The 56773-nt window shown below is 58.1% G+C and carries 53 protein-coding genes (2 of these 53 cut by a window edge); 32 read left to right on the top strand and 21 right to left on the bottom strand.

Translation table 11 applies throughout. The annotated features are described in order from the left end of the window. The 4 genes in view from tfpB to arsC are tightly spaced (at most 33 nt apart) and all read right to left on the bottom strand, a layout consistent with a single transcriptional unit that may run on beyond the window. A protein-coding gene (tfpB, locus tag ACTRWH_RS16375) for a type IV pilus assembly ATPase TfpB (protein WP_462826645.1) crosses the window boundary here: on the bottom strand, positions 1-1770 show its 5' portion. The gene continues 33 nt to the left of window position 1, outside the view; only the first 1770 of its 1803 coding nucleotides appear in the window; the start codon lies at positions 1768-1770; the stop codon falls past the left edge of the window. Positions 1771-1783: 13 nt separating this feature from the next. Continuing rightward, positions 1784-2152, bottom strand: coding sequence for a DUF2069 domain-containing protein (locus ACTRWH_RS16370; RefSeq protein WP_075195289.1), 369 nt, complete (start codon positions 2150-2152; stop codon positions 1784-1786). Positions 2153-2185: 33 nt separating this feature from the next. Next, the gene (wrbA, locus tag ACTRWH_RS16365) at positions 2186-2788 is read right to left on the bottom strand and encodes an NAD(P)H:quinone oxidoreductase (protein WP_127400936.1); all 603 of its coding nucleotides are present in this window, start codon (positions 2786-2788) and stop codon (positions 2186-2188) included. Between the two features lie 13 nt (positions 2789-2801). Beyond that, positions 2802-3155 carry an arsenate reductase (glutaredoxin) gene (gene arsC / locus ACTRWH_RS16360; protein WP_041334988.1) on the bottom strand — a complete coding sequence of 118 codons (354 nt, stop codon included), beginning with the start codon at positions 3153-3155 and terminating at the stop codon, positions 2802-2804. Between the two features lie 153 nt (positions 3156-3308). On the opposite strand from arsC, the gene ACTRWH_RS16355 reads away from it, so the two are divergent. The 17 genes from ACTRWH_RS16355 (at position 3309) to ACTRWH_RS16275 (ending at position 22039) form a co-directional block, all read left to right on the top strand. Continuing rightward, entirely contained in the window at positions 3309-3719 is a 411-nt protein-coding gene (locus ACTRWH_RS16355) for a TlpA family protein disulfide reductase (protein WP_226909903.1), read from the top strand. Between the two features lie 44 nt (positions 3720-3763). Continuing rightward, positions 3764-7246 carry a DNA polymerase III subunit alpha gene (gene dnaE / locus ACTRWH_RS16350; RefSeq protein ID WP_036206614.1) on the top strand — a complete coding sequence of 1161 codons (3483 nt, stop codon included), beginning with the start codon at positions 3764-3766 and terminating at the stop codon, positions 7244-7246. A 176-nt stretch (positions 7247-7422) separates the two neighbouring features. Next, a complete protein-coding gene (accA, locus tag ACTRWH_RS16345) occupies positions 7423-8376 on the top strand; it encodes an acetyl-CoA carboxylase carboxyl transferase subunit alpha (protein WP_036206618.1) in 954 nt (317 codons plus the stop codon). Next, complete coding sequence (tilS, locus tag ACTRWH_RS16340; protein ID WP_350033707.1) at positions 8360-9721, top strand: tRNA lysidine(34) synthetase TilS; 1362 nt, start codon at positions 8360-8362, stop codon at positions 9719-9721. The genes accA and tilS overlap by 17 nt, the downstream gene beginning before the upstream one ends. An 88-nt stretch (positions 9722-9809) precedes the next feature. Continuing rightward, entirely contained in the window at positions 9810-11438 is a 1629-nt protein-coding gene (locus ACTRWH_RS16335; protein WP_036206623.1) for a CTP synthase, read from the top strand. A 2-nt stretch (positions 11439-11440) separates the two neighbouring features. Beyond that, positions 11441-12286, top strand: coding sequence for a 3-deoxy-8-phosphooctulonate synthase (gene kdsA, locus ACTRWH_RS16330; protein WP_041334993.1), 846 nt, complete (start codon positions 11441-11443; stop codon positions 12284-12286). A 182-nt stretch (positions 12287-12468) separates the two neighbouring features. Continuing rightward, positions 12469-13764 (top strand): phosphopyruvate hydratase, encoded by a 1296-nt coding sequence (eno, locus tag ACTRWH_RS16325; RefSeq protein ID WP_421861380.1) that lies wholly within the window; start codon positions 12469-12471, stop codon positions 13762-13764. A 183-nt stretch (positions 13765-13947) separates the two neighbouring features. Continuing rightward, positions 13948-14220, top strand: a complete 273-nt coding sequence (locus tag ACTRWH_RS16320) for a septum formation initiator family protein (protein WP_036206633.1) — start codon at positions 13948-13950, stop codon at positions 14218-14220. Between the two features lie 39 nt (positions 14221-14259). Next, positions 14260-14958, top strand: a complete 699-nt coding sequence (gene ispD, locus ACTRWH_RS16315; protein WP_075195282.1) for a 2-C-methyl-D-erythritol 4-phosphate cytidylyltransferase — start codon at positions 14260-14262, stop codon at positions 14956-14958. Positions 14959-15000: 42 nt separating this feature from the next. Further along, a complete protein-coding gene (gene ispF / locus ACTRWH_RS16310) occupies positions 15001-15480 on the top strand; it encodes a 2-C-methyl-D-erythritol 2,4-cyclodiphosphate synthase (RefSeq protein ID WP_036206639.1) in 480 nt (159 codons plus the stop codon). Continuing rightward, positions 15477-16577 carry a tRNA pseudouridine(13) synthase TruD gene (gene truD / locus ACTRWH_RS16305; protein WP_036206642.1) on the top strand — a complete coding sequence of 367 codons (1101 nt, stop codon included), beginning with the start codon at positions 15477-15479 and terminating at the stop codon, positions 16575-16577. Before ispF ends, truD begins: the two co-directional genes overlap by 4 nt. Next, positions 16555-17319 (top strand): 5'/3'-nucleotidase SurE, encoded by a 765-nt coding sequence (gene surE, locus ACTRWH_RS16300; protein WP_036206645.1) that lies wholly within the window; start codon positions 16555-16557, stop codon positions 17317-17319. Before truD ends, surE begins: the two co-directional genes overlap by 23 nt. Continuing rightward, complete coding sequence (locus tag ACTRWH_RS16295) at positions 17319-17975, top strand: protein-L-isoaspartate(D-aspartate) O-methyltransferase (RefSeq protein WP_036206648.1); 657 nt, start codon at positions 17319-17321, stop codon at positions 17973-17975. Before surE ends, ACTRWH_RS16295 begins: the two co-directional genes overlap by 1 nt. After that, positions 17972-18952, top strand: coding sequence for a polyprenyl-phosphate transporter (locus ACTRWH_RS16290; RefSeq protein ID WP_462826644.1), 981 nt, complete (start codon positions 17972-17974; stop codon positions 18950-18952). The genes ACTRWH_RS16295 and ACTRWH_RS16290 overlap by 4 nt, the downstream gene beginning before the upstream one ends. Before the next feature lie 352 nt (positions 18953-19304). After that, complete coding sequence (locus tag ACTRWH_RS16285) at positions 19305-20060, top strand: peptidoglycan DD-metalloendopeptidase family protein (protein WP_185906434.1); 756 nt, start codon at positions 19305-19307, stop codon at positions 20058-20060. 215 nt (positions 20061-20275) lie between these two features. Beyond that, positions 20276-21277, top strand: coding sequence for an RNA polymerase sigma factor RpoS (gene rpoS / locus ACTRWH_RS16280; RefSeq protein WP_036206655.1), 1002 nt, complete (start codon positions 20276-20278; stop codon positions 21275-21277). 186 nt (positions 21278-21463) lie between these two features. After that, positions 21464-22039, top strand: coding sequence for a chalcone isomerase family protein (locus ACTRWH_RS16275; RefSeq protein ID WP_036206658.1), 576 nt, complete (start codon positions 21464-21466; stop codon positions 22037-22039). A gap of 42 nt (positions 22040-22081) precedes the next feature. Here the strand turns inward: ACTRWH_RS16275 and nth are convergent, their stop codons facing one another. Genes nth through metG form a run of 8 tightly spaced genes read right to left on the bottom strand, consistent with a single transcriptional unit; the run spans position 22082 to position 30312 of the window. Then, positions 22082-22723: an endonuclease III gene (gene nth / locus ACTRWH_RS16270; protein ID WP_036206660.1), complete on the bottom strand. Its 642-nt coding sequence runs from the start codon at positions 22721-22723 to the stop codon at positions 22082-22084. Positions 22724-22763: 40 nt separating this feature from the next. After that, the gene (locus tag ACTRWH_RS16265; RefSeq protein ID WP_036206662.1) at positions 22764-23474 is read right to left on the bottom strand and encodes an electron transport complex subunit E; all 711 of its coding nucleotides are present in this window, start codon (positions 23472-23474) and stop codon (positions 22764-22766) included. A 1-nt stretch (position 23475) separates the two neighbouring features. Beyond that, positions 23476-24177 (bottom strand): electron transport complex subunit RsxG, encoded by a 702-nt coding sequence (gene rsxG, locus ACTRWH_RS16260; RefSeq protein WP_091643944.1) that lies wholly within the window; start codon positions 24175-24177, stop codon positions 23476-23478. A 3-nt stretch (positions 24178-24180) separates the two neighbouring features. Beyond that, positions 24181-25233, bottom strand: coding sequence for an electron transport complex subunit RsxD (rsxD, locus tag ACTRWH_RS16255; RefSeq protein WP_462826643.1), 1053 nt, complete (start codon positions 25231-25233; stop codon positions 24181-24183). Positions 25234-25252: 19 nt separating this feature from the next. Then, a complete protein-coding gene (gene rsxC, locus ACTRWH_RS16250; RefSeq protein ID WP_075195277.1) occupies positions 25253-27091 on the bottom strand; it encodes an electron transport complex subunit RsxC in 1839 nt (612 codons plus the stop codon). Then, complete coding sequence (gene rsxB, locus ACTRWH_RS16245; protein WP_041335008.1) at positions 27091-27669, bottom strand: electron transport complex subunit RsxB; 579 nt, start codon at positions 27667-27669, stop codon at positions 27091-27093. Before rsxB ends, rsxC begins: the two co-directional genes overlap by 1 nt. A 15-nt stretch (positions 27670-27684) precedes the next feature. Then, positions 27685-28266: an electron transport complex subunit RsxA gene (gene rsxA / locus ACTRWH_RS16240; protein WP_007155451.1), complete on the bottom strand. Its 582-nt coding sequence runs from the start codon at positions 28264-28266 to the stop codon at positions 27685-27687. Between the two features lie 12 nt (positions 28267-28278). Next, positions 28279-30312: a methionine--tRNA ligase gene (gene metG / locus ACTRWH_RS16235; protein ID WP_075195276.1), complete on the bottom strand. Its 2034-nt coding sequence runs from the start codon at positions 30310-30312 to the stop codon at positions 28279-28281. Positions 30313-30492: 180 nt separating this feature from the next. On the opposite strand from metG, the gene apbC reads away from it, so the two are divergent. The 4 genes from apbC (at position 30493) to ACTRWH_RS16215 (ending at position 34402) form a co-directional block, all read left to right on the top strand. Then, a complete protein-coding gene (gene apbC, locus ACTRWH_RS16230) occupies positions 30493-31593 on the top strand; it encodes an iron-sulfur cluster carrier protein ApbC (protein ID WP_462826642.1) in 1101 nt (366 codons plus the stop codon). Positions 31594-31839: 246 nt separating this feature from the next. Beyond that, positions 31840-32406 (top strand): dCTP deaminase, encoded by a 567-nt coding sequence (gene dcd, locus ACTRWH_RS16225; protein ID WP_085681099.1) that lies wholly within the window; start codon positions 31840-31842, stop codon positions 32404-32406. 55 nt (positions 32407-32461) lie between these two features. Further along, complete coding sequence (locus ACTRWH_RS16220; RefSeq protein ID WP_007155425.1) at positions 32462-33061, top strand: YjaG family protein; 600 nt, start codon at positions 32462-32464, stop codon at positions 33059-33061. Positions 33062-33130: 69 nt separating this feature from the next. After that, positions 33131-34402, top strand: a complete 1272-nt coding sequence (locus ACTRWH_RS16215; RefSeq protein WP_462826641.1) for a valine--pyruvate transaminase — start codon at positions 33131-33133, stop codon at positions 34400-34402. Positions 34403-34411: 9 nt separating this feature from the next. Here ACTRWH_RS16215 and ACTRWH_RS16210 read toward each other — a convergent pair whose 3' ends face one another. From ACTRWH_RS16210 to purM, 3 genes are all read right to left on the bottom strand, one after another. Further along, on the bottom strand, positions 34412-35152 hold the full coding sequence (locus tag ACTRWH_RS16210; RefSeq protein WP_075195272.1) for a DUF3108 domain-containing protein: 741 nt from the start codon (positions 35150-35152) through the stop codon (positions 34412-34414). A gap of 83 nt (positions 35153-35235) precedes the next feature. Continuing rightward, positions 35236-35916, bottom strand: a complete 681-nt coding sequence (gene purN / locus ACTRWH_RS16205) for a phosphoribosylglycinamide formyltransferase (RefSeq protein WP_075195271.1) — start codon at positions 35914-35916, stop codon at positions 35236-35238. Next, complete coding sequence (purM, locus tag ACTRWH_RS16200; protein WP_036206692.1) at positions 35913-36977, bottom strand: phosphoribosylformylglycinamidine cyclo-ligase; 1065 nt, start codon at positions 36975-36977, stop codon at positions 35913-35915. Before purM ends, purN begins: the two co-directional genes overlap by 4 nt. A 222-nt stretch (positions 36978-37199) precedes the next feature. On the opposite strand from purM, the gene ACTRWH_RS16195 reads away from it, so the two are divergent. The 5 genes from ACTRWH_RS16195 to ACTRWH_RS16175 are packed head-to-tail and all read left to right on the top strand — an operon-like array spanning position 37200 to position 40973. Continuing rightward, a complete protein-coding gene (locus tag ACTRWH_RS16195) occupies positions 37200-38498 on the top strand; it encodes a DUF2066 domain-containing protein (RefSeq protein WP_305937060.1) in 1299 nt (432 codons plus the stop codon). Positions 38499-38531: 33 nt separating this feature from the next. Beyond that, a complete protein-coding gene (locus tag ACTRWH_RS16190) occupies positions 38532-39089 on the top strand; it encodes a CDP-alcohol phosphatidyltransferase family protein (RefSeq protein WP_036206696.1) in 558 nt (185 codons plus the stop codon). Continuing rightward, on the top strand, positions 39068-39784 hold the full coding sequence (gene hda, locus ACTRWH_RS16185) for a DnaA regulatory inactivator Hda (RefSeq protein ID WP_075195269.1): 717 nt from the start codon (positions 39068-39070) through the stop codon (positions 39782-39784). Before ACTRWH_RS16190 ends, hda begins: the two co-directional genes overlap by 22 nt. A 38-nt stretch (positions 39785-39822) precedes the next feature. Then, positions 39823-40620 (top strand): ParA family protein, encoded by a 798-nt coding sequence (locus ACTRWH_RS16180; RefSeq protein WP_036206700.1) that lies wholly within the window; start codon positions 39823-39825, stop codon positions 40618-40620. Between the two features lie 14 nt (positions 40621-40634). Further along, positions 40635-40973, top strand: coding sequence for a YqcC family protein (locus tag ACTRWH_RS16175; protein ID WP_036206702.1), 339 nt, complete (start codon positions 40635-40637; stop codon positions 40971-40973). Between the two features lie 44 nt (positions 40974-41017). On the opposite strand, the gene nadC is transcribed toward ACTRWH_RS16175, so the two are convergent. After that, positions 41018-41866, bottom strand: a complete 849-nt coding sequence (gene nadC / locus ACTRWH_RS16170; RefSeq protein WP_036206707.1) for a carboxylating nicotinate-nucleotide diphosphorylase — start codon at positions 41864-41866, stop codon at positions 41018-41020. A gap of 224 nt (positions 41867-42090) precedes the next feature. On the opposite strand from nadC, the gene ACTRWH_RS16165 reads away from it, so the two are divergent. From ACTRWH_RS16165 to ACTRWH_RS16150, 4 genes are all read left to right on the top strand, one after another. Continuing rightward, the gene (locus tag ACTRWH_RS16165; RefSeq protein ID WP_462826640.1) at positions 42091-44457 is read left to right on the top strand and encodes a DUF1631 family protein; all 2367 of its coding nucleotides are present in this window, start codon (positions 42091-42093) and stop codon (positions 44455-44457) included. A gap of 106 nt (positions 44458-44563) precedes the next feature. Next, positions 44564-45190 (top strand): 1,6-anhydro-N-acetylmuramyl-L-alanine amidase AmpD, encoded by a 627-nt coding sequence (gene ampD, locus ACTRWH_RS16160; protein WP_336146192.1) that lies wholly within the window; start codon positions 44564-44566, stop codon positions 45188-45190. Then, positions 45190-46077, top strand: coding sequence for a histidine kinase (locus ACTRWH_RS16155; RefSeq protein ID WP_462826639.1), 888 nt, complete (start codon positions 45190-45192; stop codon positions 46075-46077). Before ampD ends, ACTRWH_RS16155 begins: the two co-directional genes overlap by 1 nt. 104 nt (positions 46078-46181) lie before the next feature. After that, a complete protein-coding gene (locus tag ACTRWH_RS16150) occupies positions 46182-48233 on the top strand; it encodes a methyl-accepting chemotaxis protein (RefSeq protein WP_177190653.1) in 2052 nt (683 codons plus the stop codon). Positions 48234-48265: 32 nt separating this feature from the next. Here ACTRWH_RS16150 and ACTRWH_RS16145 read toward each other — a convergent pair whose 3' ends face one another. The 4 genes from ACTRWH_RS16145 to ACTRWH_RS16130 form a co-directional block, all read right to left on the bottom strand. Beyond that, positions 48266-49210 (bottom strand): 2-dehydropantoate 2-reductase, encoded by a 945-nt coding sequence (locus ACTRWH_RS16145; protein WP_462826638.1) that lies wholly within the window; start codon positions 49208-49210, stop codon positions 48266-48268. 3 nt (positions 49211-49213) lie between these two features. Beyond that, positions 49214-52084: a valine--tRNA ligase gene (locus tag ACTRWH_RS16140; RefSeq protein ID WP_462826637.1), complete on the bottom strand. Its 2871-nt coding sequence runs from the start codon at positions 52082-52084 to the stop codon at positions 49214-49216. 264 nt (positions 52085-52348) lie between these two features. Next, the gene (locus ACTRWH_RS16135) at positions 52349-52822 is read right to left on the bottom strand and encodes a DNA polymerase III subunit chi (protein WP_075195264.1); all 474 of its coding nucleotides are present in this window, start codon (positions 52820-52822) and stop codon (positions 52349-52351) included. After that, on the bottom strand, positions 52809-54302 hold the full coding sequence (locus tag ACTRWH_RS16130) for a leucyl aminopeptidase (RefSeq protein WP_462826636.1): 1494 nt from the start codon (positions 54300-54302) through the stop codon (positions 52809-52811). The genes ACTRWH_RS16135 and ACTRWH_RS16130 overlap by 14 nt, the downstream gene beginning before the upstream one ends. A 210-nt stretch (positions 54303-54512) precedes the next feature. Here ACTRWH_RS16130 and lptF point away from each other — a divergent pair, with 210 nt between their 5' ends. After that, on the top strand, positions 54513-55616 hold the full coding sequence (gene lptF / locus ACTRWH_RS16125; protein WP_085681073.1) for an LPS export ABC transporter permease LptF: 1104 nt from the start codon (positions 54513-54515) through the stop codon (positions 55614-55616). Continuing rightward, positions 55609-56670: an LPS export ABC transporter permease LptG gene (gene lptG, locus ACTRWH_RS16120; RefSeq protein WP_126810291.1), complete on the top strand. Its 1062-nt coding sequence runs from the start codon at positions 55609-55611 to the stop codon at positions 56668-56670. Before lptF ends, lptG begins: the two co-directional genes overlap by 8 nt. Here the strand turns inward: lptG and ACTRWH_RS16115 are convergent, their stop codons facing one another. Continuing rightward, on the bottom strand, positions 56671-56773 hold the 3' portion of the coding sequence (locus ACTRWH_RS16115) for an RDD family protein (protein WP_036206731.1). It continues 437 nt past the right edge of the window; only the last 103 of its 540 coding nucleotides appear in the window; its start codon lies beyond the right edge, outside the window — the gene reads right to left on this strand; it ends in the stop codon at positions 56671-56673. It abuts the gene before it with no gap.

The raw sequence follows: 56773 nt of genomic DNA, 5'->3' as shown, positions 1-56773 counted from the left end.
TTCCTCGACCGTGGTGGAGCCGGCGGCCACTTTCTGCGCGCCGCTAAGCCGCAGGGATTTCATGCCATCCTTGTACGCATCCACTCTCAGTTGGTCCAGTTCGCACTGCTCGGTAATCTGCCGGATCAGGTTGCCGGACAGTTGCATGATTTCATACACGCCGGCCCGACCATAGTAACCGGTGTTTCGGCACTCCAGGCAGCCAACCGGGTGGTAGACCTGCTTGGGCATGGTGGCTTTCCAGGGTCGGGTCAGGCTTTGCCAGGCCTGCGCGTCCACCGGCCCTGGCGCCTTGCAGTGGGGGCACAGGGTTCTGGTTAGCCGTTGTGCCATTACGCCCAGCACCGTGGCACGAATCAGGTAGGGGGGGATGCCCAGTTCCATCAAGCGGGTGATGGCGCTGGGGGCATCGTTGGTGTGCAGGGTGGACAGCACAAGGTGCCCGGTCAGAGCGGCCTGAACCGCCATTTCTGCAGTTTCCAGGTCACGGATCTCACCAATCATGATGATGTCCGGATCCTGTCGCAGCAGCGCCCGCACGCCCGAGGCAAACGTCAGTTCGATGTTGGTCTGAACCTGCATCTGGTTGAAGGCCGGCTCCACCATCTCAATCGGGTCCTCGATGGTGCAGATGTTCACCTCGGGAGTGGCCAGTTGCTTGAGGGTTGAGTACAGGGTGGTGGTCTTGCCAGAGCCGGTAGGGCCGGTGACCAGAACAATGCCGTGGGGGTGATCGGTAATAGCCTGCCAGCGTTCCCGGTCTTCCTTGGAAAACCCCAGTTGTTCGTAGGACTTCAACAGCACTTCCGGATCAAATATTCGCAACACCATTTTCTCGCCAAACGCGGTTGGCATGGTGGCCAGCCGCAATTCCACCTCGCTGTTGTCCGGCTTTCGGGTTTTTATGCGGCCGTCCTGGGGGCGGCGCTTTTCCGCCACGTTCAGCCTGCCGAGAATCTTCAGGCGGCTGGTCACGGCCACGCCGACCTGGTCCGGGAATTCGTAGACGTTGTGCAGCACCCCATCGATGCGAAAGCGCACCTGGGTGACATTGCGCCGTGGTTCTATGTGGATATCCGATGCGCGTTGGTCGAAGGCGTACTGCAGCAGCCAGTCAACAATCTTGACCACGTGCTGGTCGTTGGCATCCGGGTGTTCGCTGGCCCCAAGGTCCAGCAGTTGCTCGAAATTCTGGGTACCGGCGGGGTTGGCTGCGTTGTTGCCGCCTGCCTTGCTGACGGAGCTCGCCAGTTGATAGAACTCAACGGTGTAACGGCGGATATCCTCGGGGTTGGCGACCACGCGGCGGATGTCTTTTCTCACCGCCTGGCGCAGGTTGCCTTCCCAGTCATTCTTGAAGGGTTCGGTGCTGGCGATGAGAACTTCATCCTCACCTATTTCAACCGCGAGAATGCCGTGTCGCTGGGCAAAGGCATAGGACATCACCCGGGCAATCGCGGGTGTATCTATCTTCAGGGGGTCGATGTGGTAGTAGGGCTGTTCCGCCCACTCCGCGAGCCACTGGGTCAGTCTGTCCAGATCCAGGGTGCGGCCGGTTTTCTGGCTCTCCAACCCGGCCTTGGCGACCAGTTCCAGTGGGTGGCGCTGGCTAGCGGGCCCGCTGCCCCCTGTCTGGATACCAATGTTGGCCGAGAGAACCCGTTCGGCATCCTCCTGGGCAATCTCACCACCGGTGACCAGCGCCGTGCAGATATCCCTCAGGGTCAAGGTACTTCTATGTGGCGCGGGTGGATGAGTGCTGTCGGCCATGATGCGTTCCCTGTCAGGTTTCGGTAACGGGCTGCGGACGGTTCACCTTAAGGTGGACCATGGCCACAGTAAACAGCAGGAAGGTCAGCACCGCGATGATCAGAGGGGTGATAGCGCCTTCGCTGAGCCAGGACGATACGACGTACTGGGTAAAATAGAAAATCACCACGAAACTGAGCCAGATGTAACCGCGGTTGTGGCCCCGGAACACTGGTACGGCAAACGCCAGCAGCGGGACCAGCTTTACGCTGAGCATCAGCGTGACGGATACGCCCTCGACCTGCGCGGGGTAAAAGGTGCTGACAAGCAGGGCCGCCAGGGTGGCCAGATAAAGCAGAATGGTCAGCCGGGCGGTTATTCGGGCTTTGGGGTTGTGAAGCATTCGGTGATCCGTTGTGGTTGAGTGGCGCCGGGGTTAGCGCAATTTCATGGCAAGCCGCGCAAGGCGCTCGCCAAACGTCTGGCATATGGCCTTTTCGTGGTCGTTCACGGACTGTGGCTCTCCGGTGCCAGCCCAGTGGGAAGGGCCGTAGGGCGTACCCCCGGCGGAGGTCTCGTTGAGCGCGCTTTCCGAATAGGGCACACCGCACAGCACCATTCCATGATGCAGCAGTGGCACCATCATCGTCAGCAGGGTGCTCTCCTGACCGCCATGCAGGCTGCCAGTGGACGTAAACGCGCCGGCGGGCTTTCCGCTGAGGGTTCCGTTCAGCCACAGGTCGCCGGTGCTGTCGAGGAAATACTTCAGCGGTGCTGCCATGTTGCCGAACCGGGTCGGGCTGCCGATGGCCAGGCCCGCACAGTTCGCAAGATCATCCTTGCTGGCAAAGGGCGCGCCGTCGTCCGGTACCGCAGGCAGGGACGCCTCGGTGTCCGGCGACACACTGGGCACGGTGCGAATTCTGGCATCCATACCCTGCACCCGGGATACGCCCCGGGCAATCTGGGCGGCCAATTCGGCCGTTTGCCCAGTGCGGCTGTAATACAGCACCAGGATATAGGGCGAGGTGGTCGCCATTGGAGATCTCCGGTTAGAGAATATTCAGGACATTTTCAGGCGGTCGGCCCAGGGCTACCTTGTTACCCCTGATTACGATGGGCCGCTCGATCAGCTTCGGAGTGTCGACCATCGCTTTGATCAGCGTCTCACGGCCAAGCTCGGGGTCGTCCAGGCCCTGTTCCTTGTATTCCTTTTCCCCGGTTCTCATCAGCTCTCTGGGAGTGATGTCCAGGGCTGCAAGGATCTGTTCCAGGATTTGCTCTGTCGGTGGCGTTTCCAGGTAACGTATAATGTCCGGTTCAACACCTTGTTCGCGAAGGAGTTCAAGGGTTTGCCGGGATTTTGAACAGCGCGGATTGTGGAAAATTCGGGTTGGTTCTGTCATGGTTCTCCCTCTTCCCAGGTCAGGTTAACCGCAAGTTTGTCTGAGCGCCGTAGTCTAACAGGAGGCCACCCTTTGCAATACCCTGCGCGATATCCTGCAAAGTACTCTGCACTGGTGTGTTATTCCACCAGGTTGTGCAGGATCGGTATACTATTGGCCTTGTTGCCGCTGGCAGGCTGCCAGAACCACGAGTTTGAAAAGTCGGACGGAACCGTACTGCAGTGGGAGAGCCTGAGGGGCCACTGGGTGCTGGTCAATTATTGGGCCGAGTGGTGCAAACCCTGCCTGGAGGAAATTCCGGAGCTGAACAGTATCGACACCGCCAGTGCCGTGGTGGTCCTCGGTGTGAATTTTGATGATGTTCGTGGCCAGGAACTGATCGACCTGGGGCGAAGAATGGGTATTGAGTACAGCATGCTAGCAGAGGATCCAGGGCCGCAATTTGGCTGGGAAACACCCGTGGCCCTGCCCGCAACGTTTATTGTGGATCCGGATGGAGACCTCGTCGAGGCCCGCTTCGGCCCGCAAACTGAAGAAGACATCAAAGAATTGATCGGTCGCTGACCTGGCCCCGAACCGCCATTAACCTGCAGGAAATTTCCGACGCTATGTCACAGACCTTTGTCCACCTCCGCGTGCATTCCGAATATTCCATGGTCGATGGCCTGGTGCGCGTGAAACCCCTGATCGGTCGTGTTGCAGAACTGGGCATGCCCGCTGTCGGGCTTACGGAGCAGTCCAATATGTGCTCCCTGGTGCGCTTCTACAAGGCGGCCATGGGTGCTGGGGTGAAGCCCATTATCGGCGCAGACCTGTGGGTCGAAAACCCGGACGAGCCCGACAACCCGTTTCGCATCACTCTGCTGGCCCGTAACAACGATGGCTACCTGAATCTGACCGAAGTGGTCTCGCTGGGGTACACAGAGGGGCAGCGTTTCGGTAAGCCAATTATCCAGCGAAAGTGGCTGGAAAGCCGCGCCGAAGGGCTGATTGCCCTGTCTGGAGCGCGACTGGGGGATGTGGGTAAAGCGCTGATGTCGGGCAAGCTGGACCTTGCCAGACAGCGTGCCGAATACTGGATGAACCTTTACCCGGGGTCGTTTTACCTGGAGTTGCAACGCACCGGGCGCCCCGGGGATGAAGATTGCCTGCACCTGAATGTTGAGTTGGCGGAGGCATTGGGCTGCCCGGTGGTGGCGACAAACGATGTCCACTTCCTCCATGCCGAGGATTTCGAAGCCCATGAGGCAAGGGTCTGCATTGGCGAGAGCCGGACCCTGGACGACCCCAGGCGGGAGCGTCGTTTCAGCGACCAGCAGTACCTGCGCAGCGCCGATGAAATGATTGAGCTGTTCTCTGATATCCCCGAGGCGGTCGAGAACACGGTGGAAATTGCCCGGCGCTGCTCAGTCCCGGTGCGTATGGGAGAGTATTTTCTGCCCAACTATCCCATCCCCGATGGCATGACCATGGATGACTACTTCCGCAAGGTATCGGAGGAGGGCCTGGAAGAGCGGCTGGCGAAAACCCTCAGCAAGGACGACCCCGAATACGATGCCAAGCGCGAGGCCTACTATAAGCGCCTGAACTTCGAGCTGGATATCATTATCCAGATGGGGTTCCCGGGGTACTTCCTGATCGTTATGGACTTCATTAAGTGGGCCAAGAATAACGGCGTGCCGGTAGGCCCTGGCCGGGGTTCCGGTGCTGGCTCCCTGGTGGCCTACGCTCAGTTGATTACCGATCTTGATCCTCTGGAATACGACCTGCTGTTCGAGCGCTTCCTGAACCCCGAACGGGTTTCGATGCCCGACTTCGACGTCGACTTCTGCATGGAAGGCCGTGATCGTGTTATCGCCTACGTGGCGGAAAAATACGGCCGCGAGGCGGTATCCCAGATCATTACCTTCGGCACCATGGCTGCCAAGGCGGTTGTGCGGGACGTTGCCCGGGTTCAGGGCAAGTCGTACGGGCTGGCGGACAAACTCTCCAAGATGATTCCCTTTGAGCCGGGTATGACCCTGGAGAAGGCCCTGGAGCAGGAACCACAACTGGTCGAGTTCCTGGAAAATGACGAGGAAGCCCAGGAAATCTGGGAAATGGCCCTGAAACTCGAGGGTGTGTGTCGAAACGCCGGTAAGCACGCCGGCGGCGTGGTGATTGCACCCACCAAGATTACCGATTTCTCGCCGCTGTACTGTGATGACGAGGGCGGCAGCCTGGTGACCCAGTTCGACAAGGGCGATGTGGAAGACGCCGGCCTGGTGAAGTTTGACTTCCTGGGGCTGCGGACCCTGACCATCATCGACTGGGCCCTGAAGATGATTAACCCGCGCCTGGAGAAACAGGGCAAGCCGGCGCTGGACATTAACGAGATTCCGCTGGACGACGTGCCTTCGTTCGACATGCTCAAGAAGGCGGAAACCACAGCGGTGTTTCAGCTTGAATCCCGTGGCATGAAAGACCTGATTCGCCGCCTGCAACCGGACTCCCTGGAGGATATGATCGCCCTGGTGGCCCTGTTCCGTCCGGGGCCACTGCAGTCGGGCATGGTGGATGACTTTATCGACCGGAAGCATGGCAGGCAGCCCATGTCATTCCCGCATCCTGATTATCAGTATGAGGGGTTGAAGCCCGTTCTCGAGCCCACCTATGGCGTTATCCTGTATCAGGAACAGGTTATGCAGATTGCCCAGGTGATGGCCGGCTACAGTCTTGGTAACGCCGACATGCTGCGCCGGGCCATGGGTAAGAAAAAGCCCGAGGAAATGGCCAAGCAGAAGCAGTTCTTTCTCGACGGCTGTGAAAACAATGACATCAACAAAACCCTGGCGGAGAACATTTTCGACCTGGTTGAAAAGTTTGCCGGCTATGGCTTCAACAAATCCCACTCGGCGGCCTACGCGCTGGTTTCCTACCAGACCCTGTGGCTGAAGGCTCATTACCCCGCTGAGTTTATGGCCGCGGTACTCACGGCGGATATGCAGAACACCGACAAGGTGGTCACGCTGGTGGAGGAGTGCCGCAGCATGGGGTTGGAGCTGCTGGTGCCCGACGTCAGCCGCTCTGAATACACCTTTACCGTCAACGATGACGGCGCCATTGTGTACGGTCTCGGCGCCATCAAGGGGCTTGGTGAGGGACCGATTGGCAGTATTCAGGCCGGCCGCGCCGACGGCGAGCCCTACCAGGATATTTTCGATTTCTGCCGCCGGGTGGATCTGAAAAAAGTAAACAAGAGGGCCATGGAGGCCCTGATCCGCTCCGGTGCCATGGATAAGCTGGGGGCAGGGCGCGCCCAGTTGATGGCCAGCATAGATAAGGCCATTCAGCAGGCCGGCCAGCAATCCCGCAACGAGTCCGTGGGCATGACCGACATGTTTGGCGACATGCTGATGGCCGGGGAAGATGGCGATCCTTATTCCGACGTGGCGAATGTGCGGGAATGGCCCAAGAAAGAGCGCCTCAAGGGGGAAAAAGACACCTTGGGCCTTTACCTGACGGGCCATCCGTTCGATGAATATGAGAAAGAAGTGCGGCGGTTCGTGCGCTCATCCATTGCTGATCTCAAACCGGCTCGCCAGCCCCAGCGTGTTGCCGGCCTTGTCGTTGCGCAACGTTCCATGAAGACCCGTACAGGGTCGACCATGGCGTTTATCACCCTGGATGATCGCAGTGCCCGCATTGAGGCCACTTTGTTTTCAGAGGCTTTTTTCGAGAATCGGGAGTTGCTTCAGTCCGACCAGGTCATTGTGGTGGAAGGCCAGGTCAGCCATGATGATTATTCTGGCCAGATGAAGATGCGCGTCAGCTCGGTGATGGACGTTGGTACGGCCCGGCAACAGTTCAGTCGTGGTCTCAAGCTCGCTATTCACGCGGATCAGCTTCAGAACGGCCTGCTGGATAAACTGGACTCCACGCTTAGGCCCTTCCGTTGTGAGGGCAGCCCGGTATGGATTGAATACAGTAGCGATAATGCCAGTACCCGTATCGAACTGGGTGAATCGTGGCGCGTACAGCCCGATGACGACCTGTTATTGGAGTTGAAATACCTCGTAGGCGACCAGTCGGTAGAACTGGTCTATGATTGATACTATCCGGCAAGGTTCATCCCGGGTATGGCGGACACGTTGAATAATTACGTTTTTGTCAGAAAGCGGACTCATACGAAGGTCCGCTTTAGCCAATGCTCAGGCGCTGCTATCTTTGTCCAAAATTCTGGTTTGGCGACTTACATTCTCGCCTTGCAAGCAAATGATGGAACATCATGAACCCTAATTATCTGGATTTCGAACAACCGATTGCCGACCTTGAAGCCAAGATTGAAGAGCTTCGCATGGTGGGAAATGATACCGATATCAACATCACCGATGAGATCAGCCGGCTGCGCAAGAAGAGTGTTAGCCTGACTGAAAGCATCTTCTCGAACCTCAAGCCCTGGGACGTGGCCCGCCTGGCTCGTCATCCCCGCCGGCCCTATACCCTCGACTACGTTGACATGATCTTTGACGACTTCGACGAGTTGCACGGTGACCGTCGTTATGCGGATGATCAGGCCATCGTCGGTGGCACTGCCCGCCTGGATGGCAAGCCAGTCATGGTGATTGGTCACCAGAAAGGCCGGGAAGTACGCGACAAGGTAAAGCGGAATTTCGGTATGCCGCGCCCGGAAGGGTACCGTAAGGCTTTGCGGCTGATGGAGATGGCAGAGCGTTTTCGCATGCCAATCCTGACCTTTATTGATACCCCGGGTGCCTATCCAGGTATCGGAGCCGAAGAGCGCGGCCAGAGTGAAGCGATCGCCTTCAACCTTGCCGTCATGTCCCGCCTGAAGACGCCGATTATTTCCACGGTGGTAGGCGAGGGTGGCTCTGGCGGTGCTTTGGCCATCGGCGTGTGCGATCAGTTGAATATGCTTCAATATTCCACCTATGCAGTCATTTCACCCGAAGGCTGCGCGTCAATCCTGTGGAAGAGTGCGGAATACGCTTCCCAGGCGGCAGAAGCGATGGGCGTGACCGCCGACCGACTGAAGGATCTTGGGCTGGCGGACAACGTTATTACAGAACCGCTGGGCGGGGCGCATCGCAGCCCGGAAGAAATGGCAGAATCCCTGCGTGAGACCCTGAGTAAGGGCATTGCCGAACTCAGTCGCCTGCCGGCCGACGAACTGGTGTCCCGCCGCTACGAGCGGTTGACCCGATATGACACCGGCCGGTAATCCCGGCTCCGGAAAAGACTGGCCGGAGGCGCTATGTACTCCGGTCAGGCACCTGCCTGATCATTCACACCTTCGCATTGCCCTCAGCGGTGGCATGGACTCCGTTCTGCTTCTTCATGTTGCCACCTGGCTGTACGCCCATAGCGGCCAGATTTCTGCGGTTCATATCAACCATCAGTTACAGCCCAACGCCGATCAAACCGAGCGTTTCTGTCGATCGATTTGCCAGCAGCTTGGTGTGCCACTCGACAGTCACCGTGTCACCGTCAGCGGTCGCGAATCTTCGGATATTGGCGCTAGTGGCGGTGTTGAGGAAGCCGCCCGGAATGCGCGTTACCAGGTGTTTGAGGAGATTCTGGCGCCGGGAGAGTTACTGTTGATGGCCCATCATGGTGATGATCAAGCTGAAACAGTGCTGTTTCGGTTGTTGCGCGGGACTGGCATGGCGGGGCTGGGTGGTATGCCGGTGACACGCCCTCTGGGTGCTGGTCGGCTGTATCGACCACTGCTTGATTTCAGTCGCGCAGAGCTTCACGGATGGGCAGTTCAGCACGGTATCGAGTGGATGGAAGATCCCAGTAATATCGATGAGCGCTTTGATCGCAACTTTCTCCGTACGTCGATTTTTCCTCTCCTCAAGTCACGCTGGCCGTCGCTGATCAGTCGTATGGGGCATACTGCCCATTCGTGTCGAGAGGGGGACGAGTTGGCTGCAAAGCTGGCGGAAATCCACTTTAAACAATGTGCCGGGCCTTCTGGTGAGCTTTGTTTGAGTGCGCTCGGTGCACTGTCTCTGGCGGAGCAGAAAAACCTGCTGCGCTGGTGGGCAAGGTATTTTCGTTATCAGCCCCCCGCCATTGCAGACTGGCCGCAGGTTCTGGAAGATTTTCTGAGCTCGCCGGCGGACAGGGAGCCGGAGCTTCGGGGAACGGGGTTCGTGATTCGACGTTTTCGGGGGTGCCTGTACCTGGTTCCCGAGTTCACGAAATTGCCTGCCGGAAAGCCTGTCCTGGTTCCGGATCAGGCGCTATCGTGGGGTGGATGGCGATTGACGCTGGCGGCGTCAGGTAAGCCTAAAACACCGGCGCCGGAAATAAGGGTATCTACGAGGGCAGGGGGCGAACGCATCCGCCCAGCCCCTGGCGGCCCGTCGAAATTATTGAAGAACTGGCTTCAGGAAAAAAATGTTCCACCCTGGGAAAGAGCCCGGCTACCGCTGCTTCTTGAGGTGGTGGACGGCCATGAAGAAGTGGTCGGAGCTGGCGACTTGTGGGTTTCCGGCAAATACTGTGGAGAGGCCCCGGCCAGTGGCTGGCGGATTGTTGTGGAGCGGGAATGTAATTGAGAAGGTGGCGCCTTTCTGGTAGTCTGGCGTCCCATCTTGAGATGACAATCTCCCTCCTTCACCGAACCAGACAAATCACGGAATCTGCATGACGCGTTATATTTTCGTCACCGGCGGTGTCGTGTCCTCCTTGGGGAAAGGTATCGCATCGGCCTCTCTGGCTGCGATCCTAGAGGCACGCGGCCTGAAGGTCACTATTCTCAAGCTGGACCCGTACATCAACGTGGACCCCGGCACCATGAGTCCGTTCCAGCACGGTGAAGTTTTTGTCACCGAAGATGGCGCGGAAACCGATCTGGACCTGGGGCACTACGAGCGATTTATTCGCACGCCGATGTCACGCCGAAACAATTTCACCACCGGTCGCGTCTACGAGGAAGTGATTCGTAAGGAGCGCCGGGGTGATTACCTCGGTGGTACGGTTCAGGTGATTCCCCACATCACGGACGAGATCAAGCGTCGTGTGGTTGAAGGCGCGTCCGGCGCCGATGTGGCACTGATCGAAATCGGCGGCACGGTGGGCGATATTGAATCGCTGCCATTCCTTGAGGCCTGCCGCCAGTTGAAGGTGGAAGTTGGCCCGCAGCGTGCGTTGTTCATGCACCTGACCCTGGTTCCCTACATCGCCACGGCCGGTGAGATCAAGACCAAACCTACCCAGCACTCGGTAAAGGAAATGCGTTCCATCGGCCTGCAGCCGGATATTCTGCTGTGTCGTTCGGAGCACGAAGTGGACGCCAGTTCCCGTCGCAAGATCGCACTGTTCACCAACGTGGAAGAGCGGGCGGTCATTCCGTTGCAGGATGCCAAGTCCATCTACGCCATTCCGCGCATGCTGCACGAATTTGGTCTGGACCAGCTGGTTATTGAGCGTTTCAGTCTGGATGCCAGCCCGGCCAACCTGGGCGAATGGGATGCGGTCGTTGAGTCCCTGATGAATCCGGAAGGTGAAGTTACTATCGCCATGGTCGGCAAGTACATGGAGTTGCTGGACGCCTACAAATCGTTGATCGAGTCGCTCCTGCATGCCGGTATCAAGACCCGCACCAAAGTCCGTATGAACTACATTGACTCCGAAGACATCGAGCGCGATGGTACCGGTGCGCTGGCCAGTGCCGATGCCATTCTGGTTCCAGGTGGCTTTGGTGAACGCGGTGTCGAAGGCAAGATCCGCACGGTGCAGTACGCCCGCGAAAACAAGGTTCCGTACCTGGGTATCTGCCTGGGTATGCAGGTGGCCGTTATTGAATACGCCCGCAACGTGGCGGGCCTGAAAGATGCCCACAGCACCGAATTCCGCGAACACACCCCGGAGCCGGTTGTGGGGCTGATCACGGAGTGGCTGGATGCCAGCGGCGAGAAAGAGGAGCGCACCGAAGAGTCTGATCTGGGCGGCACCATGCGCCTGGGCGCTCAGGACTGCGTGGTCGCTGAAGGTTCCACCATCGCCAACTGTTACGGTCGTAAGACCATCCGTGAGCGCCACCGTCATCGTTTCGAAGTGAACAATCATTTCCTGCCACAGTTGGAAGGTGCCGGCCTGAGAATTTCCGGTCGCTCCACCGACGGAAAGCTGGTTGAGGTTGTGGAAGTGCCTGATCATCCCTGGTTCGTGGCATGCCAGTTCCACCCGGAATTTACCTCCACGCCCCGGGACGGCCACCCGCTGTTCAAGGGCTTTGTTGAGGCAGCCCTGGCCCGTAAAAAGGAATCCTGATCATGGCGCAGAGTACGGTGAACGTCTCGGGAATCGAGGTTGCCAACGATAAGCCGTTCGTGTTGTTCGGTGGCATGAACGTGCTGGAATCTGCCGAAATGGCGATGGAAGTGGCCGAGGCGTACGTCGAGGCCACCAGCAAGCTCGGGATTCCCTACGTATTCAAAGCGTCATTCGACAAGGCCAACCGCTCGTCCGTGCATTCCTTCCGCGGCCCCGGTCTTGAGAAGGGGCTGCAGATTCTGGCGGACATCAAGAGCAAGTTCGGTGTCCCTATCATTTCCGATGTTCACGAGCCTGAGCAGGCTGCACCTGCCGCAGAAGTTTGCGATATCATCCAATTGCCGGCTTTCCTGAGCCGACAGACGGATCTTGTTGTTGCCATGGCAGAAACCGGAGCGGTCATCAATATCAAGAAGGCCCAGTTCCTGGCGCCACAGGAAATGAAGCACATCATTGCGAAGTGCGGGGAAGCCGGTAACGACAAGGTGATCCTGTGTGAGCGCGGCACCAGCTTCGGGTACAACAACCTCGTGGTGGATATGTTGGGCTTCGGTATCATGAAGTCCATGAATGTGCCGGTGATGTTTGACGTCACTCACGCCTTGCAGATGCCCGGTGGTCGCGCGGATTCAGCCGGTGGCCGCCGAGCCCAGGTAACCGACCTGGCCCTGGCGGGTATGTCCCAGGGGCTTGCGGGTCTGTTCCTTGAGGCACATCCCGACCCGGATCAAGCCAAGTGCGACGGGCCCTGTGCTCTCCGCCTGAGCCAGCTTGAGCCGTTCCTTGCCCGGGTGAAGGCCGTTGATGACCTTGTGAAGAGTTTCAAACCTATTGATACCGCCTGATTGGCGGTTTTTTTGCGTTCCAGAAGGACTATGGGAGTGAGCGGGAACGGCCCTACGAAAATGTGCGGAGCCATGGATGGCGGAGCCCAAGCGCACAGGGATGTGCTTGTAGCGTTTTTCGTAGGGCCGTTCCCGCTCGCTCTTACTCCCAATTTTGAAATCAAACTTGGAGACAGAGAAGAATGACCAAGATTGCCAACATTAAAGGCCGTGAAGTACTGGATTCTCGCGGGAACCCCACGGTTGAAGCGGACGTGATTCTTGAGGACGGCACCATCGGCAGTGCTTGCGCCCCCTCTGGTGCGTCGACGGGTTCACGCGAAGCTCTGGAGCTTCGTGACAAGGATGCGAGCCGCTATCTGGGTAAGGGCGTTCTGAAAGCTGTTGAGGCGGTAAACGCCAAGATTCGCGATGCCCTGATTGGTAAAGACGCAGCTGATCAGCGTGCTCTCGACAACATCATGCTTGAGTTGGATGGCACTGAGAACAAAGCCAACCTGGGCGCCAACGCTATTCTGGCTGTCTCCCTGGCCGCTGCCAAAGCCGCTGCCGCTTCACTGGGCAAGCCGCTGTATGCTCACATTGCGGACCTGAACGGCACCTCCGGCAAGTACAGCATGCCGGTGCCGATGATGAATATCCTCAACGGTGGCGAGCACGCAGACAACAACGTCGATATCCAGGAATTTATGGTCCAGCCGGTGGCTGCGAAGTCATTTGCCGAAGCGCTGCGCATTGGTGCGGAAATTTTCCACGCGCTGAAGAAAGTGCTGAGCAGCAAAGGCCTTAACACCGCCGTGGGTGACGAAGGTGGTTTTGCACCGGATCTGCCTTCCAACGAAGGCGCTCTGGCGGTGATCCAGGAAGCAGTGGAGAAGGCTGGCTACAAGCTGGGTACTGATGTGACCCTGGCGCTGGACTGTGCCTCTTCCGAGTTCTATAAGGAGGGTCAGTACCAGCTTTCCGGTGAGGGCAAGTCCTTTGATTCTGCCGGTTTCGCCGACTATCTCGCTGGTCTGTGCGAGCGTTATCCGATTGTGTCTATCGAAGACGGTATGGATGAGAGCGACTGGGACGGCTGGAAAGTGCTGACTGAGAAGCTGGGTGACAAGGTTCAGCTGGTAGGTGACGACCTGTTCGTGACCAACACCAAAATCCTCAAGCAGGGTATCGACAAGAGCATTGGTAACTCCATCCTGATCAAGTTCAACCAGATTGGTAGCCTGAGCGAAACTCTGGACGCCATCAAGATGGCTCAGGATGCGGGTTACACGGCGGTGATTTCCCACCGTTCCGGTGAAACTGAAGACACCACCATCGCCGATCTGGCCGTGGCTACCTGTGCGGGTCAGATCAAGACCGGCTCGCTGTGCCGCTCTGACCGGGTTGCCAAGTACAACCAGTTGCTTCGCATTGAGGAAGCGTTGGATGGAAAGGCTCCCTATCGTGGCCTGAGCGAGATCAAAGGCCAGGGCTAATCGCCTGTGAAGGCTACCCTGTCGGCGGGATGCTGACAGGTAACCGATCCGGAAAGGCCATCGTGATCCTCAAAATGTGAGGCATGATGGCCTTTTTGTACAACTGGTTAGCAGAACTTGTTGCTAAACTACACTAAGGTCTATACTTACTGTCCGGTTGATGCATCGTAAACGGAATTCGCAATGAAGTTACTCTGGTCCATCATGATTATTCTTATTCTCCTGCTGCAGGTGCGCCTGTGGGTTGGGGAGGGTAGTTTTGCCCAGGTATGGGGACTGGAGAACGCCATTGCCGAGCAGCGCGAGGAAAACGCCGAGCTTTCAGCCCGCAATGAGCGTCTCTATGCGGAAGTTCGTAACCTCCGCGGCGAGAAAGGGGCGGTTGAAGAACGTGCCCGCATGAACCTGGGGCTGATCCGCAACGATGAAACCTTCTTCCTGGTGGTCGAGCAGTAACCCAGCCGCAAGCCAGGCCGATCAAAGCTGACCACGTCCATGAGTAAACCCCGCTATTGGTTGATTGTTCCCGCCGCCGGTTCCGGCCAGCGAATGAAGGCAGACTGCCCGAAGCAGTATCTCAGGCTGGACCATCAATATATCCTTGATATCACTCTCTCCAGGTTATTGGACAATGCTGATTTTTCAGGTTGTGTGGTCGCTATTCGCGCGGACGATCCCTGGTGGCCGGAAACTGCAGCCAGTTCTAACGCACGTATAGAGTCCTGTGCCGGGGGCGCTGAGCGTGCGGATTCGGTATTGTCTGCACTTGAGGCACTGGCCTCTCGGGCGGATGACGACGATTGGGTGCTGGTACACGATGCCGCCCGGCCTTGCCTGCATCCCAATGACCTCGAACGATTGCTGACCCAACTTCAGGATCACCCTGTGGGTGGCTTGCTGGCGACGCCGGTGGCCGATACGCTCAAACTTGTGGCAAGTGACAGCAATCAGGTGGAGACAACCATCGACCGTCGTCATCTGTGGCGCGCCCTGACTCCTCAAATGTTCCGTTGTGGCGCCTTGAGGATGGCTCTGAAAGCTGCCATTGCGTCAGGTTACCCGGTGACCGATGAAGCCTCGGCCATGGAATACGCAGGCAATGTTCCCTGTATCGTTGAGGGGCGACCGGATAATATAAAGATTACGGTACCCGCTGATCTGGCACTGGCCGGTTTTATCCTCAGCCGTCTCTAGCGGCAAGCCTGCATCGTTACTGATTGAAAAGGAAACAGCACTATGCGAATCGGGCAGGGCTTTGATGTCCATGCTTTCTGTGAGGGAAATCAAGTCGTTATTGGCGGTGTGACCATTCCGCACACCCATGCCCTCAAGGCCCATTCCGACGGGGACGTGCTTTTGCACGCCCTTGCAGATGCCCTGTTGGGTGCCGTGGCCCTGGGCGACATCGGTCACCTGTTTCCCGATACCAGTGATGAGTGGGCGGGAGCGGACAGCCGGGACTTGCTGCGCCGCGTGATGGAGCGTGTTGCCGGTGAAGGGTTTGGTGTCGGTAACGTGGATGCCACCATTATTGCCCAGGCCCCGAAAATGGCGCCCCATATTGAGGCCATGCGGTTGACCATTGCCGAGGATCTTGCCATCCCGGCGAGCCGGGTCAGCGTCAAGGCGACCACCACCGAAAAGCTGGGCTTTGCCGGCCGCGGTGAGGGCATTGCGTGCCAGGCGGTTTGCCTGCTGGAGCCGGTTTCATCATGACGGATGCTCAGCACGCTTCCAACGGCTGGCGACTCGACTGGCCAACCTCCTCGGGCTCTCGGGTGGCTTCGGCGCGTATCAAATCGCTCCCCGGCGACTTTTTCGTGGATGAAGAGCTGTCTATGCCCGATGACAGCGGCGGCGGGGGAGAGCACCTGTGCCTGCGTCTGGAAAAAGTCGGGGACAACACCGACTACGTGGCGCGGCAGCTTGCTAATATCTGCGGCTGTCGGCATTTCGACGTGGGTTTTTGCGGGCTGAAGGACCGTCATGCGGTCACGCGTCAGTGGTTTAGCCTTTATCGGCCGGGACAGGAAGACGACGATGGGGCGTTCATCCAGGCGGTGGAGGAACACTGGCCGGTATTGGCTCAGTACCGCCAGGCTCGAAAACTGAGGCGGGGCGATCATCAGGGCAACCGGTTTGAGCTGGTGCTAAAGGACGTGGTCGGCGACACATCTGCTATCGATGCGGCTCTGGCCCGGTTGCGGGACCTCGGATGCCCGAATTATTTCGGTTCGCAACGGTTTGGCCATGGCGGTGCCAATCTGGATAGGGCGCTGACCATGGACCCGACAACACTGAACCGTCGGAGTGGTCGCAATGTCAAAAAGCGTGGGCGAGGGCGGTCAACCTCTGGCAGTCGCGACAGTAAGAACGTATTGTACTTTTCGGCGGCACGTTCGTGGTTATTCAACGAGGTGCTCGCCCATCGTGTTGAGACTGGCACCTGGCTGGAACCTCTGGAGGGAGAGCCTGGCGCATGTGAAAATCAGAACCTGATGGTGACAGGTCCTCTCTGGGGCGACGGTGGCACCGAGGCAGTGTCGGTCCAGGGCGAAATCGAGCGTTCCGTGGTTGCGGAGCACCCGCAGCTGGCAGCGGTGTTTTCAACCACCCGCATGAAGCCTGAGCGTCGGCCGCTGAGCCTGAAACCGGAAGGTCTGGAGTGGCATTGGGACGGCAATGACCAGTTGCGGTTGTCGTTCCGGCTTGCGCCGGGACAATACGCAACAACGTTGCTGGACGATGTGTTTGATATAACGGACGCAACCACGTTTATTGGAGAAAATTGTGCGAATTCTGTTGTCCAATGATGATGGCGTTCATTCGCCTGGTCTTCAGGCCCTACACGACGGGCTTCAGGGGCTGGGCCATCTTGAAGTTGTGGCGCCGGATAGGGACCATAGCGGTGCCAGCAATGCCTTGACGCTGAGCCGCCCGCTAACGGTGGAAGACCATCCCAATGGCTTCCGGTCCGTGGACGGGACCCCGACAGATTGCGTTCACCTTGCGGTTAACGGGCTGTTTGAAGAGCCGTTTGATCGAGTGGTCTCGGGCATCAATACCCACGCCAACCTTGGCGACGATATTATCTATTCGGGTACGGTGGCCGCTGCCACCGAGGGCAGAAACCTGGGGTTGCCAGCAATAGCGGTATCGCTGGTGAACGAAGGCCGTTTCCACTACGAAACGGCGGCCAGGGTTGTTCGCGCGTTGCTGGAAAGCGATCAGCCGTTAACTCTTGGTCCTCGATGCATTCTCAATGTGAACGTTCCCGATGTGCCATGGGAAGAGATTGCCGGCTTCCGCGTGACCCGGCTTGGCCATCGCGACCGAGCTGAAGGCGCGGTGCCGATGACCTGCCCCCGGGGCAAGTCCCGTTACTGGATCGGTGCCGCTGGCAAGGGCAGCGACGCCGGACCGGGGACCGATTTCAACGCAGTGCGCGAGAATTACGTTTCGATCACTCCCGTCCACGTGGATATGACGCGCCATGAGGTACTGTCGCCACTGCGAGAGTGGGTTGAGTTGCTGTCAGGACGGGAGGGACGTTAATGGTGGCAGCGATTGACGGTATTGGAATGACGTCCCGCCGAACCCGTATGCGACTGATACAAAGGCTCAGAGAGGCTGGTATAGCCGATGAGCAGGTGCTTACGGCCATGGCGGACGTGCCGCGTCACATATTCCTTGATGAAGCGCTTTCCCATAGGGCCTACGAAGATACTGCGCTGCCCATTGGCTACAGTCAGACCCTGTCTCAGCCTTACATTGTCGCGCGAATGACAGAATCCCTGATGCACCACAAACCCCGGAAAGTGCTGGAACTGGGAACCGGGTCGGGCTACCAGACCGCGATCCTTGCCGGGTTGGTGGATCAGGTTTTCAGCGTTGAGCGCATCAAACCGCTCCAGGACCGGGCTCGTGACCGGCTTCGACAGCTTGGCTACCGTAACACGATGCTCAAGCACGCAGACGGAGGTATGGGGTGGCCAGAACAGGGGCCGTTTGACGGCATCATCGTCACCGCGGCACCCCGTGAGATCCCGCCGGAACTGAAAGACCAACTGGCGGATGGAGGCGTTATTGTGGCGCCGATCGGCGAGGGCACACAGATGTTGGTGGAAATGGTACGCCAGGGCGACCGTTTCGAGACCAGGGATATTGAACCGGTGCGTTTTGTGCCCCTGTTGGGTGGGGTTGTACGGTGACCGCAGAACGCCCCTCTGAGTCTTCTGCCGACGTACCTCACTCCCATCATCCCTTTGCGGTATTCCTGAGGGGCATGGCCATGGGGGCGGCTGATATCGTACCCGGCGTGTCGGGTGGCACCATTGCATTCATTACCGGCATTTACTTCCGGTTGCTGGAAGCCATCAATGCCGTTCCACAAGCCTTCTTCCAGCATCTGATCCGTGGTCAGGTGAGGCAATTCTGGGCGGCGTGTGACGGCACCTTCCTACTGAGTCTGCTGGCGGGGATACTGGGTAGTATTGCCACCCTTGCGTCCGTGATCAGTCATGCCCTTGCCACCTATCCGATCCTGATCTGGAGTTTTTTCTTCGGCCTGATCGTCGCGTCAGTGTGGCACGTCGGCCGTCAGGTTCGTCGTTATGAGCCATTGTTGCTGTTGCCATTTTCGGTGGGAACCGTTTTTGCCTGGTGGGTAACGACTTTGTCTGGCAGCCCGTTGTCGCCCTCAATGCCGGTGTTCTTCGGTGCCGGGGCCCTGGCCATTTGCGCCATGATCCTGCCAGGAATCTCCGGCAGTTTTATCCTGGTGATTCTGGGTATGTACGTCCCGGTGCTGGACGCCATACGTTCCCTGGATCTGGGCATCCTCGGGATTTTCGCTGTTGGTTGCCTGGTCGGTTTACTGTCGGTTGCCCGGCTCATTACCTGGGCGTTCCATCGCTACCATGACCTTGTGCTGGCGTTGTTGACTGGTTTTATGGTGGGGGCGCTGAATAAGGTCTGGCCCTGGAAAGAGACACTAAGCTGGCGTACCAACAGTGCCGGCCAGCAGGTGCCCCTGAACGAAGCAAGCGTCAGTCCGATGGGCTATGCTGAGTTGACCGGTGACGAGTCACAATTACTGCTGGCGATAACCTGTGCGTTCGCCGGTCTGTTGCTGGTTTTGCTGGTGGAATGGGTGGGCAGGAAAAAACAGCCTGGCGCCGCCCGTTAGCCTGGTTTTCTGCTCGCTGTTGTGACGGCGTTCACGGGCGTATCGAGACTAAGTGTTACTTTTTGATCCGTACGGTTGTTTCGGGCAGTAACAAACGCAACAGATGGGTAACTTGGTTTCATGCCCAAAATGTGCAATAAATTAGCAAGTTACTTAAAACACTTTATAAACCGCCGAATTTTTTATACGAATTACTAATAACGGGCGTATTTTTATTCTTTTGAGATTAGTGCGTGGGTCCATCATTGCTGCGACGGCAGTCTTCCCGCGGCTCCCCTCCGGTGCCCCTGCCTCTCCGTGTTCAAAAAAACGGACGCGCCTCTACACCTTTCTGCTTGTGCTTTTTGGCGCCATGCTGCTGACTGGCTGCAACACGCAGGCAATCTACCGTGATGACCTCTACAACCCGCCAGTGTACTGGGGCCGCCACGTTGTCAAATCCGGGGAAACGCTCTATAGCATCGCCTGGCGGTACGGCCGTGACTACCGGGAATTAGGTAATGCCAATGGTATAAGCCCGCCTTACCACATCAAGGCAGGGCAGGTTCTCAGGCTGGACCTTCGCGGAAATGTAACATCCACAGCGCAGACTGGCGGAAGTAGTAAAACGTCGGTCTCGCGACCACCAACCCGCACCGCATCGCGACAGCCTGCTCCCAAACCGGAGCCAAAGCCGACGGTTTCGCGGCGGCCCGATAAGTCGTCACCATTAACGGGTCAAAGCCAGACAGTATCCAATGTCAACTGGCGCTGGCCCCACGTTGGCACCGTAATTGCAGGTTATTCTACATCCGGGAAAGTCAATAAAGGTATTGATATTGCTGGAAAAGCAGGTGACTCTGTGAGGGCAGCGGCAAGTGGTAATGTCGTTTATGCTGGAAGTGGGTTGCTCGGTTATGGCAACTTGATCATAGTGAACCACAACGAGCACTATTTGAGTGCTTATGCTCACAACCGGAAGATTCTGGTGCAGGAAGGGGAGGACGTTAAAGCCGGACAGGTCATCGCTGAACTGGGAAACAGCGGCACGGACAGGCCCAAGTTGCATTTTGAAATCCGGAAAAATGGCAACCCGGTCGACCCCGCCCACTACCTCCCGGGCCGATGAAACGGATTGGCAGAACAAAACCTGGCGTCCGGCACCGAAAATCAGAGGCAACGAAAGATAATAGTCGAGACAAACAATAAAAAAACGACGGTTCCGGCAACCGTCAACAGCTAGCAATAAATGTCCTGAACAAGAACACGAAGAAAGCAGGCGCTCGCAATAACAAAAAGACGTGAGCGAATTTCCAGGATCATTGAAAGGCGGGGCAAAGAGTTATGTCAGCAGAGCATGAAGAACTCATCATTGATCGTGTATCAGATGTTGAAGACGCAGACGATCAGCTGTTAGCAGAGGACAAAGTAGAAGAAAAAGAAACGGCCGAAGTGGAAGCCGTTGAAACAGAAGAAGACATCCCGGCCCAGGGTCGATACTTCACCAGCCAGAAACAACTGGACGCCACCCAGCTTTATCTCAACGAAATCGGTTTCTCTCCTCTCTTAACACCCGAAGAAGAAGTGTACTTTGCACGGCTCGCCCGTAAGGGAGAGGAGTCCGGTCGCAAACGTATGATCGAGAGCAATCTACGCTTGGTGGTCAAGATTGCCCGGCGTTACGTGAACCGTGGTCTGACACTGTTGGACCTGATAGAAGAGGGTAACCTTGGGCTTATCCGTGCGGTAGAGAAATTTGACCCCGAGAGGGGCTTCCGTTTCTCCACCTACGCGACCTGGTGGATCCGCCAGACCATTGAGCGGGCCATCATGAACCAGACCCGCACCATCCGCCTTCCCATCCACGTCGTTAAGGAACTCAACCTGTACCTGCGCGCGGCACGGGAGCTTACCCAGAAGCTGGACCACGAGCCGTCGGCGGAAGAAATTGCGCGCATGGTCGACAAGCCGGTAGCAGACGTTAAGCGGATGCTGGGCCTGAACGAGCGCGTTGCGTCCATGGACACCCCCATTGGTACCGGCGGTGAAAAATCCCTTCTGGATACCGTCGCAGACGAAGGCGCCTCTGATCCCGCCGACCTGCTGCAGGACAACAACATGTGCTCCTGTGTCGAAAAGTGGATCGATCAGCTCAGTGACAAACAGCAGGAAGTGTTGTCCCGCCGCTTTGGCTTGAGAGGTTACCCCATCAGCACGCTTGAGGAAGTGGGCCAGGAGATTGGTCTGACCCGTGAGCGGGTTCGCCAGATCCAGGTGGAGGCGCTACGTCGCCTTCGCGAAATCCTGGAGAAGGAAGGCCTGTCGGGAACCATGCTGTTCAAGTAATCGGTTCTGTACCACCAAAAACCGGCCCGCTGTCTGCAGGCCGGTTTTTTTGCGTTGCCAAATGAGAACCAGCCGGCGTAAGCGTTCGTTTGCTCCCTGTTAAACTTGGATGGCCGGAGGGGGATATGGGTGTCGAACTCCGGTGCAATCAGACATTCAATAATAACGATCAATAAGGAAAGGACGATGAAGAAGGCCCTATCAACAGGATTTGCATCACTGCTGCTGACAGCAGCCCTTACAACACCAGCCGCCGCTCTGACGGTGGAGGGCGTTGATGTGCCGGATACCTACTCGGCGATGGATACCGAGCTCAAGCTCAACGGTGCGGGTACCCGTTCCAAGTGGTTCATGGACCTTTATATCGGCGGTCTGTATGTGCCTGAGACCATCGACGATGGCCAGGCCATTATCAACGCTGACGAGCCCCAGGCCATCACCCTGCACATTATTTCCGGGATGATCACCAGCGACAAAATGAAATCCGCCACAATGGAAGGGTTTGAGAATTCCACAGGGGGAGACCTGGCCGCGATCAAGGACGATGTGGATGCGTTCCTGGATGTGTTTTCAGAAGAGATCAAGGACGGTGACGTTTTTGATCTTGTTTACCTGCCGGGTGAAGGCGTGCGCGTTCTTAAGAATGGCAAGGAACGCGCCACCATTGGCGACCTGGAGTTCAAGAAGGCCCTGTTCGGCATCTGGTTGTCAGACGAGCCTGCCCAGGAAGATCTGAAAGAGAAGATGCTGGGCCAGCGGTAAGCGCCCGGTAAGGGCACCGGTTCCGGTTGTCCGGGGCCGGTGTCAGTCCATGTAATCCCGTTTCTGCTTGAATTCGCACAGATCTTCGATGATGCAGGCGCCACATTTGGGCTTCCTGGCGGTACAGGTGTAGCGCCCGTGAAGGATCAGCCAGTGATGGGCATCCAGCAGGAACTCCCTGGGCACCAGCCGCATCAGGCGCTTCTCCACTTCCAGCACGTTCTTGCCCGGAGCAATCCCCGTTCTGTTCGATACCCGGAAGATGTGGGTATCCACCGCCATTGCCGGTTGCCCGAACGCGGTGTTCAGAACCACGTTGGCGGTCTTGCGGCCCACACCCGGAAGGGCTTCCAGGTCTTCCCGGTTGTCCGGAACTTCCCCGCCGTGTTTTTCAATCAGCGCACGACAGGTCTTGATCACGTTCTCGGCCTTGCTGTTAAACAGCCCAATGGTCTTGATGTATTCCTTCAGGCCATCCACTCCCAGCGCGAGGATTTTTTCGGGTGTGTTGGCTACGGGGTATAGTTTTGCTGTTGCCTTGTTTACACCGACGTCCGTGGCTTGGGCCGAGAGGATCACCGCGATCAGCAGTTCGAACGGGTTGGTATAGTTCAACTCGGTTGTGGGTGTCGGATTGGCTTCCCGCAAACGGGTAAAGATTTCCGTACGTTTTGCCTTGTTCATGGGTTATCCGCTGGCTGAGAAAGTAATGGTCATTGGATGTTCAGGATACATGGCCTGTTACCCGCACTCGCTTGCTACCGGCCACGATGGGCTCCGCCGCCGTACGGCGGGCCTTGAGATGATTGTCGATGCCATTCTTCAGCGCGATAAGCAGCCCCAGCCCCACAAAGGCGCCTGGCGGCAGCACCATGAAGAGCACGTCCGGGTATTGCTCCAGCGGACGGATTCCCCAGTCTGCCGCCATGGGGCCCAGCAGGAGATCCATATCGGTAAACAGGGTGCCCTGTCCCACGAGTTCCCGCATGGCGCCGAGTGCAATCAGCACTACCAGAAAACCGATACCCATCATGACACCGTCCAGCAGGGCGGGTAGGGGTGGGTTCTTGGAGGCAAACGCGTCCGCACGGCCCAGAATGGCACAGTTGGTCACAATCAACGGAATGAATATACCCAGGATCTGGTAGAGCTCATAGGTATAGGCCTGCATCAACAGTTCAGCGCAGGTGACGAAAGAGGCGATGATCATCACGAAGGCAGGCAGGCGCACCGACTCGCTAACAAAGTTGCGGATCAGTGACACTGCCAGGTTCGAGCCCATCAGCACCATCAGCGTTGCCAGGCCCAGGCCGATGGCATTAACGACGGTACTGGTCACCGCTAGCAGGGGGCAAAGCCCCAACACCTGAACCAGGGCAGGGTTGTTGGTCCAAAGCCCGTCACGGATGATCTCTGAGCTGGATTTGGTCGCCATGCTACGAATGCTCCCGTTCTGGTGTCTGGCCAGCGATTTCCTCGGGCGTCAGAGGCGTGCTTCGGGGTGACGCGGGTTCATTGAGGATGTCGCGAATGTCGCTGCGATGCTCACGGAAATAGATGAGTGTTTTTTGCACCGCATTAACCACGGCTTTCGGGGTGATGGTCGCACCGGTGAACTGGTCAAATACCCCGCCATTCTTCCTGACAGTCCAGCGTTCTGGTTCCGGGTTGCCAAGGGACCGGCCGGTGAACGAGTGGATCCAGTCTGACTTCTTGGTTTCAATGCGGTCGCCCAGGCCAGGGGTTTCCCGGTGGCTGGTCACCCGAACTCCCAGCACCGTGCCTTTCATATCCAGACCCACCAATAGGTGAATGTTGCCAGAATAACCGTCAGGGGCCACTACCGGCATGATCAATCCGGTAGGGCGGCCATTGCGACGTGCCACCCAGGCCGTGACGGGGTCGTTAGCATTCATTCCGTTATCCGCCGGAAGCTGCACCGTGTCGGTCAGCAGATGATTGTCATGCCGGTTCTCCGGAATGATCTCAAACAGCGCCTGTGCTTCCGCCCTGGCGGCCTGTTCCTGTATACGCTCGGCCGTCATGACCTGGGTGATGGCGATGGTGCCGCCGGTAATGATGGCAAACAGGCCCAGGCCAATGGCGTTGCGACGGATGGACTTTGCGAGTGCTGCCATGGTTTACCCCTGACCCTTGCCGGGAATGCCGCGCCGGGGCTTATGATGCCCGTAGGTACGGGGCGGCGTGTAATGGTCGATAAACGGCACCGCGAAGTTCATCAGCAGAACACTGAAGGCCACCGCATCGGGGTAGGCGCCCCAGGTGCGGATCAGGTAGATCAGGATACCAATACCCGCTCCGTAGATAAGCTTGCCCTGATGACTGGACGCGGCGGACACCGGGTCCGTGGCAATGAAGAACGCTCCCAACATGGTGCCCCCGGCCAGCAGGTGCGTGGACAGCGGCGCATACAGGTCCGCGTTGCTGCCAAAGGCAAGGCTCATAATTGCGAGGCCCGCCAGCATGCTGACTGGAATGTGCCAGGTGATGATCTTCAGGCCGACAAGAACCAGACCACCCACTAGGAACGCGGCGTTGACCCATTCCCAGCCCCGGGCAACACCGTCACCGAAGGTGGGGTGAGCAAGCACTTCCGCTGCGGTGTGGGTGGTAATCTTGTGTTTGTACTCATCCAGCGGCGTGGCCATGGTGAAGGCGTCTACCGCTGTCTGTTGGCCAGAGGCGATCATGCTCAGGGTGTCACCAAACCCCGGAGCGGTCTCCCATAGGAGGCCGGGCTGCGCCCAATTCGTGGTCATGGCCACGGGGAACGAGATCAACACCAGAGCGTAACCCACCATGGCAGGATTGAACGGGTTGGAGCCCAAACCACCATAGAGCTGCTTGGCCATGACGATGGCGGCGATGACGGCAACCGCCGACACCCACCAGGGCGCAAACTGTGGCAGGGAAAGGCCCAGCAAAAGGCCAGTGACCGCAGCAGTGTTGTCTTTCAGGAAGAAAGCCACCGGGCGCTTGCGAAGCTTGAGGATAGAAGCCTCGGCCGCGAGTGCCACCGTGATGCACCAGACCACGTTGATCAGATTGCCCCAGCCAAAGAACAGGGTCAGCGCCAGCAGGCCGGGCAGGGCCGCCAGAATCACCCACAGCATGACCTGTGACGTGGAGCGGGCGTTACGGGCGTGGGGCGAGGACTGTTGCGCAAGTGCCATTAGCGTTGGAGCCTGTTCATCATGAGTCTGTCGTTTGGGTATCGGTGGCCGCCATAGATTGCCGGGCCTCTGCCAGAGCCTCTTCCGCCCGCTTCACCCGGTCGTGGTTCTTGGTGACGGCTCTCTCGAGTTTTTCGACATTGTCCGCATTCTCGGCCCTGGCGTCCTCCAGCATGCTTTGCATGGTGTTCAGCTTTGCGGTGGCCTGGGCAAGCTGCTTCTCCAGGGCGTCAATATCGGGCGCCGGTTCGCTGGCGGCTTTGGTTTCAGATGTCTCAGCTTTCGTTTCGGCCTGTTGTTGGCCCTTGGCCTTTTTACGGGCAAGGGCTTCCTGCACCAGGGCGGCTTTGGCGGCACGGTCATCGGCGGGCTGGCCTTCTGCGTCCGCCTTTTCAGCCTCGGCCTGCTTCCTGGCCTGGGCTTCGGCAGCCGCCTTCGCTCGTTCTTTGCGGCGCTGTTCTTTCTCCTGCTGTTCCCGTTCGAGTCTCGCCTGACGGGCTTCAAAACGTTCACGGGCGCGATCCGCTTTCAGCTGTTCAGCCTGTTGTACCCGTATCTCGCCTTTGGCCGCCCGGTAATACTGCACCAGCGGAATGGAGCTGGGGCAGACGTAAGAACAGGCACCACATTCGATGCAGTCGAACAGGTTCAGGTGCTCGGCTTTGTCGAACTCCCCGGCTTTGGAGTACCAGAACAGTTGCTGGGGCAGCAACTCCATTGGGCAGGCTTCGGCGCACATGCTGCAGCGAATACAGGGTTGTTCCGGAGCCGGGTCCGGTAATTCCGTGGCAGTGGCGGCAATGACGCAGTTGGTGGTCTTGACCACCGGTACGGCTGGCGTTTCCAGGGTATAGCCCATCATCGGCCCACCCAGAACAAGGCGGTGGAGCTTGCTGTTTTCCTGCCCGGCCTGCGCTAGCAGGTAGTCGATAGGTGTGCCGATCAGGACCTCGAAATTACCGGGATCGGTCACTGCATACCCAGTGACCGTTGTGACGCGGGAAATCAACGGCTCGCCCCGATGAATGGCGGCGGATACGGCGATGGCTGTGCCCACGTTCTGGCACATCACTCCAATATCCGCTGGAATCCCGCCACTGGGCACTTCCATGCTTGTCAGGATCTGTATCAGCTGTTTTTCACCGCCAGAGGGATATTTGGTGGGGATGACCGCGATCTCTGTCTGGGTGCCCTCCGCGGCTTTCCTGAGCGCGGAGATGGCCTCTGGCTTGTTATCTTCGATGCCGATGACAACCCGCTCCGGGCGCAGTATCCACGCCATGATGCGCAACCCAGCAATGATTTCGCCTGCGTTCTCCCGCATCGACATATCGTCGGCCGTGATGTAGGGCTCACACTCCGCGCCGTTCAGGATCAGCGTGTTTACCTTCCGGTCCCTCGGCGGGCGTAGCTTGATGTTTGTGGGGAAGCCGGCGCCTCCCATGCCGGAAATGCCGGCGTCGCGGATTTGTTCGAGCACCGTTTCCCGGTCCAGATCCCGGTAGTTCGTTATCGGGTTGAGAGGTGCCCACTCATCTTTTCCGTCGGGCTTGAGGGTAATGCACCAGTCGCTCATTCCCGAGGGATGGGGAACGGGCTGAAGGCTGACGGATTCAATAGTGCCGGAGGTCGGCGCGTGAACGGGTACGCCCATGCCGCCGGCCACGTCGGCTATTTTCTGGCCTTTGAGAACTCGATCGCCGACTGCAACACAGGCTTCGGCCGGCTCGCCTATATGCTGCTGCAACGGCAATACCAGAACCTCTGGCAGGCCGGCGCCAGTGATCGGGCGTGATGTGGACTGGTGTTTGTTTTCGGCAGGATGGATGCCGCCGGAAAAGTCCCAGAGCTGTGTCATCAGGCGTTGGCCCCCTGACGATCGGTGGCAATCACACCGGATTTGGGCGGTGTCCAGGTCCAGGAGCGAATGTCGGGCTCTACCGTAATCATGTCGATACAGTCCACCGGGCAGGGTTCCACACACAGATCACAGCCGGTGCATTCGCTCTCGATTACGGTATGCATGTGTTTTGCGGCGCCGAGGATGGCGTCCACCGGGCAGGCCTGGATACACTTGGTGCAACCAATGCACTCGTCCTCGCGAATCACCGCAACACGCTTGGCCTGTTCCACCCCGTGTTCCGCGTCCAGCGGTTGTGGCTCCACGTCCAGCAGGTCCGCCAGTGCCTTGATGGTGGTTTCACCGCCCGGAGGGCATTTGTTGATGGCATCGCCGTTGGCAATGGATTCGGCGTAGGGACGGCAGCCGGGAAAACCACACTGGCCGCACTGGGTTTGGGGAAGCATGGAGTCAATCTGGTCCACCAACGGGTTGCCTTCCACCCGAAAGCGCTCTGCGGCAAAGCCCAGCAGGCCGCCGAACACAACCGCCAGCGCGAGCAGAACCAGTACGGCAATCAGTATGCTCGTCCACATAATACAAACGCTCCGTCAGACGCTGACCAGACCAGTAAAGCCCAGGAAAGCCAGAGACATCAACCCGGCGGTGACCATGCCAATGGCGGCGCCCCGGAAGGCAACCGGAACATCGGCCACGGCGATGCGTTCACGCATGGCAGCAAACAGCACCAGCACCAGCGAAAAGCCGGCGGCGGCGCCGAATCCGTACAGGACAGACTCCACGAAGTTATTGTTCTTGTTGAGGTTAAGCAGGGCAACACCCAGAACCGCACAGTTGGTGGTGATCAACGGCAGGAAAATGCCCAATACCCGATAGAGCAGGGGGCTGGTCTTGCGCACCACCATCTCCGTGAACTGCACCACAACGGCGATGACCAGGATGAACGTGATGGTTTTCAGGAACGCCAGGTCCAGCGGCTCCAGCAGGTAGGTATACGCCAGGTAGCTGCACACCGAGGCCAGGGTCAGCACAAACGTGGTGGCCAATGACATGCCCATGGCGGTTTCCAGCTTCCCGGATACGCCCATGAACGGGCACAGTCCAAGAAACTGAACCAGCACAAAATTGTTCACCAGTATGGTGCTGACCAGGATCAGCAGATACTCAGTCATCAGAGCGCGCCATTACATAATCCGCATGCCGGGCGTGGCGCCCGAATCCGGTGACAGGATGAAAATGTCTTTTCCGCCGGGGCCGGCCGCCAGCACCATGCCCTCTGACATTCCGAATTTCATCTTTCGGGGCTTGAGGTTGGCCACCATCACCGTCAGGCGTCCTTCGAGGTCCTCAGGTTTGTACGCCGATTTGATGCCGGCAAAAACGTTGCGCTCGCCCTCTCCAACGTCAAGGGTAAGGCGAAGCAGCTTGTCGGCGCCGTCCACGTGTTCGGCTTTGACAATCTTGACGACCCGAAGATCCACCTTCGCGAAATCCCCGAATTCTATTTCATCGGCAATCGGCTCGAGATTGGCTTCCGGGGTCTTCTGTCCTGTCGCTGCGGGCATTTCTTCCTTGGACGCGTCCAGCATTTTTTCGATCTGAGCCATATCCACGCGGTTCATCAGCGGCTTGAACTTGTTGATGCCGTGATTCTCAAGCCGTTGCTCGCGCTTGTTCCAGTCCAGCGGCGCATTCAGGAACGCCTCTGAAGCCTTGGCGGTTTCCGGCAGAACCGGCGCCAGGTAAGTCATCAGCAGGTGGAACATGTTGATGGCGTTGGTGCAGATGGCCTGCAGGTTGTCGTCCTGGCCGTCCTGCTTGGCAATGACCCAGGGCTGCTCGTCATTCACGTACTGGTTGGCGATGTCAGCCAGTTCCATGATTCGACGCATGGCGCGGCCGAACTCCCGGGCCTCGAAAAAGTCCGCGATCTCATCGCCGGCCTCGATAAACTCTTTCAGCTTTTCATGTTCGGTGACGGTACCGAGTTGGCCATCAAAGCGCTTGGTGATGAACCCGGCGCTGCGACTGGCAATGTTGACCACCTTGCCCACCAGGTCCGAGTTCACCCGCGCGGCGAAGTCTTCCAGGTTCAGGTCCATATCGTCGACGCTGCCGGTGAGTTTGGCGGCGAAGTAGTAGCGCAGGTATTCCGGATTCAGATGGTCCAGATAGGTCCGGGCCATGATGAACGTGCCCCGGGACTTGGACATTTTCTTACCATTTACCGTCACGAAACCATGGGCCCAGACGGCACTGGGTGTGCGGAACCCGGCGCTGTGCAGCATGGACGGCCAGAACAGGGCGTGGAAATTGATAATGTCCTTGCCGATAAAGTGGTACACCTCGGCGGTGGAATCCGCCTTCCAGAAATGCTCGAAATCAATGCCTTCCCGGTTGCACAGGTTCTTGAAACTGGCGAGGTAACCAATGGGCGCGTCGAGCCAGACGTAGAAGTACTTGCCGGGTGCATCCGGAATCTCGAAGCCGAAGTAGGGCGCATCGCGGCTGATGTCCCATTCCTGCAGACCCGCATCCAGCCACTCGGCCAGTTTATTGGCCACCTGGGGTTGCAGCGTACCGCTGCGGGTCCAGTTCGCGAGGAAGTCCGCAAATTCCGGCAGGCGGAAGAAGTAGTGCTCGGATTCCTTGTCCACCGGCGTGGCACCGGAGACCGCCGAGCGGGGATTGATCAGCTCAGCCGGGGTATAGGTGGCGCCACAGGCTTCGCAGTTGTCGCCGTACTGGTCTTCGGTCTTGCACTTGGGGCAGGTGCCCTTGATGAACCGGTCCGCCAGGAACATGTTCTTTTCAGGATCGAACGCCTGGGTAATTTTGCGGGTGGCGATGTGGCCGTTTTCCTGCAACTGGCGATAAATGTATTCCGAGAACTGGCGGTTCTCCTCGGAATGAGTGGTGTAATAGTTGTCGAAGCGGATGTGGAAGCCGCCGAAATCCTGCTGGTGCTCGTCCCGGATACGGTCGATCAGGCTCTCGGAGGAGATGCCTTCCCGCTCGGCACGGAGCATAATAGCAGTACCATGAGCATCGTCCGCACAAACGTAGTAGCAGTTCTGGCCACGCATTTTCTGATAGCGCACCCAGATATCCGTCTGAATGTATTCCAGCAGATGGCCCAGGTGGATGGGGCCATTGGCGTACGGCAGGGCGCTGGTTACCAGAATATCGCGCTGTTGCTTTGAACTCGCTTGCGTCATGTTGTGGTCCGAACCTTCATTCGTCAGGAGTTGGGCGTTCGCGTTTGCCGGCCTTGCTCCGGGTAAAGAACCCTTATGGCCAGAAACGGGCACAAATGATACCTTCCGAGCAGATAATTTTCACCCGAAACACCTGTTTCCGCGCTAATAAATGCGCGTGACGTTAGACCGGAGATTCCGATGGCACAGATTTCACAGCAGGCACTGGAAACCGCCGTACAACAGTACCGCGACCCCTACCTGGGCAAGGACCTGTATGAATTGGGTGCGGTGAAATCCCTGACCGCGGACGACAGCGGCAAGGTCACCGTGATGATCGAATTGCCATACCCGTCCAAAGGCATCGCCGGCGCCCTGAAAGAGCTGCTCACCAACGCCCTCGATAACGTCGATGGCGTTGAAGGCGTGGATGTCCACGTGGGACAGAAAATCCACTCCCACAAAGGCCAGAAAGACATCCAGTCCGTTCCCGGCGTCAAGAACATCATCGCAGTGGCCTCCGGCAAGGGCGGCGTGGGCAAATCCACCACCGCCGTCAACCTTGCCCTGGCGCTGCAAGCCGAAGGCGCCCGTGTCGGCATTCTCGACGCGGACATCTACGGCCCCAGCATCGGCATGATGCTGGGCGTGCCCGAAGGCAAACGCCCCGACACCCGGGAAAACAAATACTTCGTCCCTATGGAAGCCCACGGCCTTCAGGCCAACTCCATGGCCTTCGTCGTCACCGAGAAAACCCCCATGGTCTGGCGCGGCCCCATGGTCAGCGGCGCCGTCATGCAACTGTTGCAACAGACCCTGTGGAACGAACTGGACTACCTTATCCTCGACATGCCCCCGGGCACCGGTGACATCCAGCTCACCATCGCCCAGAAAGTCCCGGTAAACGGTGCCGTCATCGTCACCACACCCCAGGACATCGCCCTGCTGGACGGCAAAAAAGGCATCGAAATGTTCCGCAAGGTGGACATATCTGTACTGGGCGTGGTGGAAAACATGAGCGTCCACATCTGCAGCAACTGCGGCCATGAAGAACCCCTCTTCGGCCACGGCGGCGGCGAACGCATCGCCGAAGAATACGACACCACGCTGCTGGGCCAACTCCCGCTGCACCTGACCATCCGTGAACAGACCGACGGCGGCACCCCATCTGTGGTGGCGGAACCCGATTCGGAAGTGGCAAGGCGCTACAAGGATATCGCTCGCCGGGTTGGCGCAGAACTGTCCACCCGTGAAAGAAACCTGACGGGCTCTATCTCCAGTGTTTCCGTAACCGAACACTAGGCGAGCCCCACCAAAGTGTGATCGCAGCTGTGGAAGGAACGGGTTTGAAACTGTGAAAAACATGGATGTTTTTCTCAAGCCTACATGGACGTATCCACGGCGTGTTTCGAACCCGTTCTTTCCATAGCTGCAGCCCCTAAGGCCGCATCGGAGAGACCTGTCAAAATTAGCGACTAGGCCTTCGACAGCCATTAAGTGAACAGGTAAACTACCGCCTCTCTTTTTTATGGATACGAGACGTCACCCATGAGCATCAAATCCGACCACTGGATTCGCCGGATGTCCCGGGATCAGGGCATGATCGAACCCTTTGAATACGATCAGGTCCGCGAAACCGAAAAAGGCCGCGTAATCTCCTACGGCACATCCAGCTACGGCTACGATGTCCGTTGCAGCAACGAATTCAAAATCTTCACCAACGTCCACTCCGCCACCGTGGACCCGAAGAACTTCGATGAAAACAGCTTCGTCAACTACACCGGCGACGTCTGCATCATCCCGCCCAACTCCTTTGCCCTGGCGCGCACCGTGGAATACTTCCGTATCCCCCGCAGTGTGCTGACCATCTGCCTGGGCAAATCCACCTACGCGCGGTGTGGCATCATCGTCAACGTCACACCACTGGAACCCGAGTGGGAAGGGCAGGTCACCCTGGAATTTTCCAACACCACCAACCTGCCGGCCAAAATCTACGCCAACGAAGGCGTCGCCCAGATGCTGTTCTTCGAGTCTGATGAAATCTGCGACACCAGCTACAAAGACCGGGGCGGAAAGTACCTGGGGCAAACAGGCGTGACCCTGCCGCGAACATGAGTGGCAGTGCCGCAGGGGCGATTCCGGTAAGTGACATCGTCAGGAGAGAGCCACAGTGAACGCCAATCAGTTTCTGAAAGCTGTCTCACAACTGCAGGGCTGGCGGGAATTTACCTTCCTGATGGCCCTCGCTGAGCGCTCCTTCCCCAATTACGCCCTGTTTGCGGACGCCGTTGGGCTCAAAACCGGTGCGAAAATGCGCCAATTGCTCGATCTTGGCTGGGAAATGCTGCAAAAGGACGTTTCCGAAGCGGCCATTCCCCAATTGCTGGCGAAACTCGAATCGCTGTCGCCAGATGTGAACGCCTATGACGCTTACGGTGTCTATCCCGCCTTTGATTTTTGCCAGTTGCTGGAACAGGCGTTGCTGAACCGGCTCAATCCGGGCAAGCACCGTGCAACCGACGCCTCCCAGATGGCCACCGCGACCGTCATGAACTTTGTTGAGCTTTCTGAAGGTGAAGATCTGGAAGAAGATGAGCTGGTCAGGCTATTGGACCAGCACCCGCTGATGAAAGAAGACAAGGTATTCCAGCGCGACCTGATCCTGGCCCTCAAACGCCAGCGCACGCCCACCAGCCAGTTTGTTGAACGCATCCACGGCGATGCCGCCAACGACGGTGTGAGCAACCTGGGCATCTCGCTGAGCGACTGACCGGCAGCGCTGCTGGCTCTGGCCTACACTTGGGTGACAATCCGTTCTAATCCGGTACAGAAAAGCGTCATGAAACTCTCTTCCTTTGGTCGGAAATTTACCGCGGATGCGGGCATCACCTCCCTGATGGATGACCTTGGCAACGCCCTGGCGTCCGGCGACGACATGATCATGATGGGTGGGGGCAATCCCGGTCATATTCCCGAGATCCAGGCTCGGGTCCAGCAGATACTGGCCGACATGGCCCAAAGTGATGGTGATACGCGCAGGCTGGTTGGTATTTATGACCCGCCCCAGGGTGAGAAGCAGTTCATTGCCTCCCTGGCCGAGCTTCTGAATCGTGAGTATGGCTGGGGATTGAAGCCGGAAAATATTGCCCTGACCAATGGCAGTCAGGCCGCGTTTTTCATGCTGTTCAATATGTTTGGTGGTGACTATGGTGATGGGGTGCACAAGCATGTCCTGTTGCCACTGGCGCCAGAGTACATAGGCTATGCCGATGCCGGTATTGAGCCCGGGCTGTTCCACGCCGTGCAGCCGGATATCTCATTCACCGACGCCCATGAGTTCAAATACCGGGTGGATTTCGATGCGGTTGAGGTAACGGCTGAAACCGGCGCCATCTGCGTTTCCCGGCCCACGAACCCCACTGGAAATGTGGTCACCGACGAAGAGCTGTCCCGGTTGGAAGCCATGGCCCGCCAGCACGACATCCCGCTGATTGTGGATGGAGCCTACGGTACACCGTTTCCAAGCCTGCTGTTTGTGGATGCGAAACCCCACTGGAACGACCAGGTGATCCTGTGTCTGAGCCTGTCCAAGTTCGGCCTGCCGGCCGTGCGTACGGGCATCGTTATTGCGGCGGAGCCGGTGATCAAGGCCTTGTCGGGCATCAATGCCATCATGAACCTTGCCACCGGCAGTTTTGGCGCCATGCTGGCGGAGCCTCTGGTGCGCTCAGGAGAGATTCTGTCGCTCAGCCGGGATGTGGTCTGCCCGTTCTACAAGGCGAAAATGGAACGGGCGGTGGCGGTGTTCCGGGATGCCATGGGCGAGGACAGCTGTCGCTGGTACGTCCATAAACCTGAAGGCGCCATGTTTCTCTGGCTCTGGTTTCCGGGGCTGCCGATCAGCAGTCTGGAGCTGTATCAGCGGCTGAAAGCGCGGGGCGTGCTGGTGGTCTCGGGGCACTACTTCTTCCCCGGTTTGCCGGAAGACGGCTGGAAGCACCGCCACGAATGCCTGCGGGTGACCTACTCACAGGACGATGAGCGCGTGGCGGAGGGGCTGCGAATCATCGCGGATGAAGTGAAGGCTGTCTGGGCGACGGCCAGCCCGTAACTCACCGCTCTAGCGGCCCACCTTGGCGTCGCTGATGGTCAGTTCGTACTCGCTGCCGTCAGGTTCCACCTGGAGGAAGCGAATCAGCAGATAGTCACGCTCCGGCGCGAACCACATCAGCGACTCGCGTTTGCTCTCACTGTCGCGAACCTTCTCGGCCTTGAGTGTGCGAATTTCGCTGCCGTTGATGCGCACGGTTTCCTCGTCAACGACGGCGAATTTGTCGGTGTCGTAGTCGCCCTTGTCGATGACGCGGTATTCCATCTCGCGCTTGCCGGCCTTGATGTCCTGGCTTAGCTGCAGTTGATAGCCCATGGGGTCCATGGCGCCTTTCTCCAGCTTCATCGAAAACTTATCGCCTTCGTGATGCCCACTGACTACGTTATTTTCCCAGTCAAAATCGATCGCTTCCTCACGGTCCCGGATGAAGAGGCCGGAGAGCTTGTAGCGGTAACGCAGGGGAACCACCTGATTGTCTTCCCAGCGGAAGATCAGCGATTCGTCAATGTCCGCAACAAAGGAATCCACGTCGGTTCTGAAATGCCAGGTGCCATCGTCCCGCTGTTCCAGGATGCGGCGGGCGTCACCATTGAGGGAGATGCCCTTGTCCAGGGAGGCGTTGTAGCTGAGCTTCATGGGTTGGAGGGTAACGTCCTCCTGCTCGTCCGAGGCTTGTGCGAGCGAGGCTCCGAGAAGCAGCGCCCCGGTTAACAGGGCGGGCAACGCTGTGAGGCTGAATTTCAGGGGCATGCGACTCCTCCGGTTGCAATGGCAGATCTGTCACTGAACAGTCTAGCGTGACTGGTTGCTTCCGGAGATGACGATAAGTTTACTCAGGCCGAGGCTGCTGAGTTCTCGTCCGGAAGTACCACCGGTCGATTCAGTGGCTGACCGTCGAACACTACATAGTCGGTGCCCAGTTGAATGCGCCCCTCACAGAACCAGCGCACGACGATCGGGTAAAGCACGTGTTCTTTCTCCTGGACTTTCTCGGCGAGGGATTCCGGGGTGTCGTCCGGGGATATGCTCACTTCTGCCTGGGCAACCACCGGCCCGCCATCCAGTTCTTCGGTGACAAAATGAATGGACACGCCGTGGGTTGTTTCGCCAGCGTCCAGTGCACGCTGATGGGTCTTCAGCCCGGTGTACTTGGGCAGAAGGGAAGGGTGCACGTTCAGCATGGTGCCACGCAGTGCCCGCACGAAATCCGTGGTCAGGATGCGCATGAAGCCTGCCAGGACGATCAGGTCCGGGTTGTGACGGCGAATCTCCGCCATCAGTGCGCCGTCGAACTCCTCGCGGGAACCATAATGGGTGTGATCCACGGTGAAGGTGTCGATGTTGGCCTGGGCTGCCCTCTCCAGAGCGAAGGCGCCAGGGCGGTTGCACCCTACCGCAACGATCTGGCCGGGAAAGTCCCGCTCCCGGCTGGCGTTGATGAGAGCCTGAAGGTTGGTGCCGCTGCCGGAAGCCAGGACCAGGATGCGTGGGGCGGTTACGGAATCTGCCTTCATGCCGACAACAGCCCTGGCGCATAACGTACTGATGCAGAGGCCGTGGCGTCGTCAGAGGCTTCAATGATGCCGACCTGCCAGACTTTTTCACCCAGAGCGTTCAGCGTATCAAGGGCCAGTTCGCGCTGGTTTGCAGGGATGCATACAACCATACCGACGCCACAGTTGAAGGTGCGGTACATTTCTTCACTGGCAACGCCGCCGGCATCCTTCAGCCATTGGAACACCGGGGGTAGCTGCCAGCTGTCCGTATCGATGGCTGCAACCATGCCATCAGGCAGAACCCGGGGAATGTTCTCCGGAAGGCCGCCGCCAGTGATGTGGGACAGCGCACGAACGTCCACTTCGCGGACGAGCTGGAGCAGGTTTTTCACATAAATGCGGGTGGGCGCCATCAGGGCATCCGCGAGGGTAACGTCGGCAACCGTCTGGTTCAGGTCAGCGTTACTGACTTCCAGGATCTTGCGGATCAGGGAGTAACCATTGGAATGCGGGCCGGAAGAACCCAGGGCGAGCAGAACGTCGCCAGCCTGCACGCGGCTGCCATCAATGATCTCGCTGCGCTCTGCCACACCCACACAGAAACCGGCCAGATCGTAGTCGTCCCCTTCGTACATGCCCGGCATTTCCGCCGTCTCGCCGCCCACCAGGGAGCAGCCGGCCTGTTCACAGCCAGCGCCAATGCCGTCGACAACCTGGGCGGCCACGTCGACATTCAGCTTGCCGGTAGCGTAATAGTCCAGGAAGAACAGGGGTTCCGCACCGCCTACTACCAGGTCGTTGACACACATGGCCACAAGGTCAATGCCAATGGTGTCGTGCTTCTGGAGTTGCATCGCAAGTCGAAGCTTGGTGCCGACGCCGTCGGTGCCTGATACCAGCACCGGCTCATTGTAGCCAGGGGGAATAGCCACCATGGCGCCAAAGCCACCGAGGCCGCCAAGGACTTCCGGGCGACGTGTGCGCGCCGCGGTATTCTTGATGCGGTCGACGAGTTCGTTACCAGCATCGATATCAACGCCGGCATCACGATAGGTGAGGGAGGGCTTCTGTTCGCTCATGGTGTGTTTAACCGTTTGGACAGTGGGACAGGCGGCGGATTTTAACAGGTGCGGAACGGCGCTCCAAATGAATTGCCCCGTTTGTCACCCTTAAAGGCAGTGTGGCACCGGATTGACTTTCTGCAATCCCGGTTAGCTACTCACACCAGGGGGCTTGGTGTATCCTATGCGCCATTAAGACGAATCGCAGGGTGTTTCATGCCAGACTCAGGAAAAATCTCGATGCAGGCAGTGCGGATAGTCCGTCAGTCACTCCGGTTGTTTGGAGTATTGGCGCTGATGGCCGCGCCAGCGGCAGCTGTTACCGTTACCGGCCTTTACTCGGTGGAAGTGCCCGTCGCTGGCTCGCAGCCTCAGGAACTTGAGCAGGGCTATGCGGACGGCCTGAGCCGGGTGTTTGTGCGCGTTTCCGGCACCCGCGACGTGCTGCGCAACGAAGGCGTTGAAGAACTCCTGGCGAACGCCGAATCGCTGCTTCAGTCCTACCAGTTCTTACGCTCCGATACGGGAAATCACAGGCTACGGATGAGCTTCGGTGCGGTCGGCGTCAACCGTGCGCTGGCGTCCGCGGATGCACCGGTGTGGGGCGCGAATAGGCCGCTGACGCTGGCCTGGATCGCGGTCGAAGAAGGCGGGCGCCGTACCCTGGTCCATCAGGGAAACGACAGTACCGGGACGGGCGCCGATGAACAGTGGCGTCGCGTTTTTCAGGACGCGGCGGTTGACCGGGGTTTGCCGGTGGGGCTTCCTCCCGCAAGATACCGGGACGACCGTGAACTGTTGTCGGACATATGGGGACAGTTTACATCCAGTGTTCGCAGATCGTCCGAGGATATGGAGCATGACCTGATGTCGGTGGTACGGGTCAGCCGTTCCGGATCACAGTGGCGTGCCGGATGGGTGTTTGACGGTATGGGGCTGGATAGTACGGAGCAATCGGTGACCGCCGATACGCCGCAAGCTCTGGCTGCTGCCGTTGTCGGGCGCTGGGCGGAAATGTTTGCAGATCGTTATGCGGTTGCGGGCAGTGATGTCGGCGAGTCTCCACAGGTGGACATCGTTGTGCATGGAGTCAGCAATCTGAAGGATTACGCCCGTGTGAATGGGGTTCTCAAAAACCTGTCGCCCGTGGTCGATGCGGGTGCCACCAGAGCGCGGAAGGACCAACTGACGCTCAGGGTTGCCTTTTCAGGGGAGATGGAGCAGCTGAAGCAGTACATTGCCCTGGACCCGCGGCTGGTTCCGCTTTCAGACGCCGAGGTCTCACGCATGCCCACAGGTGATGAGCGTCAACCCGGTGGTCAGGCGCAGGCCCAATCGGTGCAGCAGGCCCCGCAAGGCGGTATTGCACTGGCGGAACAGAGCACGGAGAGCGCTGCGGCCTCCGCCAACCCGCTGTTCGTTTACCAGCCTCTACTGGCAAACGAGGAAGAGTCAGAACAGGCGTTCGAGTCACTCTATCAGGTGCTTCATTACCGCTGGCAGCCTGCCTCCATCGTCGAGTCGGAAGACGGGGAATAATATCGCGGTGTTCGGTATTAGGGGAGTCATGTCATGACGCACCGCTGGCGCTGGATTCCAAATGCGCTGACGTTTTTGCGCATTTTGCTGATTGCTCCTTTTGCGGCAGCCCTTATGGCCAAGGAATATCGTTTTGCCCTGGTGATATTTTTTCTGGCATCCGCAACGGATGCCTTTGATGGTTTCCTGGCTCGTCACTACAACTGGCGAACCCGGCTTGGCGCCATTGCCGACCCATTGGCGGACAAGGCACTGCTGATCACCACCTATCTGATGCTGGCTATAACTGGCGTACTCCCGGCCTGGCTGTTCTGGTTGGTGCTGGGCCGGGATCTCCTGATCGTGTGTGGTGGGCTGGCGTTTCATTACGGTGTCGGTCGCTTTGAAATGCAGCCGAGCCTGCCCGGTAAACTTAACACCCTGATCCAGATTCTGGTCGCCCTCGCGATCATCATTCTGCTGGCGGATTTGCCGATGCAACCGTGGGTTATGGACGTTGGCATTCTGCTGGTGGCGGCCTCAGCCATTTTCAGCGGTGCGCACTATATCGGCGTATGGAGTCTGAGGGCATGGAGGGCAAAGAGGCAGTGAGTGCGTCACAGCTGGTGTTGGGGGTCAAGCTTCGAGACGACGCCCGTTTTGATAATTTTCATGGTGGCCGGAATGCCGATGCCGCGGCAAGACTTAAGTCTGCCTGCGAGCAGGTTGGTGTTGTACCCGTCATCGCCGTTTGTGGCGACGCAGACACTGGCAAAAGCCATCTGTTGCAGGCGGTCTGTCATCTGGCGGAGCAAAACCAACAGAGTGCGGTTTGTGTCAGCATGGAGGAGTTGTTTCCTCTGGGTCCCGACTCGCTCTCAGGGCTGGAAGGACAGTCAGTGATCTGCCTGGATGACCTGGATCTCATTGCGGGCCAGGAAAACTGGGAAGAGGCCATCTTCCATCTGTACAATCGGGTGAATGACCATGGGCACCTGATGGTCGTCAGCCTGTCGGAACTGCCGGCGTCGTTGCCATTCGGGTTGCAGGACCTGGTGTCCCGGTTGAGTCATGGCCTGACCATTCAATTGGGCATCTATCGCGACGATGATCGCCTGAGGATACTGATGGCGAGGGCGGAGCAGCGCGGCCTTGTCCTCAGTGATGATGTGGCCGTATTCATACTCAGGCGAGCACCCCGGAAACTGGCCGATCTGCTGGCCATTCTGGATCGCCTGGATGAAAACTCATTACGCGCCCAGCGACGACTGACGATCCCGTTCGTTAAGTCGGTGTTGGGCTGGTAGGGCGTTATATTCGCAGGGAAACTGTCAGAGGAAGCAGCATGAGACGAGTAGTGTTTAACCAGAAAGGTGGCGTCGGCAAGTCCAGTATCACCTGTAACCTGGCCGCGATCAGCGCCGCCCGGGGCAAACGAACACTGGTTGTCGATCTTGATCCCCAGGGTAATTCCACCCACTACCTGCTGGGTAGGCCTGCGGGCGAGCTCAAGGATACCATTGCCGACTACCTTGAGCAGACGGTGGCGTTTACCGTGTTTAATCGGCGCGCTGACGAGTTTGTCCACGCCTCTCCCTTCGACAACCTGTTTGTTATGCCTTCCAGCCCGGAACTGGATTTTCTGGAGCGCAAACTGGAAGCCAAGCACAAGATTTACAAGCTGAGAGAAGCGCTGAAGAAACTCGGTGAGTCGTTTGACGAAATCTACATTGATACGGCGCCGGCGCTCAATTTCTACACTCGATCCGCATTGATTGCGGCGCAGCGATGCCTTATTCCTTTCGATTGCGATGATTTTTCCCGTCAGGCTCTCTACAGCATCCTTCACGAGATTCAGGAGCTGCAGGAAGACCACAACGAAGACCTCGTGGTCGAAGGTATTGTCGCAAACCAGTTCCAGCCCCGCGCCAGCCTGCCAAAGAAGCTGGTGCGTGAGCTGATGGACGAGGGCCTGCCCGTATTGCCGGTGAGGTTGTCCAGCTCGGTGAAGATGAAGGAGTCGCACCAGAGCCGGCAACCGTTGATTCATATGGCACCGAAACATCCGCTGACACGGCAGTATGAAGACCTGTACCGAGTGCTTCATGGCGAAACCGTTGAACTGGAACCCCTGGCAGATTGAGAGTGAGCGTATCTATGGCGAATTCGTCCGACCATACCACCCGTGTCGCGGACAGCCTGCTTCAGATAGAGATTGAGTTGCGGCGAATTGATGCGTGGGAGAGTGAGCCGCCATCGCCAGAGGCGCTGCAGAGTGCCCAGCCGTTTGCCGTGGACACGCTGGAGTTTACCCAGTGGTTGCAGTTCGTCTTTGTCAGCCGCATGAAAGTGTTGATTGAGGGCGGTCAGCCCCTGCCTCAGGTGTCAGGTATGGCACCGATGGCGGAAGAGCACTTCCGGGGCAGGGAAGAGTCCGGGGCCGCCCTGATTAGCAAGCTGGAAGAAATGGACCGCCTGCTGTCCGGACAGCCCTGAGCGTATAATCAACCCTGAGCGTGTGAACCGGGCCTCCGGCCGAATCAGTCGTGAGTGTCCAGGCGCATGGACAGATCCACCGCCCTGACATCCTTGGTCAGTGCTCCGATAGAGATATAGTCGACACCGGTCTCGGCAATCGGCACCAGTGTCTCGCTGTTGACGCCGCCGGACGCTTCCAGCTTTGCGGCGCCAGCCGTGTGAATAACCGCCTGGCGCATATCCTCCAGTGAGAATTCATCCAGCATGATGATGTCCGCGCCTGCGGCCAGGGCCTGATCCAGTTCTTCCAGATTTTCGGTTTCCACTTCCACCGGCCGGCCAGGGGCAAGTCGGCGGGCCTCTCTGACGGCATCCGCAATGGAGCCACAGGCGGCAATGTGGTTTTCCTTGATCAGGAAGGCATCCCACAGACCAATGCGATGGTTATGGCAGCCACCGCAGGTGACCGCGTATTTCTGCGCCAGTCGCAGGCCAGGCAAGGTCTTGCGGGTATCCAGTAGCTGAACACCGGTATGGGCGACACGGCGGGCATGGCCGGCACATGTGGTGGCAACGCCGGACAGCAACTGCAGCCAGTTCAGGGCTGAGCGCTCGGCGGTGAGCAGGCTGCGAGCCGGGCCTTCCATGGAAAACAGCGATTGGCCGGGGCTTGCCTCGTCTCCGTCCTGCACCTGCCAGCTCAGGGTGACCCCCGGGTCCACCTGCCGGAACACCTCCTCAACCCATGCGCGTCCGGCAATGGTTGCGGCATCCCGGGTAATGACATGTCCGCGACTGATGCGCGCTTGTGGAATCAGCATGGCAGTAATGTCGCCATCTCCAATGTCTTCACGCAGGCTTTGTGCAACGGTTTCAATGCGGGACTGGCGGAGCAGTTCGGCTGGAATCATGGCAGAATTTCCGGTTGTTCAGTGGCGGTTTGGAGGCACGTTGGGTGTGCGGTTGTGATTCTATAGGCCACAGCCAGATTCGCCAAACGTGGAAAGGTGGGGGTGCTAAACTGTGACAACCATCACTTAGACACAAAAGGTGACAAATTCTGACACAAGGTGACGTGGGTAAGGCCTAAGATGTGCAATAACACATTTCTCCAGCTATCACCCGGAGCAGCCGAATGGCGCAGGATAACAAGGTTGTAAGTCTCAAAGGCCAGAAGCTTCCTGACAGGTTTTCCCTGCCGGGCTCTCTGGTGCGCCTGCGTGACGTATCGGGTCAGTCACTGAAGTCTGTACTGTCTGGTTTTTTCGACAAGGCGGACGACGCGCTTTTTGAGCTGGCGGACAAGGCTGGAACCAACCAGGATCAGACCGCGTACTTTGACGCCATGCGTGAGTTGAGGCTGCGGCGCAAGAACATGACCGTGTCGGTGCTGCAGTACGTCAGCCGCGCGTTCAATGACATCGGCTCGTTCAAGCCGGGTGGTGGCAGTGGCACCCTGGATGAGGTGGACCAGGACTCGCTGGCGTTGCTGGACCATTCCGATCTGGAGCAGCAGGTCGCCATCGACAACCTGATCAACAAACTGCGCAACCAACACGCGGAGGTTATACGCCTGCTGAATGTGCGGGTTGCTCACCTGCTGCCCTCGGTGCGTCTGGAAGATAGCCAGATGCCCTTGAGCCCGGAGGTGATCTGCGGAGGAGTTGCGGAAGCCTGTTCCGATCTGGATATCGATATCCGTGCCAAGCTGGTGGTGCTTAAACTGTTCGACCGCTTACTGGTGGGGGTTCTGGGTGATTTCTACAAGGATGCCAACAAAACCCTGATCGCCGAAGGGGTGCTGCCCGACATGCGTCGCCCGCCGGTCGGTGGCCAGGGCGCGTCTGGCAAATCCGCCCCGGCTGGGGGGCGGACTGCTGGGACGCTGTCAGCGAGCTCGGAGTCAGATGCGTCGGGGCCGCTCACGACGCCGTCCGACGATGTGCGGGCAACGTTTTCTGAACTGAGCGCTCTGTTGCACCAGGGGCAGAGTTCGAGCGAGTACGGCACAGAAAACAGTGGTGTGCCCAGCGCCGGCGCGCTCGACACCCGTACACTGATGACGCGGCTTCACGAAATCCAGTCTCAGTCAGTCCATTGGGGGCAGGGTGAGGTTGTGCCTCTGTCAGAGCAACTACAGCAGGTGTTCCGGTCGGAAACCGGGAAGAAACATGATGTCGGCCAAGTGGACAGCGACGTCATCAATCTCGTGTCGATGTTGTTTGATTTTATCCTGGAAGACCGTCAGCTCCATCCGGTGATGAAGTCCGTGATCGGGCGCCTTCAGATTCCCGTACTCAAGGTGGCGCTGAGCGACAACAATTTCTTTAACCGGGGCGGACATCCGGTACGGAAGCTGCTGAATGAGCTGGCCATGTCTGCTATCGGTTGGACCGAGAAAAAGGCCGGCCAGCGTGATCCGCTACGAGACAAGATCGAGTCGGTGGTTGATCGCGTGCTCAACGAGTTTACCGACAACGTCGATATTTTCAGTGAGTTGCTCAGCGATTTCGGCCATTTCATGGATTTGGACCGTCGTCGCAGGGAGCTCGTGGAGCAGCGTCTGCGTGATGCTGAGGAAGGCAGGGCCAAGCAGGAGCGGGCATCCAAAGCGTCTGAGAACCTGCTGAACGAACAGATTACCGGTCGGGATCTGTCTCCTCCGGTCGTCACACTGTTGAATGAGGCGTGGGCAAAGTATCTACAGTGGATTGTGCTGCGTGAGGGTGAAGACAGTGAGCGCTGGGATGAGGCATGTGACCTTACCCGGCAGCTCGTATGGAGTGTTGATCCCAGGCCCATCAACGACAACACTCGCAGCGAGCTGCTGCGGTCGATTCCGGGAATCGTGGACGGTCTGAGAAACGCCCTACAGGAAATTTCGTGGGACCCGTTTGCCACCGACGCCGCCATAAGAGACCTTGAACTGGCCCACGTGGACGTGTTCCAGCGCCTTGTCACCACAACCCGCCCTGCTGTGGCGCCCGAACCTGAACCTCAGGCTGCGCCCCAAAAGGTGGAGGCGGAACCGTCTGTGGTCTCCAGGGATATGTCGGATACCGCGCCCAAAGCTCCAGAGAAAGTGGAGCGAACGACTGAGGGCGTAATGGCAGGCGCCTCCGAGCCCTCGGATGCCACCACGTCTGTATCTGCTAGCCCCGTGCCAAGCCCTGAAGAGCCGGCCGCAGAGGAATTGGCCGGGAGCTCCGGCGCAAATGTCGAGCTTCAATGGCTGGAGCGGGCTGATGGCCTTCGTGTTGGCTCCTGGGTTGAGCTGACCCGTGATGGCAACAAAACACGCTGCAAGCTGGCCGCGTTTATCAAGGCGACGGGCAAGTACATCTTCGTTAATCGCAGTGGTGCCAAGGTGGCGGAATATCAGCGTGAAAACCTCGCACTGGCGCTCGCTGCGGATGAGATCTCCATGTTGGACGACGGCCTGATATTCGACCGGGCGCTGGAATCCATCATCGACAACCTTCGCAGTAGCCGCAAGGACTGATCGTATAGCAAGACCGGAGACTTTGTGCTTCAATCAGGGGCATCAAAGCAACAACGGCGAACGCATCGGTGGACCGGTCTGTTCGCCCCGGCCTGTTGGAACCACATTGTCTGAAACCATCCCTTCGCGCAACACCATTGACCTGTCGCCACCGGCTGTCGCCGGATTACGGACGACCGGTCGGGTAGCCGGCGCCCATTGGTGCCCGTCTCCAAATTTTGGCAAACGCCCCGACGGGGCGGCAATATCCCTGTTGGTTGTTCATAACATCAGCCTTCCTCCCGGGCAGTTCGGAGGCGATGCCATCGAACGGTTTTTCTGCAACCAACTGTCCCCCTCAGAGCACCCCTATTTCGAGACCATCGCCGATATGAAGGTTTCGTCACACCTGCTGATCCGCCGGGATGGTGAATGCCTTCAGTTCGTCAGCTTGTTGGAGCGCGCGTGGCATGCCGGGCGGTCCTGCTTTCAGGGCCTGGAAGAGTGCAACGATTATTCGATCGGCATTGAGCTGGAGGGTGCGGATGACATTCCATACACCGCAGCTCAGTATGAGGTGCTTGCTGACGTGTCAGCATTGATCATGAAATCGTGGCCGGCCATCACGCCAGAGAGGATCACCGGGCACAGCGATATCGCACCCGGTCGCAAAACCGATCCAGGCCCGGCTTTTGACTGGCCCCGATATCGGCAACTGCTTGGTACAGGGCATGGCAACGGAGCGGATAACTGATGGTATTGGTGGTGTTTCTGCTCGCTTACCTGGTGAGACGCAAGCTGGATGCGGCCAACGCCTGGTCTTCTGAGCCGTTGTGGCGTTCCGCGTTTAACCGGGGAGGCGCTGAAAGGTCTGGTAACGAGGCAGGCCTATGGAAGGGGCTGGTTATTATTCTTGTGCCCTCGCTGATTCTGGCCGCCGGGGAGTACTATCTGCACACCATTGGCTGGCGCATGGCCGCGTATCCATTGGAGTTTTTGTTGATGGTGTTGTTGATGGGTGCGCCGGGTTGGCGGGCGCGCCTGGAGGTTTACAGTGAATCCTGGGCCAGGGGCGACATGCAGTCCGCTTGGCATCACGTTATGGATATTTTACCGGCTGACGAACGGGGCGCGGCAACGTCGCCCGATGAGATGCATCTGGCTTTGTCACGAACGCTGATGGTCAGCGTCTTCGAGCGTTTTTTTCTGGTCGCTTTCTGGTATGCCGTTGGCGGTATTGCGGCTGCCTTCTTTGCGAGGGGAGTTGTCGCGTTAAGGGATCACTGGCCGCAGGTGGCAGCGAGACCAGGGTTTGCCGCGCTGGCGGAGATACTCAATTGGCTTCCCTCACGACTACTGTCCTTCACGTTTGGAGTCGCAGGTGATCTTGCCGGTTGGATGAAAGAAGGGAAACGAAGACTGTTTGATTTTAGCCTCAGAACCAACCAGCTATTGATGGGCGCTGCGAGCGCGGCATTGACGGGCTATGCACTGGACCCGGAACGGTTCTCAAAGATCCATCCGGACGAATGGGCGGGCTTTGGTGGTCGCAGCCTGGAGGCCATCCGGGATTTGCTGAACCGAAGCATGCTGGTCTGGATCTGCATCCTTGCGCTGCTGGTTATTGCCGGTGTGCGCTGATCACGACATTTTGACAAAAATTACATTTTTACGCCGAAAAACACTCAAGTTTGTAGTACTTTAGTCGACAATATAAACAAATAGAATAAAGTTCCATCCTTTCGATGCTTTCTGTGGGGGTACACGTGAACCAGCTTATCAAGCCTGCAGTAGCGCTGATGAATCGGCTGCCGATGTTCTACAAATTCAGCCTGATCAGTGTGTTGTTCCTGCTTCCCATTATTGCCCTTTCCTGGTTGGTTATCAGTGAACTGAACCGGTCGGTTGATACCATGACCCGGGGCGTGGAGGGATTGGAGCAGCTCGAAAAGGTGGATACGCTGCTGGCAGAGTCCATGGCATACCGGGATTTTCGTGCCCCCGGCAAGATCAAGGATGACAATGAACTGCTCTCACAGTCGGCAGAGTCGTCAGAAACGATTGATAGAATTCTTGAGGAACTGGTTAACGCAGAGGCTCGTTTTGATGAGTCCGGTAACTGGTCCCAGCAGGTGGCGATGCTGGTGGAAGAGTGGCAAACACTCAAATCGACTGACAGTTATCAGGGCAATATCGACCCCCAGTTCAAGTATTATCAGGAGTTCGTCCAGAAAGTGCGGGCGCTCTTGTCCGCGACCATTGAAATTTCCGGCCTGGGGCAGGACGCATCCCGGGAAAACCTGCTGCTTCTGGGGCTTTTGCGTGAGTCGCTGCCGGATGCCCGCAGCATCATTGGCCGGGCCAGGACGTTCGGGACCTTTGCGCTCATCGACGGGCAGGTCGGTTACAACCTCAGTGACGCTCTTAATGAAATCTATGACGAACTGACCAACCGCGCATCACTGCTCGGGCCTGCACTGACCGTATCGATGGACGCATCGCCGACCCTGGAGAAAACGACAGGTGATGCTGTCGAGGGCATTCTCGAGAGTCTGGTGGTTGTGCGTGACGAGCTGGATGCTAACATCATCACGCCCATGCGCCTCGAGTTACCCTGGCGGGATTTCAACCGCACCATCGAAAACCAGCTTGCCCATTACGATGCGCTCAAGGCTGGAATTTTTGACGTCGTTGGCGCAAACCTGAACTCACGCCTGGAGGGCGAGCTGCAGCAACGGCAGTTGATTATTGCCGCATTGGTAATTGTCCTGTTGGTGGTGGTTTACCTCTACGTCGGCTTCTTTATGTCGGTACGCACGGCTATTAATCGTTTCAGCACGGCAGCAAGGTCCGTGGCTGAGGGCGATATGACGACTCACATCCAATTGGATAATCGTGATGAATTGGGTGAACTGACTACCGAGTTCAACAACATGACGGACCGGATTGCCGAATTGATCCGCTCAGTGAGCAGCACTACATCGGACGTCGATCGGCAGGCCACTCGTGTCAACGATACCGCGGCTGCGAACAGTGAGGCCGTTGCGCGGCAGATGGAGGAGTCTGGCCAGATCAACGAAGCCATGAACCAGATGGTGGAAGCGGTCAATGAGGTCACTGAGAGTGCTCATCGCGTGTCTGATAGCGCTGGCGCGGCTGAAGAGGATACCGAGAGAGGCCGCGGAGTGGTTGCGGATACCGTCGCCACCATCAACCGTCTTGCCACCGAAATCTCCGGCGCGGTTGATGTCATCAACCGGGTAAACGCCGACAGCGATAACATCAGCCAGGTTCTGGTCGAAATCAAGGCGATTGCGGAGCAGACCAATCTCCTGGCATTGAATGCGGCCATCGAGGCTGCGCGCGCCGGTGAGCAGGGCCGTGGTTTTGCGGTGGTGGCAGACGAAGTACGTTCACTGTCACAGCGTACCCACAAATCGACTGAGGAAATCGAGGGTATGATCACCCGGTTGCAGAGCGGCGTGAAGGAAGCCGTTGCGGCCATGACCAACAGCCATGACGTGACTGAAACCACGGTGAAGAAATCGGCGGAAGTGACGGAAGCGCTGGACCGGATTGCCCAGGGGATTTCGACCATTGTTGATATGAGCCACCAGATCGCACAGGCGGCCGAGGAGCAGTCTGCCGTGGCGAAAAACGTCAATACCAACGTTGAACAGATCAGTGTCCTGGGTGAGAAAACGGCAGATAACGCCGAGGAAACCCTGGCATCGTCACGGGAAATGTCACAACTGACTGCATCCCTGCAGCGCCTCGTGGAAGCGTTCAGGGTCTGACATTCGGGATCTGAAGGGTGTGCTCCTGAGATCTATGGCGATAGCTGTTTAATACAGTTTGTCAGCATCTGGTTTGTCGGAACATCAACGCCCAGCGCATGCCCGCGCCCGACGATATACCCATTGATAAAGTCAATTTCGGTAGGGCGGCCCCGCCGCCTGTCGCTGCGCATGGATGAGGTATTCCGCGCCGTTTTGCGGGCAACCGTTTCGATGCGTTCGCGAATTGTGATTGATGGCAGGGCTTTTCCAATATCCTCCTTCATCACCTTCGAGATTTCGTCGCACAACTCATCGATGTGTTCCCGGTAGAACGGGTCCGTGAGGATGTCACCGTTCGGGCAGTCGAGGATTGCCGTAAAGGCATTGATACCCGCATTGATGATCAGTTTGTCCCACAGCCGCCTCTGAATGTCTTGCTCTGCGTGAACCGTCAACCCGCTGGTGCCAAGCGCCGTTACTACCTGCGTCAGATGCGTCGTCGCACTCTTGGTTAATGGGCCAACCCAGGTTTCGCCTTTGCCGGCGTGGACTGTGCAGCCTGGTGCTGGGCGGTTCGCCCCTTCGGTGGTGCTGGCGGCCAGGATCGGTCGTTGTGGCCAACGCTCGGCGACGGCTTGCTGGCAGCCCATGCCGTTCTGGAACAGGACAATGGGGGTGTCCGGAGAAACATAATGGAGGTTGGACTCAATGGCATCGAGCGTATCGCCCGCCTTCGTGGTGACCATCAACAGTGAGGGGGGTGCCTCAGTGGCGAGCAGGTAGGGAACTGTGACAACTTCCTCCGGGCCTTCGAACCGCCGGAACGTGTAAGTCAGTGCGGGGTTACCTGTTTCCGGGGTAACCTTGCGACGAGGGATAAACGTTACCGTCCCGGTGGGCAGGTAGCCCGCCCAGAGTTGGCCCATGGAGCCTGCTCCGAGAATGGCGATGCGGCCATTCCCGGACAGCCCCTGATTATTCCCTGGCGTGGCCATGGGTTACATGGCCTCGATGGCGGCCCGTTGCTCGCTGAGCCGGCTCATGCTGCCCTGGGCATCGCTGAGCTTTTCCTTCTCTTTTTCTACCACCTCTGCGGGCGCCTTGGCAGTGAATTTCTCGTTGCCAAGTTTTCCTTCCAGTCGGCCAACTTCTTTCTGCAGTCGCTCCAATTCCTTGTCCAGTCGCTTGAGTTCGGCATCCTTGTCAATCAGACCGGCCATGGGCACCAGCACTTCCATCTCGCCAACCAACTGGGTGGCTGACATGGGGGCTTCGCCTTCGGTAAACCATTCCAGGCTGTCCAGGCGCGCCAGTGATGATAGGAACTGTCGGTTCTCGTCCAAGCGGCGTTTGTCGTCTGGGTTTTTACCACGCAGAAGCACCGGGATGGCTTTTGCCGGGGAGATGTTCATCTCGCCGCGGATATTCCGAACAGCGACAATCACGCCTTTCAGCCATTCAATATCGGCGGCAACCGCAGAGTCCTGCTTGTTGGCATCTGGCTGGGGGAAGGGTTGCAGCATAATGCTGTCACCACTCTTACCGGCCAGAGGTGCGATGCGCTGCCAGATTTCTTCGGTGATGAACGGCATCATCGGGTGCGCCAGGCGAAGGACCGCTTCCAGCACCCGTACCAGGGTGCGGCGGGTGCCACGTTTGGCTTCCGCACTGGCGTTGTCGTCGTTCAACGCCGGCTTGGAGAGTTCCAGGTACCAGTCGCAGTATTCGTTCCAGATGAACTCATACAGGGCGTACGCGGCCAGGTCGAACCGGTACTGGTCAAGATGGCGGATCACGTCCTGCTCGCAGGTTTGCAGCTCGCTGATGATCCAGCGGTCTGCCAGCGACAATTCCACGGCCTCACCGTTGACGCCGCAATCCTCGCCCTCGGTGTTCATCAGCACGTAACGGGCAGCGTTCCACAGCTTGTTGCAGAAGTTACGATAGCCTTCAAGGCGCTTCATGTCCCAGTTGATGTCGCGGCCGGTGGTCGCCATAGCGGAGAGAGTGAAACGCAGGGCATCCGTACCATGAGCGGTAATGCCTTCCGGGAACTCCTTCCGGGTGCGCTTCCCGATCTTCTCGGCCAGTTTGGGCTGCATCAGGTTGCCAGTGCGTTTCTCCAGCAGGTCATCGAGCTCGATGCCGTCGATCATGTCCAGTGGGTCAATCACGTTGCCCTTGGACTTGGACATCTTGTCGCCGTGCTCGTCGCGGATCAGGCCGGTCACATACACGGTCTTGAACGGTACCTGTGGGGTGCCGTCCTCGTTTTTCATGAAGTGCATCGTCATCATGATCATCCGGGCCACCCAGAAGAAAATGATGTCAAAACCGGTCACGAGAACGTTGGTGGGGTGGAAGGTTTTCAGCCGCTCGGTGATTTCCGGCCAGCCCAGGGTGCCGAAGGTCCACAGGGCGGAGCTGAACCAGGTGTCGAGCACGTCGTCGTCCTGGTTCAGCTGCAGGTCGGCGGCAAGGTTGTGTTTCCGGCGCACTTCCTCTTCACTACGACCGACGTAGATATTGCCCTCGGCGTCGTACCAGGCGGGAATACGGTGGCCCCACCACAGTTGGCGGGAGATGCACCAGTCCTGGATATCCCGCATCCAGGCGAAGTACATGTTTTCGTACTGCTTGGGCACGAACTGGATACGACCGTCTTCGACCGCTTCGATCGCCGGCTTTGCCAGGGTTTTGGCATCGGCAAACCATTGGTCGGTCAGCATGGGTTCGATGATCAGACCGGAGCGGTCGCCCCTTGGCACGCTCAGCACGTGGTCTTCCACTTCCTGTACCAGGCCTTCGGCGTCCATATCCGCCACGATCTGCTTGCGGGCCTGTTCGCGGGTAAGGCCGGCGTACGCAGCCGGCAGGCTGCCGTCCACATCGGTGTTTTCAGTGCCATCGGCGTTAACCACTTCGGCTACATCGCGGATGCAGGCGTCCTGGGTCATGACGTTGATCATTACCAGGTTGTTGCGCTTGCCCACGGCGTAGTCGTTAAAGTCGTGGGCGGGGGTGATCTTGACGCAGCCACTGCCTTTTTCAGGGTCGGCGTGGGTGTCGGCGAGAATGGGAATGCGTCGGCCTACCAGCGGGAGGTCAACGAATTTGCCAATCAGGTGCTGGTAGCGCTCATCGTCCGGGTGCACGGCCACGGCAGTATCGCCAAGCATGGTTTCCGGGCGAGTGGTCGCCACCACTAGATAGCTCTTGCCATCCTGCGTCTTTTCGCCGTCGGCCAGCGGGTAGCGAAGGTGCCAGAAAAAGCCTTTCTCTTCCTTGTTCTCGACCTCAAGGTCGGAAATGGCTGTATGCAGCTTCGGGTCCCAGTTGACCAGGCGCTTGCCACGGTAGACCAGGCCTTCGTCGTACAGGCGGATGAACACTTCCTGCACGGCTTTGTAGAAACCGTCGTCCATGGTGAAACGCTCATGGTCCCAGTCCACCGAGTTACCCAGACGGCGGATTTGGCCGGTGATAGTGCCACCGGAATGTGCCTTCCAGTCCCAGATGCGCTTGATGAATTCTTCCCGGCCAAGGTCATGACGGGTTTTGTCTTCTTCCGCCGCGAGCTTGCGTTCAACCACCATCTGGGTGGCGATACCGGCGTGGTCGGTGCCTACCTGCCAAAGGGCATTGCGGCCCTGCATACGTTTGAAGCGGGTGAGCGTGTCCATAATGGTGTGCTGGAACGCATGGCCCATGTGGAGGCTGCCGGTGACGTTGGGCGGTGGGATAGCGATGCTGAAGGATTCGCCTTCGCCCCCCTCCGCCTTTTCTGAACGGGGGCGGAAGTACCCTTTGGATTCCCAGTTTTCGTACCACTGGTGCTCGATGTTTTCTGGCTGGTAGGTTTTTTCCATGGGTTTCTGCTGGTGACCGTTTGGTTGATTCACAAGGGAAATTCAAGGCGTCTGATTATACATGCTCACTTGGGTTGCGGCGAACCTTGGGGTGCAGGGGGCATGGGGGTAGTTTGAATTTCAGAAAGAAAAAGAACTCGCTGCGCTCAGACACCTTTTTGCTGTCCGAAATTCAAACTACCCCCATACCCTTATGGAGTCCGAGTTGTCTCGGCTGTGTTCAAATGGTTTTGCCTGGGTATGATTGTGAGCCTGTTTTACGTCTCACCGCTTCCTTTGGTCATGCACTCGAGGCTCAATTCCCAATGCCCGTAACTGCTTGAAATGCGATCGTGCCTGACTCAACACCGTTTCGTCGTTATGGGCAACCAGCGCCAATCGTTTAAACCGGTCTGCGTCCGCAGGCAGGGTGGATGAGAGGATGATCACCGTGTCCCAGTCTTCCGCTACCGGTTGGCAAAGCAATATCCCAACGGGATCAGTGCAGGTCGTGGCGGAGTCCGGCACGATGCTGTGGGGTATAAAAGCCTCGGGGCTGAAGTTCCAGAGCAGGTCGTCCAGTTCCTGAGCCTGTTGCATGGTGTCACAGACGACGCCCACGCGGTCTCCCTGCTGGCGCGCCTTGTCCACCAGTTTGGCGGTATGGAGATTGCGAGCCGCAGGGGTGTTCTGGGCGAGGATGTGGAACCAGTAGGACTGGTTCCGTTCATCCTGTGAGCCCGGATTACTTTCCGGCATGGGACATCAGGTAGTCGACCAGCATGGGTACCGGGCGGCCAGTCGAGCCTTTGGCTTTGCCGGAGAGCCAGGCAGTACCTGCAATATCCAGGTGGGCCCAGGGGTAGTCCTTGGTGAACCGGGACAGGAAGCAGGCAGCGGTGATGGTGCCGGCCGGGCGACCACCAATGTTCTGCATGTCAGCAAAGTTGCTGTCGAGCTGGCTCTGGTATTCGTCCCACAGAGGTAGGCGCCAGGCGCGGTCGCCAGCGCGTTCACCAGCGGCCAGCAGTTCGTTGGCCAGGGTGTCGTTGTTGCTCAGCAGGCCGGTGGCATGGCTGCCCAGGGCGATGATGCAGGCGCCAGTCAGTGTGGCCATGTCGACGACCACTTCCGGGTCGAATTTCTTGACGTAGGTGAGGGCGTCGCACAGTACGAGTCGGCCTTCTGCGTCGGTGTTCAGGATTTCGATGGTCTGGCCAGACATGGAAGTAACAATGTCACCCGGGCGTGTCGCAGTGCCGCTGGGCATGTTCTCGGCGGCGGCGATTACGGCAACCACGTTGATTTTCGGTTTGGTCTCGGCAATGGTTTTCATGGCGCCGAACACGGCGGCGGCGCCACCCATGTCGTACTTCATTTCATCCATGCCTTCGCCGGGCTTGAGGCTGATGCCGCCGGTGTCAAAGGTAATGCCTTTGCCCACGAGGACGTAAGGCTTGTCTTTCGCCTTGCCGCCACGGTATTCCATTACGATCAGTTTGGCGGGTTGGGCGCTGCCGGCAGACACGGACAGTAAGCTGTGCATGCCCAGCTTTTGCATCTGCTTTTCGTCCAGCACGTCGGTCTTGATGACGTCGTTGTCTTTGGCCAGTTTCTCAGCCTGCTCAGCCAGCCAGGTGGGATGGCAGATATTCGGCGGTGTGTTGCCCAAATCCCGGGTGAAATTCATACCACGGCCGGTTGCCAGACCAAGATTGAAGGCGTCCTTCAGGGCCTTTCCGGCGGAGGAGGCAGCAACGGTCACCTTCGTCAGTTTGCGTTGTGATGGTTTCTCGCTCTTGAATTCGCTGAACCGGTAGAACTGCTCTTCCAGGGTGCGGCCGATCAGGTTCAGGCGTGCCGTTTCCGAACTGGTGGCGTCGTCACCAGTGTCAAGGGTGTCGCTCAGGCCGACCAGTACGTGTTTGGACGGGCCATCCTTGATCTGGCTGGCCATGGCGATCAGCGATTTGCGGTAGTTGGCGGGGGAGCGATCCTTGTCGGCGCCGGTGCCAACGACCAGCAGGCGAGCCCAGGGCTGGCCTTCGAGTGGAACGAGCAGGGTGGTTGCATTTTTACCGGTAGCATCCCCGTTCTTCTGCAGGGTCTTGATCAGTCCGCCCAGGGCTTCGTTTGCTTGGGTCGTGGAAGCAGGCCAGTCACCTTTTTCCGGCAGGGCAACAACCAGGCAATCCGCTTTGGTATCCGAAATGGGCTTACTGCTCAGAGTAAAATTCATAGCAACTCCCGTTGGTTATTCTGATGGAGGACAGGCCCGGCCTCGGGCTTGAATGTCCGAATGCCTATAGCATTGGGGTTTGGGGGTAAATTATCAAGCGCTGACAGGTTGTTAACGCCTGTGCTCTGTCATTCGGCACGAAGGTTACTTAGAATACGGCGAATCCCGATTTCCATCGACTCCGGTCGCATCCGGCTCTGAGAGACCGATTTGAGCATCGTTTTCCGATACCTAACCCGCCAGGTGATCATCAGCATGCTTGCCGTATCCGGCATTCTGTTGCTGGTGTTCATGAGCGGCCGGTTTATCAAGTATCTGGCGGAAGCCGCTGCCGGTGAGCTGGCGGGCGATGTGTTGTTCCAGATTATGGCTTACCGTTTTCCCGGTTTCCTGGAGCTGATCCTGCCCCTGGGCTTTTTCATTGGCATCCTGCTGGCGTACGGGCGCATGTACCTGGAAAGTGAAATGACGGTGCTGTTTGCCTGTGGTGTGAGCGACAAGCAGCTGCTGATGAAAACACTTCTTGGCAGTATTCCGGTGATGTTGGTGGTGGGGGCCATGAGCCTCTATGTGTCTCCCTGGGGCATGAAGAAAGTCGAGGGGATATTCAACGAGCAACGCCAGGCGACGGAGTTTGAGATGTTGGCACCGGGGCGCTTCCAGTCGTTGTCGTCTGGCGAACGTGTGACTTACACGGAAGCGCTGAGTGAAGACAAGCGTCGGCTTGAGGGTGTGTTCATTGCCGAGCACAGTGAAGACGGCAAGGGGCTTACCATCATTACCGCCCGGGAAGGGTCCCAGTTTATTGACGAGCAAACCGGCAGCCGCTTCCTGGTGCTCGAAGATGGTGCCCGTTTTGAAGGCTTGCCGGGGCAACTGGCGTACGACGTCACCGGGTTCGAAGCCTACGGGCTCAAGATCCGCAGTGGCAGTGCGGGTGAGAAAGAGCTGGAGGAAGGGCTTGCGACCTCCGCCTTGATGGCGTCGGATGATCCGGAGCACCGAGCCATGCTGCACTGGCGGTTCACACTGCCGCTCATCGTGCCGATTGTCACCCTTCTGGCTGTGCGCCTTAGTCGGGTGAATCCCCGGCAGGGGCGATTCTTCCACTTGTTGCCGGCCATGCTGGTCTATATCACTTACCTTGGTTTGCTCATCGTGGCCCGTGATGCCCTTGAAGGTGGCAAGGTGCCCGAATGGATCGGGTTGCTATGGGTGCACGCCCTGTTTCTGGCCCTCGGGTTATGGCTGCAGTTCGGGCCTGCCTGGCTCTACCGCCGGCGCCTGCTGAAGGAGGCGCGGCAACATGCGTAAGATCGATCGCTATGTGATGAGCACGGTGGGTGGCGCCATGTTCCTGGTGATGCTGGTGGTGCTGTCCCTGGACCTGATCTTCGCATTTATCGCCGAGTTGGACGACGCGGAAAACGATTACCAGACGCTCCAGGCGTTGCTGTATGTGCTCATGACGTTGCCGCGGCGCATCTATGACTACCTCCCGCTTGGCGCCTTTATGGGGTGCCTGGTCGGCCTCGGCACTATGGCGAGTTCGTCGGAGCTCACGGTTATCCGGGCCGCGGGCGTTTCTCTCAAACGGATTGTCTGGTCTGCCATGAAGCCGACCTTGGTGGTGGTGGTTCTTGGTGTGCTGATTGGCGAGTACATCGCGCCACCGGCTGAGCGGATGGCTCAGAGCCAAAAGACCGTGGCCCAGGGCGCGGGTGAAAATATTGCTTCTGCCTCGGGCATCTGGCACCGGGAGGGTGATGTGTTCATGCATCTGAATGCGGTTCAGCCCAACGGCGTCTTGCACGGGGTGTCGCTGTTCAGATTTGATGAGGAACGTTGGCTGGTGTCCGCCAGTTTCGCTGAAAGAGGGATCTATCAGGGCGATCACTGGCTGTTGGAAAACGTGGCCACTACCAGGCTAAGCGATGAAAAAACCACCCAGGAAACCCATCGGGCCCTGCGATGGGAAACTGGTCTGTCGCCCAGCGTTCTCAGTGTGCTGATTGTAAAGCCGGAGGACCTTGCGATCTCCGGTCTCTATACCTACGCGAGCTATCTGGGAGAGCAGGGCCTGAATGCCGCCAACTACTGGCTGGCGTTCTGGAAAAAAGTGCTTATGCCACTGGGCACCGCAGTCATGGTGCTGGTCGCGATCTCTTTCGTTTTCGGCCCGCTCCGGTCCGTTACCATGGGGTTCCGGGTTTTTACGGGCCTGATTGTGGGGCTGTTGTTCAAGTACATGCAGGATCTGCTGGGCCCCATGAGCCTGGTGTTTGGCTTCAACCCGGTGCTGGCAATCGTCCTGCCAATCGCGATTAATGCGGTGGTAGGTGCGGTGCTGATGAAAAGGGCTGGATAGCTACTTCTTTTTAGTCTCTTTGGGGACAGTGGCGACGATACTGCCAGAAGCGCGGTCGGTCAGCGACAACCCGTTGATCGGGTAGAACAGCGCCAGGATCGCC

The organism is Marinobacter sp. G5_S1_61_S3 (assembly GCF_054968585.1).
This window is presented reverse-complemented; position numbering and strand designations above follow the sequence as displayed.

Bases quoted from the DNA above. Each gene is read 5' to 3' on its own strand.
- ACTRWH_RS16370 (WP_075195289.1), bottom strand. From the start codon at position 2,152: ATGCTTCACAACCCCAAAGCCCGAATAACCGCCCGGCTGACCATTCTG.
- wrbA (WP_127400936.1), bottom strand. From the start codon at position 2,788: ATGGCGACCACCTCGCCCTATATCCTGGTGCTGTATTACAGCCGCACT.
- arsC (WP_041334988.1), bottom strand. From the start codon at position 3,155: ATGACAGAACCAACCCGAATTTTCCACAATCCGCGCTGTTCAAAATCC.
- dnaE (WP_036206614.1), top strand. From the start codon at position 3,764: ATGTCACAGACCTTTGTCCACCTCCGCGTGCATTCCGAATATTCCATG.
- accA (WP_036206618.1), top strand. From the start codon at position 7,423: ATGAACCCTAATTATCTGGATTTCGAACAACCGATTGCCGACCTTGAA.
- tilS (WP_350033707.1), top strand. From the start codon at position 8,360: ATGACACCGGCCGGTAATCCCGGCTCCGGAAAAGACTGGCCGGAGGCG.
- ACTRWH_RS16335 (WP_036206623.1), top strand. From the start codon at position 9,810: ATGACGCGTTATATTTTCGTCACCGGCGGTGTCGTGTCCTCCTTGGGG.
- kdsA (WP_041334993.1), top strand. From the start codon at position 11,441: ATGGCGCAGAGTACGGTGAACGTCTCGGGAATCGAGGTTGCCAACGAT.
- eno (WP_421861380.1), top strand. From the start codon at position 12,469: ATGACCAAGATTGCCAACATTAAAGGCCGTGAAGTACTGGATTCTCGC.
- ACTRWH_RS16320 (WP_036206633.1), top strand. From the start codon at position 13,948: ATGAAGTTACTCTGGTCCATCATGATTATTCTTATTCTCCTGCTGCAG.
- ispD (WP_075195282.1), top strand. From the start codon at position 14,260: ATGAGTAAACCCCGCTATTGGTTGATTGTTCCCGCCGCCGGTTCCGGC.
- ispF (WP_036206639.1), top strand. From the start codon at position 15,001: ATGCGAATCGGGCAGGGCTTTGATGTCCATGCTTTCTGTGAGGGAAAT.
- truD (WP_036206642.1), top strand. From the start codon at position 15,477: ATGACGGATGCTCAGCACGCTTCCAACGGCTGGCGACTCGACTGGCCA.
- ACTRWH_RS16295 (WP_036206648.1), top strand. From the start codon at position 17,319: ATGGTGGCAGCGATTGACGGTATTGGAATGACGTCCCGCCGAACCCGT.
- ACTRWH_RS16285 (WP_185906434.1), top strand. From the start codon at position 19,305: ATGCTGCTGACTGGCTGCAACACGCAGGCAATCTACCGTGATGACCTC.
- rpoS (WP_036206655.1), top strand. From the start codon at position 20,276: ATGTCAGCAGAGCATGAAGAACTCATCATTGATCGTGTATCAGATGTT.
- ACTRWH_RS16275 (WP_036206658.1), top strand. From the start codon at position 21,464: ATGAAGAAGGCCCTATCAACAGGATTTGCATCACTGCTGCTGACAGCA.
- nth (WP_036206660.1), bottom strand. From the start codon at position 22,723: ATGAACAAGGCAAAACGTACGGAAATCTTTACCCGTTTGCGGGAAGCC.
- ACTRWH_RS16265 (WP_036206662.1), bottom strand. From the start codon at position 23,474: ATGGCGACCAAATCCAGCTCAGAGATCATCCGTGACGGGCTTTGGACC.
- rsxG (WP_091643944.1), bottom strand. From the start codon at position 24,177: ATGGCAGCACTCGCAAAGTCCATCCGTCGCAACGCCATTGGCCTGGGC.
- rsxD (WP_462826643.1), bottom strand. From the start codon at position 25,233: ATGGCACTTGCGCAACAGTCCTCGCCCCACGCCCGTAACGCCCGCTCC.
- rsxC (WP_075195277.1), bottom strand. From the start codon at position 27,091: ATGACACAGCTCTGGGACTTTTCCGGCGGCATCCATCCTGCCGAAAAC.
- rsxB (WP_041335008.1), bottom strand. From the start codon at position 27,669: ATGTGGACGAGCATACTGATTGCCGTACTGGTTCTGCTCGCGCTGGCG.
- rsxA (WP_007155451.1), bottom strand. From the start codon at position 28,266: ATGACTGAGTATCTGCTGATCCTGGTCAGCACCATACTGGTGAACAAT.
- metG (WP_075195276.1), bottom strand. From the start codon at position 30,312: ATGACGCAAGCGAGTTCAAAGCAACAGCGCGATATTCTGGTAACCAGC.
- apbC (WP_462826642.1), top strand. From the start codon at position 30,493: ATGGCACAGATTTCACAGCAGGCACTGGAAACCGCCGTACAACAGTAC.
- dcd (WP_085681099.1), top strand. From the start codon at position 31,840: ATGAGCATCAAATCCGACCACTGGATTCGCCGGATGTCCCGGGATCAG.
- ACTRWH_RS16215 (WP_462826641.1), top strand. From the start codon at position 33,131: ATGAAACTCTCTTCCTTTGGTCGGAAATTTACCGCGGATGCGGGCATC.
- ACTRWH_RS16210 (WP_075195272.1), bottom strand. From the start codon at position 35,152: ATGCCCCTGAAATTCAGCCTCACAGCGTTGCCCGCCCTGTTAACCGGG.
- purN (WP_075195271.1), bottom strand. From the start codon at position 35,916: ATGAAGGCAGATTCCGTAACCGCCCCACGCATCCTGGTCCTGGCTTCC.
- purM (WP_036206692.1), bottom strand. From the start codon at position 36,977: ATGAGCGAACAGAAGCCCTCCCTCACCTATCGTGATGCCGGCGTTGAT.
- ACTRWH_RS16195 (WP_305937060.1), top strand. From the start codon at position 37,200: ATGCAGGCAGTGCGGATAGTCCGTCAGTCACTCCGGTTGTTTGGAGTA.
- ACTRWH_RS16190 (WP_036206696.1), top strand. From the start codon at position 38,532: ATGACGCACCGCTGGCGCTGGATTCCAAATGCGCTGACGTTTTTGCGC.
- hda (WP_075195269.1), top strand. From the start codon at position 39,068: ATGGAGGGCAAAGAGGCAGTGAGTGCGTCACAGCTGGTGTTGGGGGTC.
- ACTRWH_RS16180 (WP_036206700.1), top strand. From the start codon at position 39,823: ATGAGACGAGTAGTGTTTAACCAGAAAGGTGGCGTCGGCAAGTCCAGT.
- ACTRWH_RS16175 (WP_036206702.1), top strand. From the start codon at position 40,635: ATGGCGAATTCGTCCGACCATACCACCCGTGTCGCGGACAGCCTGCTT.
- nadC (WP_036206707.1), bottom strand. From the start codon at position 41,866: ATGATTCCAGCCGAACTGCTCCGCCAGTCCCGCATTGAAACCGTTGCA.
- ACTRWH_RS16165 (WP_462826640.1), top strand. From the start codon at position 42,091: ATGGCGCAGGATAACAAGGTTGTAAGTCTCAAAGGCCAGAAGCTTCCT.
- ACTRWH_RS16155 (WP_462826639.1), top strand. From the start codon at position 45,190: ATGGTATTGGTGGTGTTTCTGCTCGCTTACCTGGTGAGACGCAAGCTG.
- ACTRWH_RS16150 (WP_177190653.1), top strand. From the start codon at position 46,182: ATGCTTTCTGTGGGGGTACACGTGAACCAGCTTATCAAGCCTGCAGTA.
- ACTRWH_RS16145 (WP_462826638.1), bottom strand. From the start codon at position 49,210: ATGGCCACGCCAGGGAATAATCAGGGGCTGTCCGGGAATGGCCGCATC.
- ACTRWH_RS16140 (WP_462826637.1), bottom strand. From the start codon at position 52,084: ATGGAAAAAACCTACCAGCCAGAAAACATCGAGCACCAGTGGTACGAA.
- ACTRWH_RS16135 (WP_075195264.1), bottom strand. From the start codon at position 52,822: ATGCCGGAAAGTAATCCGGGCTCACAGGATGAACGGAACCAGTCCTAC.
- ACTRWH_RS16130 (WP_462826636.1), bottom strand. From the start codon at position 54,302: ATGAATTTTACTCTGAGCAGTAAGCCCATTTCGGATACCAAAGCGGAT.
- lptG (WP_126810291.1), top strand. From the start codon at position 55,609: ATGCGTAAGATCGATCGCTATGTGATGAGCACGGTGGGTGGCGCCATG.